This is a genomic window from Spirosoma spitsbergense DSM 19989 (genome assembly GCF_000374085.1).
GTDB classification, from domain to species: Bacteria; Bacteroidota; Bacteroidia; order Cytophagales; family Spirosomataceae; genus Spirosoma; species Spirosoma spitsbergense.
Window position 1 is genome coordinate 1 of sequence record NZ_KB893400.1, and the last position, 57,671, is coordinate 57,671.

43 protein-coding genes, 1 tRNA gene and 2 pseudogenes (1 of these 46 running past the window's edge) are annotated in these 57,671 nt (G+C 45.4%); 34 read left to right on the forward strand and 12 right to left on the reverse strand.

Annotated elements, in window-relative coordinates:
* The 6 genes and pseudogenes from B157_RS39260 to B157_RS0103200 form a co-directional block, all read left to right on the forward strand.
* Positions 1–282: pseudogene (locus B157_RS39260) on the forward strand (hypothetical protein); the annotation flags it as partial.
* Positions 283–1,950: pseudogene (locus B157_RS34290) on the forward strand (TonB-dependent receptor domain-containing protein); the annotation flags it as partial. It abuts the pseudogene before it with no gap.
* Positions 1,950–3,638: a RagB/SusD family nutrient uptake outer membrane protein gene (locus B157_RS0103185; protein ID WP_020601935.1), complete on the forward strand. Its 1,689-nt coding sequence runs from the start codon at positions 1,950–1,952 to the stop codon at positions 3,636–3,638. The pseudogene B157_RS34290 and the gene B157_RS0103185, both read left to right, overlap by 1 nt.
* A gap of 108 nt (positions 3,639–3,746) precedes the next feature.
* Positions 3,747–4,670 carry a sugar phosphate isomerase/epimerase family protein gene (locus B157_RS0103190; RefSeq protein WP_041951877.1) on the forward strand — a complete coding sequence of 308 codons (924 nt, stop codon included), beginning with the start codon at positions 3,747–3,749 and terminating at the stop codon, positions 4,668–4,670.
* A 107-nt stretch (positions 4,671–4,777) separates the two neighbouring features.
* Positions 4,778–5,038 (forward strand): hypothetical protein, encoded by a 261-nt coding sequence (locus B157_RS34295; protein WP_020601937.1) that lies wholly within the window; start codon positions 4,778–4,780, stop codon positions 5,036–5,038.
* Complete coding sequence (locus B157_RS0103200; protein WP_020601938.1) at positions 5,035–5,451, forward strand: putative toxin-antitoxin system toxin component, PIN family; 417 nt, start codon at positions 5,035–5,037, stop codon at positions 5,449–5,451. The genes B157_RS34295 and B157_RS0103200 overlap by 4 nt, the downstream gene beginning before the upstream one ends.
* Positions 5,452–5,574: 123 nt before the next feature.
* On the opposite strand, the gene B157_RS0103210 is transcribed toward B157_RS0103200, so the two are convergent.
* The 3 genes from B157_RS0103210 to B157_RS0103220 form a co-directional block, all read right to left on the reverse strand.
* On the reverse strand, positions 5,575–7,491 hold the full coding sequence (locus B157_RS0103210) for a DNA polymerase III subunit gamma/tau (RefSeq protein WP_020601940.1): 1,917 nt from the start codon (positions 7,489–7,491) through the stop codon (positions 5,575–5,577).
* 91 nt (positions 7,492–7,582) lie between these two features.
* A complete protein-coding gene (locus tag B157_RS0103215; protein WP_020601941.1) occupies positions 7,583–8,380 on the reverse strand; it encodes an ion transporter in 798 nt (265 codons plus the stop codon).
* Between the two features lie 46 nt (positions 8,381–8,426).
* Complete coding sequence (locus B157_RS0103220; protein ID WP_245565013.1) at positions 8,427–8,729, reverse strand: hypothetical protein; 303 nt, start codon at positions 8,727–8,729, stop codon at positions 8,427–8,429.
* 356 nt (positions 8,730–9,085) lie between these two features.
* Here B157_RS0103220 and B157_RS0103225 point away from each other — a divergent pair, with 356 nt between their 5' ends.
* Positions 9,086–9,796: a GNAT family N-acetyltransferase gene (locus B157_RS0103225; protein ID WP_020601943.1), complete on the forward strand. Its 711-nt coding sequence runs from the start codon at positions 9,086–9,088 to the stop codon at positions 9,794–9,796.
* A 106-nt stretch (positions 9,797–9,902) separates the two neighbouring features.
* Here B157_RS0103225 and B157_RS0103230 read toward each other — a convergent pair whose 3' ends face one another.
* Together B157_RS0103230 and B157_RS0103235 are read right to left on the reverse strand one after the other, a co-directional pair.
* On the reverse strand, positions 9,903–11,255 hold the full coding sequence (locus B157_RS0103230) for a DUF4394 domain-containing protein (protein WP_041951878.1): 1,353 nt from the start codon (positions 11,253–11,255) through the stop codon (positions 9,903–9,905).
* A gap of 120 nt (positions 11,256–11,375) precedes the next feature.
* The gene (locus B157_RS0103235; protein ID WP_020601945.1) at positions 11,376–12,878 is read right to left on the reverse strand and encodes a capsule assembly Wzi family protein; all 1,503 of its coding nucleotides are present in this window, start codon (positions 12,876–12,878) and stop codon (positions 11,376–11,378) included.
* 138 nt (positions 12,879–13,016) lie between these two features.
* Between B157_RS0103235 and B157_RS0103240 the strand changes: the two genes are divergently transcribed.
* The gene (locus tag B157_RS0103240) at positions 13,017–13,835 is read left to right on the forward strand and encodes an aldo/keto reductase (protein WP_020601946.1); all 819 of its coding nucleotides are present in this window, start codon (positions 13,017–13,019) and stop codon (positions 13,833–13,835) included.
* A gap of 183 nt (positions 13,836–14,018) precedes the next feature.
* Here the strand turns inward: B157_RS0103240 and B157_RS34300 are convergent, their stop codons facing one another.
* Complete coding sequence (locus tag B157_RS34300) at positions 14,019–14,615, reverse strand: hypothetical protein (RefSeq protein WP_020601947.1); 597 nt, start codon at positions 14,613–14,615, stop codon at positions 14,019–14,021.
* Between the two features lie 340 nt (positions 14,616–14,955).
* Here B157_RS34300 and B157_RS0103250 point away from each other — a divergent pair, with 340 nt between their 5' ends.
* The 13 genes from B157_RS0103250 to B157_RS0103310 all read left to right on the forward strand — a co-directional run bounded on the left by B157_RS0103250 (position 14,956) and on the right by B157_RS0103310 (position 32,621).
* Positions 14,956–16,341 carry an MATE family efflux transporter gene (locus B157_RS0103250; RefSeq protein ID WP_020601948.1) on the forward strand — a complete coding sequence of 462 codons (1,386 nt, stop codon included), beginning with the start codon at positions 14,956–14,958 and terminating at the stop codon, positions 16,339–16,341.
* 132 nt (positions 16,342–16,473) lie between these two features.
* A complete protein-coding gene (hflX, locus tag B157_RS0103255) occupies positions 16,474–17,751 on the forward strand; it encodes a GTPase HflX (protein ID WP_020601949.1) in 1,278 nt (425 codons plus the stop codon).
* A 159-nt stretch (positions 17,752–17,910) separates the two neighbouring features.
* Positions 17,911–17,982 (forward strand) — tRNA-Arg (locus B157_RS0103260).
* Between the two features lie 528 nt (positions 17,983–18,510).
* Positions 18,511–18,840, forward strand: coding sequence for a hypothetical protein (locus tag B157_RS0103265; RefSeq protein WP_020601950.1), 330 nt, complete (start codon positions 18,511–18,513; stop codon positions 18,838–18,840).
* A gap of 582 nt (positions 18,841–19,422) precedes the next feature.
* Positions 19,423–20,055: a gluconate 2-dehydrogenase subunit 3 family protein gene (locus B157_RS0103270; RefSeq protein WP_020601951.1), complete on the forward strand. Its 633-nt coding sequence runs from the start codon at positions 19,423–19,425 to the stop codon at positions 20,053–20,055.
* 103 nt (positions 20,056–20,158) lie between these two features.
* On the forward strand, positions 20,159–21,877 hold the full coding sequence (locus B157_RS0103275) for a GMC oxidoreductase (protein ID WP_026308449.1): 1,719 nt from the start codon (positions 20,159–20,161) through the stop codon (positions 21,875–21,877).
* 128 nt (positions 21,878–22,005) lie between these two features.
* Entirely contained in the window at positions 22,006–22,539 is a 534-nt protein-coding gene (locus B157_RS0103280) for a hypothetical protein (protein WP_020601953.1), read from the forward strand.
* A gap of 87 nt (positions 22,540–22,626) precedes the next feature.
* Positions 22,627–24,033, forward strand: coding sequence for an ATP-binding cassette domain-containing protein (locus B157_RS0103285; RefSeq protein WP_020601954.1), 1,407 nt, complete (start codon positions 22,627–22,629; stop codon positions 24,031–24,033).
* A 249-nt stretch (positions 24,034–24,282) separates the two neighbouring features.
* On the forward strand, positions 24,283–26,430 hold the full coding sequence (locus tag B157_RS0103290) for a T9SS type B sorting domain-containing protein (RefSeq protein WP_026308451.1): 2,148 nt from the start codon (positions 24,283–24,285) through the stop codon (positions 26,428–26,430).
* Between the two features lie 83 nt (positions 26,431–26,513).
* Positions 26,514–28,958: an OmpA family protein gene (locus B157_RS0103295; RefSeq protein WP_020601956.1), complete on the forward strand. Its 2,445-nt coding sequence runs from the start codon at positions 26,514–26,516 to the stop codon at positions 28,956–28,958.
* A 67-nt stretch (positions 28,959–29,025) separates the two neighbouring features.
* Positions 29,026–29,832 carry a 4-(cytidine 5'-diphospho)-2-C-methyl-D-erythritol kinase gene (locus B157_RS0103300; RefSeq protein WP_020601957.1) on the forward strand — a complete coding sequence of 269 codons (807 nt, stop codon included), beginning with the start codon at positions 29,026–29,028 and terminating at the stop codon, positions 29,830–29,832.
* Positions 29,833–29,854: 22 nt separating this feature from the next.
* Complete coding sequence (locus B157_RS0103305) at positions 29,855–30,463, forward strand: cytochrome c oxidase subunit 3 (protein WP_026308452.1); 609 nt, start codon at positions 29,855–29,857, stop codon at positions 30,461–30,463.
* A 313-nt stretch (positions 30,464–30,776) separates the two neighbouring features.
* Complete coding sequence (locus tag B157_RS0103310) at positions 30,777–32,621, forward strand: M1 family aminopeptidase (RefSeq protein WP_084761751.1); 1,845 nt, start codon at positions 30,777–30,779, stop codon at positions 32,619–32,621.
* Positions 32,622–32,691: 70 nt separating this feature from the next.
* Here the strand turns inward: B157_RS0103310 and B157_RS0103315 are convergent, their stop codons facing one another.
* From B157_RS0103315 to secA, 5 genes are all read right to left on the reverse strand, one after another.
* The gene (locus B157_RS0103315) at positions 32,692–33,630 is read right to left on the reverse strand and encodes a 3-oxoacyl-ACP synthase III family protein (RefSeq protein WP_020601960.1); all 939 of its coding nucleotides are present in this window, start codon (positions 33,628–33,630) and stop codon (positions 32,692–32,694) included.
* A gap of 144 nt (positions 33,631–33,774) precedes the next feature.
* Positions 33,775–34,899, reverse strand: a complete 1,125-nt coding sequence (locus B157_RS0103320) for a glycosyltransferase (protein ID WP_020601961.1) — start codon at positions 34,897–34,899, stop codon at positions 33,775–33,777.
* A 50-nt stretch (positions 34,900–34,949) separates the two neighbouring features.
* Positions 34,950–36,041, reverse strand: coding sequence for a hypothetical protein (locus B157_RS0103325; protein WP_020601962.1), 1,092 nt, complete (start codon positions 36,039–36,041; stop codon positions 34,950–34,952).
* Positions 36,041–36,637 (reverse strand): Uma2 family endonuclease, encoded by a 597-nt coding sequence (locus B157_RS0103330; RefSeq protein WP_020601963.1) that lies wholly within the window; start codon positions 36,635–36,637, stop codon positions 36,041–36,043. Before B157_RS0103330 ends, B157_RS0103325 begins: the two co-directional genes overlap by 1 nt.
* 76 nt (positions 36,638–36,713) lie before the next feature.
* Positions 36,714–40,100, reverse strand: a complete 3,387-nt coding sequence (gene secA, locus B157_RS0103335; protein WP_020601964.1) for a preprotein translocase subunit SecA — start codon at positions 40,098–40,100, stop codon at positions 36,714–36,716.
* Positions 40,101–40,287: 187 nt separating this feature from the next.
* On the opposite strand from secA, the gene B157_RS0103340 reads away from it, so the two are divergent.
* The 10 genes from B157_RS0103340 (at position 40,288) to B157_RS0103385 (ending at position 53,130) form a co-directional block, all read left to right on the forward strand.
* Positions 40,288–42,678 (forward strand): SLBB domain-containing protein, encoded by a 2,391-nt coding sequence (locus B157_RS0103340; protein WP_026308454.1) that lies wholly within the window; start codon positions 40,288–40,290, stop codon positions 42,676–42,678.
* A 21-nt stretch (positions 42,679–42,699) separates the two neighbouring features.
* On the forward strand, positions 42,700–43,785 hold the full coding sequence (locus B157_RS0103345; protein ID WP_020601966.1) for a Wzz/FepE/Etk N-terminal domain-containing protein: 1,086 nt from the start codon (positions 42,700–42,702) through the stop codon (positions 43,783–43,785).
* Positions 43,782–44,744: a GDP-mannose 4,6-dehydratase gene (locus B157_RS0103350; RefSeq protein ID WP_020601967.1), complete on the forward strand. Its 963-nt coding sequence runs from the start codon at positions 43,782–43,784 to the stop codon at positions 44,742–44,744. The genes B157_RS0103345 and B157_RS0103350 overlap by 4 nt, the downstream gene beginning before the upstream one ends.
* 5 nt (positions 44,745–44,749) lie before the next feature.
* A complete protein-coding gene (locus tag B157_RS0103355; RefSeq protein WP_020601968.1) occupies positions 44,750–46,063 on the forward strand; it encodes a flippase in 1,314 nt (437 codons plus the stop codon).
* Between the two features lie 26 nt (positions 46,064–46,089).
* Positions 46,090–46,821 carry an FkbM family methyltransferase gene (locus B157_RS0103360; RefSeq protein ID WP_157618289.1) on the forward strand — a complete coding sequence of 244 codons (732 nt, stop codon included), beginning with the start codon at positions 46,090–46,092 and terminating at the stop codon, positions 46,819–46,821.
* Positions 46,814–47,770: a hypothetical protein gene (locus B157_RS34305; protein WP_020601970.1), complete on the forward strand. Its 957-nt coding sequence runs from the start codon at positions 46,814–46,816 to the stop codon at positions 47,768–47,770. Before B157_RS0103360 ends, B157_RS34305 begins: the two co-directional genes overlap by 8 nt.
* A 187-nt stretch (positions 47,771–47,957) precedes the next feature.
* Positions 47,958–48,851: a hypothetical protein gene (locus tag B157_RS0103370; protein WP_020601971.1), complete on the forward strand. Its 894-nt coding sequence runs from the start codon at positions 47,958–47,960 to the stop codon at positions 48,849–48,851.
* A gap of 2 nt (positions 48,852–48,853) precedes the next feature.
* Positions 48,854–49,960, forward strand: a complete 1,107-nt coding sequence (locus tag B157_RS0103375) for a glycosyltransferase family 4 protein (protein WP_020601972.1) — start codon at positions 48,854–48,856, stop codon at positions 49,958–49,960.
* A gap of 781 nt (positions 49,961–50,741) precedes the next feature.
* Positions 50,742–52,196 carry an MBOAT family O-acyltransferase gene (locus tag B157_RS0103380; RefSeq protein ID WP_020601973.1) on the forward strand — a complete coding sequence of 485 codons (1,455 nt, stop codon included), beginning with the start codon at positions 50,742–50,744 and terminating at the stop codon, positions 52,194–52,196.
* A 1-nt stretch (position 52,197) separates the two neighbouring features.
* Entirely contained in the window at positions 52,198–53,130 is a 933-nt protein-coding gene (locus tag B157_RS0103385; RefSeq protein ID WP_020601974.1) for a hypothetical protein, read from the forward strand.
* A 97-nt stretch (positions 53,131–53,227) separates the two neighbouring features.
* Here B157_RS0103385 and B157_RS0103390 read toward each other — a convergent pair whose 3' ends face one another.
* The gene (locus B157_RS0103390; RefSeq protein WP_020601975.1) at positions 53,228–54,037 is read right to left on the reverse strand and encodes a glycosyltransferase family 2 protein; all 810 of its coding nucleotides are present in this window, start codon (positions 54,035–54,037) and stop codon (positions 53,228–53,230) included.
* 640 nt (positions 54,038–54,677) lie between these two features.
* On the opposite strand from B157_RS0103390, the gene B157_RS0103395 reads away from it, so the two are divergent.
* From B157_RS0103395 to B157_RS0103405, 3 genes are all read left to right on the forward strand, one after another.
* Positions 54,678–55,412 (forward strand): glycosyltransferase family 2 protein, encoded by a 735-nt coding sequence (locus B157_RS0103395; RefSeq protein ID WP_041951881.1) that lies wholly within the window; start codon positions 54,678–54,680, stop codon positions 55,410–55,412.
* 164 nt (positions 55,413–55,576) lie between these two features.
* Positions 55,577–56,356 (forward strand): glycosyltransferase, encoded by a 780-nt coding sequence (locus B157_RS36660; protein WP_020601977.1) that lies wholly within the window; start codon positions 55,577–55,579, stop codon positions 56,354–56,356.
* A 47-nt stretch (positions 56,357–56,403) separates the two neighbouring features.
* Positions 56,404–57,671, forward strand: partial view of a hypothetical protein gene (locus tag B157_RS0103405; protein WP_020601978.1) — the 5' portion only. Its footprint extends 40 nt past the window's final position; the window shows 1,268 of its 1,308 coding nt (coding positions 1–1,268); the start codon lies at positions 56,404–56,406; the stop codon falls past the right edge of the window.

Sequence of the window (57,671 nt, forward strand, 5' to 3'; positions counted from 1 at the left end):
TTTGGTGCCTTCAAATCCAGAGGCTTTGATTTAGAAGGGTGTGGCCTAACCAAGCATCATCGCCTTCGTCGGCTGTTGTTTATCTTGTCAATGAGTCTGATTTGGGCCCTTGAAACGGGCGAGTGGCTCATCAAAGCGGGTCATAAAATACCAACCCGCAACTTGACAGGCCGATGCCAAGCGTTGTTTAGTTTATTCCGTCACGGTTTAGATGAACTGCGCGATAGAATCCTTAAAGGCCAACCTGTTGGCCACCTTGTACCACTTTTGTCCTGTACTTAGGTGTACAAGTTTAACCTGGGTGTCGATTACTCCAGTGCCACGCAGGATTTACAGTCGCTGGCGAGTGCGGTGCCACAGCAGGACGGTCGCCTTGAAAGCATTTATTCGACCAATCGGAACACGCTGGTGGAGAACTACCTGACTTACACCTGGAACCGGGCCGACCACGGTTTTACGGCGTTGGTGGGCCATTCGTACCAGAAGTTCTTCATTCAGGGCCGCGACTGGAGCATCAACAAATTCCCGATTTCGCCCATCGAACCGATTTATAATCCCGGTTTGGGTCAGGACCTGACGCTGGCCAATAATAAACCTACTGGCTTTGCGCTAGAAAACGAACTGCAATCATTTTTTGGCCGGGTCAACTACCAATACAAAGACAAGTACTTAGCTACTGCCACTGTCCGGGCCGATGGCTCAAGTAAGTTCGGGGCTAACAACAAATACGGTACTTTCCCGTCATTCTCGCTCGGCTGGCGGTTGTCGGAAGAGGCCTTCCTGAAAAATGGCCCCTTCACCGACCTGAAACTACGGGCAGGTTACGGCCGGACCGGTAATCAGGAAATTCCGTCGAAAATTACGCAGGCCCTATTCACGTCGCAGGTGGGAGCCACCACGAGTTACCCGCTCGATAACACGACGGCTTACCCAGCGGGTACGTCCTACACGCGACTGGCCAATCCTGGTATTCAGTGGGAAGTATCGAATCAGACAAACGTTGGTGTTGATTTCGCGCTGTTCAAAGGGGCACTATCCGGCTCGGTCGATTACTTCAACAAGATATCGAACAATATTTTGCTGGAAGTAATCCCGGCCGACCCCGTTCAGCCTGCCAGCACGTTCTGGACCAACGTGCCGAATATGAGCATTACGAACAAAGGCCTCGAACTGGCCCTGAACTATCGCTACGCCAGTCTGAGCGGTTTCCGGTTCGACATCGGCGGTAATATGACGTTCATCAATAACATCGTCGAAAATTCACCCTACTCGGTTATTCCGTCGGGTTCCGCATCGGGTTCCGGTCTGTCAACGGCTACCATCAATGGGTACATCAACGGGCAACCCATCGGTACGTTCTTCCTGAAAGAATTTACGGGCTTCGATGAGAAAGGCATCAGCACCTTCCGCGATGTAGACGGCGACGGAATTATCACCGACAACGACCGGATTGCGGCCGGCAGTGCTCTGCCTACGAAGCAATTCAACATCAACAGCAATGTATCCTGGAAAGGGTTCGATCTGGCCCTGAACTTCAATGGCGTATCAGGCAACAAGATTTACGACAACACGGCCAATGCTAACTTCTACAAGCTCCGGCTTTCCAAGGGTATCAACACGACTGCCGAAGCCATTCAGTATTCGCAGGAATCCATCAATAACTCGGCTCCCGTATCGACGCGTTATCTGAAAGACGGAGCCTTCTTTCGGCTAAACAACGCGTCGCTGGGCTACAGCCTGAATCCAAAAACGATTGGTATCAAGCGTGGAATTTCGGGCATCCGCCTGTCGGCAACGGGGCAAAACCTGTTCGTGATTACAAAGTACGACGGCTATGACCCCGAAGTAAATATCGACCGCACCGTAAATGGTATCTCGTCGTACGGCATCGATTATCTCAGCTACCCCAAAGCCCGGACGTTTGTGCTGGGACTAAATCTGACATTTTAATGAAAAAGAAAATCCTTTCTATACTGGCTCTGGCTGGCGTTTTATTCCTCGGTAGTTGTACCAATCTAACCGAGAAGGTGTTGGATGAAGCGTCGGTGGCGGGTTTGTCGGACCGGCAGGCGGCCGACGGTATCATGGCCCCCGTGTATGCCCGGCTTCCGGATTTGTATTCGCACACCATCTATTTTGCTCTCCAGGAAATCTCGACGGATGAGGCCATTCTGCCCTACCGGGGTGGCACCGATTGGGGCGACAACGGTATTTACCTTTCATTGCATCAGCACACCACTACCAGCACCGACCCAAACGTGCGGAACGCCTGGTTGCTGGCACTACAGGGCATTTCGAGAAGTATTACGGCCCTGAATACGCTGCCCACGCTCAACGATAGCGTTACCAAAACGTACATTGCCGAAGCGCGGGGAATGCGGGCCTTCTACAATATGCTGTTGCTGGATATGTTCGGGCTGGTATTTGTGAAAGAAGACGTAAACGCTACCTCTACCATTTTGCGGGGGAATGACGCATTGGAGTATGTAAAGACGGAGTTGCTGGCCGTTGAGCCGAACCTTAGCAACACAGTTGGCCCCGGTCGGCTCACGAAAAATGCCGTGTATGGTTTGCTGGCCCGCCTGTATCTAAATGCCGCCGTCTACCGAGACCGCTATGCTACGCAGTTTACGTTTAAGCCGGAAGACATGGATAAGGTGGTTGAGTACACGGAGAAAGTAATAAACTCCGGGCAGTATCAGTTGGCCCCGGAATACTTCTCCCTTTTTAACTCGGATAACCACGATAATAAAGAACTGGTTTTTGCCATCGACCAGCGGGCTGAACTAAACGGCCACAACCGGCTTTCCTATTTCTCGCTCTCCGGCGACCAGTTTCCGCTACCCGCTTACCCGGCGGCCAACGGTACTGACGGCCCAGCCATCACGTCGGATTTTTATCGGTCGTGGGTTGCCGCCTACGGCACCAAAGATCCATCGGTCGACCCTCGTTTTTATAAGCAAAATATATCCATCTATACAAACCCGGCTGATTCATGCGTATCGGCCAATGACTTCAACATTGATCGGGGTATTTTGCGCGGACAGCAATATGGTTTGCTTCGGGTGAATGGTGCGTTTGTGAAATGTGCCAATGGTAACTTTAAGGTCGGTAAACTCTTCAACGTAAACCGCAACAAGCCTACGCTGGCCGTTAATTTCACGGAGCAGGTTGATTTTACGGTGGCGGGTAGCAATTACAGCACCGGCTACCGGGTGGAGAAGTACGAATTCAGCAAGAAATCGACCAGCGGTCGTAACCTGGGCGATGCCGACATTGTCATTCTGCGGCTGGCCGATATGTATCTGATGCGGGCTGAAGCCAAACTTCGGAAAAGTAGCGATGCCGCCAGTGCGCTGGCTGATGTAAATACGGTTCGTGCCGCCCGCACGGCCCGGATGCCTGCCCCGCCCGCCCTGACGACGATGAACCTCGACTTATTGCTTCGTGAGCGTGGGTTCGAGTTTTACTGGGAGTCGCAGCGCCGGACAGATATGATCCGCTACGGCAAATACGAAGGCATCTGGACCGAAAAAACCAACGCTGACGTGAAAAAGCGGCTTTTCCCGATTCCGCAAACGGCCATTGATGGGGCTTCAAACCTGCCGGGCTACTTAAAGCAGAATGATAGTTATTGACGGATAGGCACAGAGTGCCAACTAACGGGTACTCCAGCTAACCATCACCACCTGTTGATGGTTAGCTGGAGTACCCGATTTGCTTTGTCAGCTTAAATGATGGATACCATGCACAAAACACCGTCTGACCGTCGGACTTTTTTTAAAACGGTTGCTGTCAGCCTGCCGCTGGTAGCCGGTATGGGTACAGGGCCGTTTGGGGGCAGGATTGGCACATCAGGAAAGTTGGATCATCTCCGCCTTAGTTGCAACCTTTATTCATTCAATGAGCCCCTGATGAGTGGGCAAATGACACTGGAAGAGGTAATTAAATTTTGCTCCGAAATTGGATTCGATGCCGTTGACCCAACGGGTTACTATTTTCCTAACTACCCGGTTGTGCCGGATGATAGTTACGTGTACCAGATTAAGCGAAAAGCGTTTCGGTTAGGTCTCGACATCAGCGGAACGGGCGTCCGCAATGATTTTACATTGCCCGACCCAGCCCGCCGAAAAGCGGAAGTGGCATTAGTGACGAAGTGGACGGACCTGGCCGCCAAACTGGGGGCACCCGTTATCCGGATTTTTTCGGGTACTGGTAAGGAACTGCCGGTGGGCTACAACCGGCAAGAGGTTACGGGATGGGTAGTCGAAGCTATTCGGGAGTGTACGGACTATGCCGCTAAACAGGGTGTGATGATTGTGCTGCAAAACCACGCTGATTTTATCCAAACAGCCGACCATATCCTGGACATTCTGCAACGGGTCAACTCCGAGTGGCTGGCAGTCAATCTGGATATTGGCAGCTTCCGAATAGGAGACCCCTATGAGCAGATTGCCCGCGTGGCCCCGTATGCGGCCACCTGGCAAATCAAGGAAAATATGTTCGTTGACGGCAGAGAAGTGGAAACCGATTTGGGCAAAATCGTAAAGATTGTACGCGAATCTGGTTACCGGGGCTACCTGCCTATTGAAACACTCGGTAAAGGAAACCCGCGACAGAAAGTACCGGTTTTTTATGAAAAAGTAAAAAAGGCGTTGACGGTCGTTTAATAGTCCACATCCAGGTTCAATGCGAATGATAGAAGGCTTATCAGCCCTTACGGAGAGGAAGGATTTTGCTTATCTTTACGTAAACAGTACGCAAAATTTTATTAGATATGAACTTGTCGCCATCACCCCGTCGGTTGAGTAATGCGCAGTCGTTACTACTTCAGTTATTCGAGCGAGACCTGCCTGAATCCGAACTAATAGATGTGCGTCGTGTACTGACGAAGCACTTTGCTCAAAAAGCAGAGGAGGAAGCCGAGCGTATCTTGAATGATCGGCATGAGTTGGCTCAGGACATTGAGAAGGACAGCGCAGGCATTAATGAGAATAGAACGAACTACGCACAAACACTTCGTTCCAGTCCCAAATGAAGATAGTTGTTGATACGAATGGTCTTCTAAACGCAATACCCAGAAACGGGTCGAAGAAATGGCTTTATAACGCATTCATTGACAATACTTTCACATGGGTTTTTAGCAATGAGATTCTGTCAGAATATGACGAGATAATCTGTCAAAAGTTTAGTCAGGATGTATCTAATTATGTAATAAGTTCACTGCTGGCTTCCCATAATCACGAGCGATTCGAGCCATCTTGTAAATATCAACTGGTGACCCAGGATCCAGATGATAACAAATTTGTCGATTGTGCCATCGGGGCCAATGCCGACTATTTAGTTACGGATGACAAACATATTTTAGGTCTTTTGGAGATTCCCGATCTGTTCCCACCCGTTCCCGTCGTCACGTTTGCCCAGTTTCAGGATATATTGGCGAGTTTGTAAACACTGAGTGACGGAAAAACTGTTCGTTCAATGGTACCTGCTCATTGAAACACTCGGTATGGGAGACCCGCGACAGAAAGTACCGGCCTTTTATGAAAAAGTAAAAAAGGAGTTGACGGTTGCTCAATAGTCCACGTCTAGGTTCAGCACCTTCCTTAGTTCGTGCAGGGCGGGGTTTTTCTCGGCCAGGAAGTTGTACTTGTCCTGCGAACTATAGATCATTTTCTTCACTTCCTGCTGGGTTACGGTGTGCTCTAGTTGAATCTGGCTGTTCTGTAGTTCGTTCCGTAAATAGCCCAGCAATTCGGGCTTTAATTCGGTCAGGTAACCTACCTGTAAGGTATTGTCGAGGTTGATACGGATAATGGCTCCCTCCAGCACCAGCTCCCGGTTCAATACCAGTTGTTCCGTAGCTGAATCATTCTGCCGTTGCCTGATTTTGGCAAACGATACCCATACATCCTGCAATTTCTCTAAATCGAATGGTTTGTCAGGGCGCGCCGGGGTAACAGTCGCCGGGGTATCATCTGCCTGAGCCGTGGGCTTTACCGCCCCCGCCGTCAGCGGCACAGTTGAACGCAGTTTACTGGTTGCAGGGCGTTGCAACGGGGTTATCTTTGGCTTGGTGGCTGGTTCCTGCGTTGTAATGACACCCGACGAAGCCATTATGTCTTTTACACTGGCCGCATCTGAATAGCTATTTTCAGTTACCGGCAACGCTTCTGCGGGGGTTTCTACCGGCACAGGCGTATTGGCTACATATCCATTAACTGGTTCACTGGTGATTGGGTGGTTTTCGGTTAGTTGGGGTCCAGGATTAGACTGGGGAGAGCTGGGGTTCGGACTGGCGTTTTTTTTTTCGGGGCTGACCAATTCGACAGACCCAGGTTCTTTACTGTTAAACCCATTCAGCGGGAGTTCGGGCAGCGTTTCCCAGTTGAGTAGGTTCCGCAGGTTGGCCAGTTTCATCAGCCACAGTTCCGTGTGCAACCGCTGGTCTTTGGCCTGCTTGTAGTTCATATCGCACTGACCACCCAAACTTAGGGCCGACAGCAAAAACGACATCGGTGCCCGCGCCGACTGATCGAGGTATTGCCGACGGACGTTTTCGGTTACCTGAAGCAACTGCACGGTAGCGGCATCCTTGCAGACCAGCAAATCGCGAAAGTGCCGACAAAAGCCAACCACAAACTGATGCCCATCGAAGCCCTTACGCAGAATTTCATCGATCGTTAATAGGCTTTGAGGCAGACTGCCAGCCAGTAGTAAATCGGTCAGCTTGAAGTAATAGTCGTAATCCAGAATATGCAGGTTATCCAGCACTTCTTTGTAGCGAATGATGCGATCGGCAGCAAAGGTCACGTTCAGGTCGAACATGGACAGGGCATCGCGCAGGCCACCGTCGGCTTTCTGAGCAATGAGGTCGAGGGCTTCGGGCTCGGCAGTAATGCCCTCTTTCTCAGAAATCGTTGCCAGGTGACTGGCAATGTGCCCCGGCTGAATCCGGTTAAAATCGAAAATCTGGCACCGCGACAAAATGGTTGGCAGAATCTTGTGCTTCTCCGTCGTTGCCAGAATGAAAATGGCGTAGGAGGGGGGTTCTTCCAGTGTCTTTAGGAATGCATTGAAAGCCGCCGACGAAAGCATGTGTACCTCGTCGATAATATAAATTTTGTACTTACCCGACTGGGGTGGGTAGCGTACCTGATCAATCAGGTTTCGGATGTCCTCGACCGAGTTGTTGGAAGCGGCATCCAGTTCATGAATATTAAAGGAGGCATTCTGATTAAAGCTCACGCACGACTCGCAGGTATCGCAGGCTTCGCCTTCAGCACTGAGATTTTGGCAGTTGATGGTTTTGGCCAGGATACGGGCACAGGTGGTTTTGCCTACCCCGCGTGGCCCGCAGAACAGAAACGCCGACGCTAAATGATTGGTCTTGATTGCGTTTTTCAGCGTCGTTGTAATGTGTTCCTGCCCCACCACCGTATCGAAGGTAGCTGGGCGGTACTTGCGGGCCGAAACCACGAAATTTTCCATACCGCAAGTTAGCACGGAAGGGGCGAATTTCAAACGGATTTGATGGAGTGACCAAGGTGAAGAAAGCCTGTGGGAACGATCATTTGTTTCCCTAAATCTCTTTTCCGCAGTGTGGACACACGCGCCTTATGGGTTCTTTACGACTGCGAACCTGCTCGGTAAAACCAGATACCAGAATACCCGTTGGTAAGGCAAACAGACCGATGCCGACGATGGCCGAAATGCCTCCTAGTAGCTTGCCAAGGGGTGTAATAGGAAGAATGTCGCCGTAGCCAACGGTGGTCATGGCGCTAACCCCCCACCACATGGTGGCCGGAATACTGGTGAATTTATCGGGCTGGGCTGGGTGTTCAACGAAGTACATTACGCTGGAAAGGATAATGAGCATAAATACTACGAAGGAGAGACTCAGCACAAGTTCCTCCTTTTTTTCTTCTACTACACGTTGAATCATTCGAAACGCCTGGGAATAACGGGATATACGGAATAATCGGAAAATACGAAAGAGCCGTAAAATGCGAACCACACCCAGATCGGTAGCGAACAACGAAAAATAAAAGGGGAAAATAGCCAGGAAGTCAATAATGGCCGAGGCCGAAATGATATAACGCAGTCTTCCTAAAATGGGGTGATGGTATTTTTCATTCTCCACACAAACCCATACCCGCAATAGGTATTCGATGGAGAAAAAGAGGACGGAAAAAAGCTCAAAATCGATAAAAAGCTGGGCGTATTGCTTATTGTATTCCGGCACGGTGTGGAGCACAATAGCAATGGCATTCAGGGTAATAATCGTAATGAGTATCAGATTGAAAACCAGACTGATGCCCCGGCGTTTACCGGCAGACATCTCGAGAACGCGGTAAAGGAGCTTGCGTAGCTGTAGCATGGTAGATTAAAGTCAAAGGACGATGATGCAAGCTACTCACCAAAACCTAAAATTGTCCTACCCATACTACCACCCAGGGCTTTCGTCTTCCCATGGGTGAGCCTTGAAAGTGGTTAATTACCGGCCCCCAGATAAATTGAAAAGTCCAGGGTAAACCGAAGAGGGCTATAAATGAACCAACCACATCTGGCCCAACACCGTCGGCTGTAAAATAATTGGCTAACGCTGTCAGATAAAAACCGGATGGAATCCCCTGCATGACGTACAGATAGAAGAACACTCCATACCGCAAAGGGCGGCTTTGGGTTAGCGTGAGTGGATTATAGGAGGAAGAAAAAACCACAGGCACACTTTTTGTCGTTTATAGTCTGTCGCGGAAAAGTATGTAGTACCCGGTAATTAAGAAATATGTTTTGAGCGATTACGAACATATCCCTAAAAAAAACCGTTATTCTATTGCACAAGCCGGATAAACTCTCTAAAATTGTCCGCGTTTAGCGCAAAACCAATGGCAAAGCTCGTTTACTTACCGACTTTCTTCCATACTACGCCATTTCGGTTTAGGTCCGAAAGGACTACATCTCTTTGTTTGCCTATGTGGTAAACTATTTCCGCCTTTTTTCTCGTTTTATCTTCTCACAACAAATCAGCTCGGATTACGCTGTCTCCGTTTTTGCGGCTTCACAACCGCCCGAATAAACGACAATGATCACCCCAGAAATAATTAACGACCAATACATTATTCAGGTCGCCAATGAAAACCACCTTCGGCTGGCCGAAACCATCTGCCATGAAATGGAAGAGAGCGCCAAAGCCAGAGGAACCGGCATTGCCAAACGTTCGCCCATTTATGTAATGGAAAAGATGGTTGAAGGCAAAGCTATTATTGCAACGGCCATTACCGGCGAATGGGTTGGCTTCTGCTACGTTGAAACGTGGGACCACGGTAAATTCGTAGCAAACTCAGGACTAATTGTGCATCCTGATTACCGCAAGAGTGGTATTGCGACGCATATCAAAGCGAAAGCATTCGAGTTGTCCCGGAAGATGTTTCCCACCGCCAGGATTATTGGTATCACCACGAGTCTGGCGGTTATGAAAATCAATTCTGATTTAGGCTACCAGCCGGTTACACTCAGCGAGTTGCCGGGCGATGAGTCCTTCTGGAAAGGTTGCCAGACCTGCGCGAACTTCGATATTCTGACTCGTACAGAGCGTAAGCACTGCCTATGTACCGGTATGCTTTATGATCCCGAAGAACATAAGCAGCAAACGAAAGAGGAGAAGTGGAATTTTCTGAAAGAATCAAAATTATACGAACGCTGGATGCGGATAAAAAAACGAATCCTGCTACGAATAACTCCAGCGGATCGCTCGCGTTCACGACGGATGGATCAGGAACTTGAAACCGTATAAGTGTCTGCCCAGGCCGACAGTCTTCTGTATTTTAGCCAAAAAGCCTGCTTCGTTGCGCAACGAAGCAGGCTTTTTCAATAGCGAAAAACGTAACTGCGCCTTTAACTCACAAACCCAAACCAGTAGTAAAACCACGAATAGTAGGATTACCCGGCAATAGAATTTCCGAAGATGCCGATCTGTTTACTGGGTTGATTGCACGAATCCGGGTCGAGTCATTGGTTCGGAGTAGGGTATAAGCGGGTCGCGTTAGGTTTGGCAGGTATTGATTCGGCGCTTGTTCCACCTTGTCAACCATACCGTCAACAGGATTTAACAGGAATGTTTGCCCGGTAGCCATTTTAAGCCAGATACGGTCTGATATAGGCGTGAACCGGAAATCAGCAATAGGCTCTGACAGTTGATTGCCAAATGGGGCTTTGCTAACTGCAGAAGCTATACCACTGGCAGTATTCAGCATATATAACCTGTTTGAACTTCCCAGGGCATATAACTGCCCCGTTGAGGGACGGAAATCGAGACCATTGATCTCTTCGCCTTCCTGTAAGCCCGTAACCGTCTTCGCCACGGGCAGTGGGTTCAATGGGTTGAAAACAAGCAGACTATTATTACTGTCAATGGCGTAGGCAACTGGCTCTGTAGGAACCGCCAGCCCAATGATGGTGCCCGGCAGGTTACCTAACTTATGTAATCGGCCTGTTGCGAGGTTAACTTGCTGAAGCTCAGAAGCACCGTTAAATGTTACGGCTACCAGGCCATGGCCATCGGGTGTAATATCAAACCCAGCCGCGCCGGCAATATCCAGTCCCAGAGCACCAACGTCGGTAAGTTTGCTTTTACCTGATTGCGTTTGTATATAGAGCCGGTCCGTAGCTGGGTCGATATTATACAGTACTGTTGTCAGTGCGCCCGCCCGGTTGTTAGTATAAGCCAGTTCGGAAACCATAATGCCCATCAAGTTACTACTGATGCTGTTCTTAGCCGCGACTAAACCCGTCTCCGGGTTTAGCCAGAAATCCTGTCCATCGGTGCTAATCAGCCGAATGCGGTCGAAGGCTGGGTTGAAATCAATGCCCACAATACTACCAGTAAGGCTGGGTGTGAAAGGGTTGGTCGTTAACGGACGCGCTTCGGCCGTATTGGGGTTGATTATAAACAGGCGACTTTTGTTACTCACTCCGTAAAGCTGTCCCGTAGCAGGCCGGAAATCAATAGACATGATCCGCTCTCCGACCTCTACGTTTGTGCCGACTATGCGTATCGGTGTTATCGGCTCATGCAGCGTGCCTGAGGTTACACGCATCAACTGATTGGCATCGTTCAGCGCATAAACCGGGGCTTCGAGTAATAAATCAGGGTTTGGGGCCAGCCGGTCGTCGCAGGCATTCATTATCAATAGTAGGCTGATCACCAGCACGCTGATAATGGCACGAAGACTTTTTCTGTAAAAAACGACCATAGTAAACGTTTCCGGATAGATCAAAACATAGTTACGTTCTTTATACGTTTAGCTATGTTCACTGGATTTAATACATTAAAAATAACAATTTACGGTGAATCGTGGCGCAAGACTAACAATTTACCATTTTTTCTTTACGCTGATATAGCCACCAACGTTGTCAGGCATCAGTTCGCCCCGGTCAAGGGCTACCGTAGTTGTTAACCAGGTTCCCGCCCATTTGTTAAGCGGCCACTGAGCGGTTAAAAGGGTGGATAACTGATGGATTACCTCCGGGTAAGGTTGTTTATACGAACCAAAATTGCGGCTATACGACAAACGGGTAGTCAACGTAGGGCCGCGTCGAAAGGCGCTGAGGGTACCCAAGTACCAGGCCACTACCCGATTATTGGGAAAGAAACCATTCGCACCAAAATCATTCCCTACAGCCGGAGCCAGATCAGAACGTGGCATGATGAACGGCGTACCAATCGTTCGCCCCCGGTATGACCACCCCTGTGTATACTGGCTGTTATTGAAATAATTGTCATTTCCCTGATACCGGGCTGTTTGGTCAAAGGTTGGGCCACTTTGATTGGTGGTGCTTAGCCATTCGAGTACAACCCGGTCAAACCGGAAGCGGGATTTAATGGGGGAGTGGTTCTGAAAACGTAGACCTGTCAATCCATCCGGTATGTTTTTCAAAGCCAGCCCCGAAGCATCCTCATATATATGCTGGTGGTAGAGTAGCCAGTTATGCCGCTTTCCTAACCACTCCATCGCGATGTCATAGTTGCCTACGTGATTTCCAACGCGATTAGTACCGTCAAAAGTTGTAAACCGGTCGTTTTCCAAAGCATCCGGATAGCGACCGGTTAGCAGGGATAAATAGTCCTGAAAAGAGGTAGGTAAACTGCCGTCTACCGCCAAATCTGTTCGGCCAATCAGATAATCGGCTCGTCCACCCCATTGTACCTGATGGTTTAGGCCAGCGTAAAAACGAAAGCGCCAGTTGGGCTTTCCAACCCGGCCATACAGGTACTTCTGGTGAAGATAGCTCCCCTGTATATAAGAGTTGGCAAACCAACCATGCGCGTACCCTACCCGAAAAGACAGCAACTTTTTGGTAAAGCCAATTGGTACATAATTGGGTGTTTGTAACGCTATTTTTGGGAATGGCATGGCATTACCCGACCAGGCAACAAAACCAGACGTCAGCAGGGTGTCGCCCAGCCCAGCTACCTCACGCCGGTTACCGCCGTATAGTTCCAGGATACCAAAACGAATTTTTACGTAGGCATCGGGTACCAACACGGCCGGATTGTTGGGAGTAGACGTTGGGCCAACGTTGGCAACAGTATATAACCCAAAGCCCCAGTCGAAACGCGATTTTCGTTTTGGCGTCGAATCGGACCGAGTCTGATAATCGCGCTGTATTCCCGCCCGTATTGTTCCGAAAGAACCCTGCAACGGAATGGTATTATACTGATTGACCCGTAGCCAAAAAGGGTTTTGCGGGGATGAAGTAGCTAACCCACCGATTTCGAGGGAGTAATGAATCGGTTTAGTTGAGGGAGTTGATTGGGTCCAGCCGGCAGCTATGGGTAAAATAACGAGACTTAGGATTGGGAAACGTTTCCACATAAGCCGGGGCGGGTATAGTAAGGATAATTATCCGTAAACATACAACGCGATGATTAATTAAGGACACTAACTAAAATGTAAGCATTTGAAAACATCCTGCCTCGTTTCTGGATTAACAACTATAAATATGTTTGGCGAATGGAATTACCCTTTACTACGCTTAATAACGGTGTCCAAATGCCCCTGCTTGGTATTGGTGTTTATGCCCCAAAACAGACCAACGAGGTACAGCAGGCCGTAGAATGGGCACTTGAATCAGGTTGTCGATTGATAGATACTGCTTCTGCTTATGGCAACGAGCGCGAAGTGGGCGATGCTATTCGGGAAAGCGGCCTCTCCCGAAGTGACGTTTTTATTACAACTAAAGTCTGGAACGATGATCAGGGCTACACCCGAACCCTGCGGGCGTTTAACCGAAGTCTGGAACGCCTGCGCCTGGATGTGGTGGATTTGTACTTAATTCACTGGCCCATTAAAGAACATCGGCACGAAACCTGGCGAGCACTTGAAAAGATCTATATGGATGGCCGCGCCCGCGCCATTGGTGTATCAAACCACTACCTGGACCAGCTGGATGAGTTATTGACCGAAGCAATTATTAAACCCGCTGTTAATCAGATCGAATTTAGTCCTTACTGCTATCTTCCTGAGGTGTTGGATTATTGTCGTCAGAAAAACATTCAGCCAGAGGGGTATGCTCCTGTAGTACGGGGGCAAAAAGCCGAAGATCCGAAGTTGGTCGCTTTAGCCCGTAAATACGGTAAATCGACGTATCAGCTTCTGATCCGATGGTCGTTGCAACATGGAGTAGTCACTATTCCAAAATCAGTAAAGCGTGAACGGATACAGGAAAATTTTGATGTATTGAACTTCACGATTACCGATGAGGATATGGCTCTAATGGATACCTTCTATGACAATACCCGTATTGCTGATGATCCCCGGACTAGGGAGTAAACCGATTTTATCACCTAACCGCTACTACTGACTCATGTACAACACACTCAACCGGTAAGTGTTCCCCGATTATATCAGCCAGCATACGCATGCCCCATTCTTCACTTCGGCGATGCCCGGCAGCAATAACAGCCATACCCGTGTCGTCAACCGCCTGCTGACCCGCCTTACGATAGGCCCCTGTTAAATAAAGATGTGACCTTTCTCATCGGCCTCCCGAACAAGCGCATCAGTCATGGCCCCTACCACTGCCACGCGGTAACTATCCGGCTGCCATCCGCCAGAGCCATACCCCGCTTCGGCGCGGTCGTACCCACCAAAAATTGTTTTAATCCTGTCAAGTAAAAGATCAAATTCCTGGGGATTGATGTCGATGAGCATGCCAATAGGTCGTGGAGGCAGGGTTTTGCCAGAATCATCGGCCGACTTCTTATAACCAATGGGCTGTAGATTGCCCATAGCCCCTAACTGACTGGCCAAACGGCTATTATAGCCCATTGTTAGTGTTTCGTCGAAGGGTAGATGATGGGACAGAATACCTAAATCGGGGGGTAAACGGGACAAGTCAATTTTCCAGGGACGATGTAACCAGAGGGCGTCAATCTGCGTTTCATCTACCCAGTCATACAACCGGAAAAACGGCTCCAGGGCTAACCCAACCCGTTTTATTGGTCGTTTTGATGGATAGTAAATACCGCCTTGCTCCGTTTCGGGAAATTTTCCAACTGACAGTTCCTTTTGCAGAAAATCCGCCAGGTCGCTTATGAAGAAAGTGGACATATGCATGTTTTCTAAACTGCCTACCTAATGGATAGTTTACCACAAAAAACACTGTTTTTGGGCCAACAGCACTGATTACAGGACCAATGTACCGTTTTTTATGAACCGGTTGCTCAAAAAAAAGTGGATTTGTACGAAGTTAACCAGTAAATTTGTGCGCTAAACGAATGCGCGCTGGCGGTTCCAAAATGCCCATGAAGTTCTTCGCTTAAAAACCCTCCCAGGGTTTTACGTTTTCTCTCAAGTGTCAACAAACCTCTAGTTTGTCTGGCACAATACTTTTTCTCCTTTCATACACACGAGCCAGTAACCATCGGTTGCGGCACATCTATATGGCTAAATGACCAGATTTATTCGGTTGTTCCTGGCCGCTTTGCGCGGTTCAGAATCTAATTTCACTTCAGGCAGTATTAACAGGGCAATTTTTCTATTATCCGTTCCAATGATTCTGGAAATGGTCATGGAGTCATTGTTCGCCGTTGTCGACGTCTTTTTTGTAGCAAAAATCAATACCGAAGCCATCGCTACGGTTGGACTTACGGAGTCTGTATTAACCCTGGTCTATTCCATTGCCATCGGGTTAAGTACGGCGGCTACTGCGCTCGTAGCCCGGCGCATAGGCGAGCAGAATAGTAGGGGGGCTGGCCGGGCAGTAGGGCAGGTAATTCTTGTTTCGGTTATTCTGGCCGTTGTAATGGGCGTACCAGGATTTTTATTTGCCGGTACTATTCTACGGCTCATGGGAGGCAATGAGCAGCTGATTGCCAACGGGACAGGGTTTACCCGAATGATTTTCATTAGTTCACCTGCCATCATACTACTGTATACGCTTAGCGGCTGTCTGCGTGGTGCAGGAGATGCCTCTATGGCTATGCGCTCGTTGTGGCTGGCCAACGGGGTTAATATCCTGCTTTGCCCGGTGTTCATTTTTGGCTTAGGACCATTCCCCGAAATGGGCGTGCTGGGATCGGCGGTAGCCACAACAACGGGTCGGACGATTGGTGTTATCTACCAACTGATTGCCCTGTCTCGCCGAAAAGGAGCGATTCAGTTGTTACAGACAGATATGGCACCCGATGCCAGTATTATCCGGAATCTGCTTGGTTTGGCCGTTGGGGGTGCCAGTCAGTTTTTGGTTGGTTCTGCCAGTTGGATTTTTCTAACCCGACTGCTGGCTACGTTTGGTAGTGATGTGGTAGCTGGATACACGATTGCTATCCGGATTATCGTGTTTACCATTTTACCGTCCTGGGGAATGGCCAACGCTGCCGCAACGCTGGTGGGTCAGAATTTGGGAGCTGGTTTTCCCGACCGGGCCGAAACATCGGCATGGCGGGCAGCTTTCTGCAACATGATTTTTCTGGCGGCCGTTGGCATTGGTTTTTTTCTGGGAGCTACGCAGATTGTTGGTTTATTCGATAGCAATCCTCGGGTGGTCGACGTGGCAGTGCAGGGCTTACGAATATTTTGTCTGGGCTATCTGTTCATGGCCTACGGCATGGTACTTAGTCAATCGCTCAACGGAGCGGGCGACACCCGAACACCAACGCTCATTAATATTGTATGCTTCTGGCTGGTAGAAATACCTCTTGCCTACACCCTGGCGCACGTTCTCCACTGGGGACCATCCGGCGTATTCTGGTCGGTAGCAACGAGTGAAATTCTGATGGCCGTCCTGTCTATTTTTGTATTTCGGCGGGGGCGCTGGAAAACCGTTCAGGTGTGAGCGAAGCAGACTGAAGCCACGCTTCTTATACCGAAACTTTTACCCACAGCCCCCCGTTATTTATCTCATGGGGTGTTGGTTAGTATTTTCGACAAATACACACCCAACACCCACTTATCCCTGAATCTATTTATGATCGATACCACTAAACCACCCGAAACCGCCGTACTCGTTGCCTTGATTACGCAGAAACAAACCGCCGACCAGACGAAGGAATATCTGGCCGAACTGGCATTTCTGGCCGAGACATCGGGTGTGAAGACTATTCAAGCGTTTACACAGAAAATGGACCGGCCTGATACCCGTACGTTTGTGGGCAAAGGCAAACTGGAGGAAATCCAGACGTTCATTCTTGATAACCCCGTTGATTCTGTCATTTTCGATGATGATCTGACGCCTGCGCAGGTGCGGAACCTGGAAGACAGCTTTAAGGATGTAAAAGTGCTGGACCGAAGCCTGCTCATCCTGAATATATTTTCGATGCGGGCGCAAACGGCTCAATCGCGGGTACAGGTCGAGTTAGCGCAATACCAGTATATGTACCCCCGGCTGACCCGGATGTGGAGTCACTTGACCAGCCAGAAAGGGGGGGTAGGTATGCGCGGACCGGGTGAGAAAGAACTCGAAACCGACCGGCGGATTGTAAAAGACCGAATCTCGTTTCTGAAGGAAAAACTCGCCAAAATCGATAAACAAAGCCAGACGCGCCGGAAAGAGCGGGATCGGCTGGTACGCGTTGCCCTTGTGGGATATACCAACGTGGGTAAATCGACACTGATGCGCACCATGGCCAAAACCGACGTTTTTGCCGAGAACAAACTTTTCGCGACGGTCGATTCAACGGTGCGAAAAGTAACGTTGGGTAATATTCCCTTCCTTCTGACAGATACCGTTGGGTTCATTCGCAAGTTGCCGACGATGTTGATCGAATCATTTAAATCAACCCTCGACGAAGTGCGGGAAGCTGATATTCTGGTTCACGTGGTGGATGTATCGCACCCTAATTTTGAGGAGCAGATTGAAGTTGTCAACTCGACACTAGCCGACATTAAGGCCGCCGATAAACCGATGGTGCTGGTATTCAATAAGATGGATCGATTTGTTCCAAAAGATGAGTGGGCCGATCAGCTTCAGTTGGGTGAAGATGATGAATTTATTGATACGCAGGAAGATATCATTATTCCGGTAGCTGTTCGAAAACAGACGGCACTGGCCTACCTGAAGAAGACGTATCTTGCCCAAAAAGCCGACTACGTGGCCTTCATCTCTGCCGAAACGGGTGAGAATGTCGGTGAACTTCGGGAGTTGCTCTATGACCTGGTGAAAGAGAGGCATTACCAGATTTATCCAAACTGGAGTCATGTTCCCCTCTCCGAGTCGGCGGAGTACGGCGATGGTTTGGCGAGTTAGCGGATTTTTGGCAATTTTGTGACGTTGTTGTCCCTTCTCTCTCAATGTAGTGAGAAGGGACAACTTTTGGTCCCACAGTCCGACTGGCAAAATCGGAACGCTGGACCAAAATAGTACCTAAACACGTATTATCGGTTTGGGTTAAGTATACCAATTTCTGGTCCCGTAGTTCAACGGATAGAATAAGCGTTTCCTAAACGCTTGATATGGGTTCGATTCCCGTCGGGACTACTAAAACCCCGTTTACAGGCCGTAAGCGGGGTTTTTTGTGAACTAATGGCAAATCTGGTGGCAGGTTGTTTCAATCCGTAACCACTATTTGGTTAAGTTAACGTATTGAGGAAATTAGATACTTTTTAGAAAGCGAAAAAATAAATTTCAGTAAAATAGTGACCTTTTGGTAATGATCTCGTATTCTCGTATTGCGTAGTGAAATCAACCAGTGTGCTTACTTGATCTCCAGTTAGACGAGCAGGCGGTTATATTTTATTTTATCCACATATTTTATTACAAATACAGTACAATCTTTACCAAAACTGGCTTTTATCCTAGATTTAATTCCAGACAGTTTACTGCCCGCTTAGGCGACAGCTCCGTTGGGCTACTATTTCAAGACCGGGTTGATTAGATGGTTAAAGGACAACAGAAGCCTTACATTCTTGACACTTAAATTTTTTTTCAAATGCATTGGAAATTTTTACAGGTTGGCAAGATTTTAGCAATTCTTGATTTACAATAATTACAACAACTATAAACACAATGATTAATCCTGTCTTCCGCCAAACGGAGCTGTTAAAAGAGTATGTAAAGACGCTTGCCGCATCTGAGTGTGTTTTGCCCGGAGTTAGTTCCCGGCAATGGGGAAAAGAATTCAACAGGTCTGAACTGGATTCTATTTATTCATGCCTGAAATTTTTACTCAAGACGGCCAATCCCGCAGTGGAGAAGGGCTTGATTGACGACTTCCGTGAAATAGGCAAACCCGGTATGTACCTGCATTGGTTTGTATTCCGCCACTGGCAGGAGATTATTCAGTTGCTGGTGACACATCCAACCTTGTCCAGTCGGCATCAATTGTCAGTGCATTGAGTCATGGTTAATCACTGTGTTATATTAAAAAAAGATTATAATTTGATTATTTCTACTGTTTGGCACAAGGAATAGAGTACAGGAAGCTGCGCCACCCTTAGATGGTGTCTGGCATCGTTTGTAACCTGCAACGGAGATCCGTTGCAGGTTGCCTATTTGTTAAGGTAGCCTGGGCGGACCTGTCATTTTCCTGATACTACCGGGATGAGTTATCTATATGGTTATCTTCCTGTTTCACTACGGCTTATACTGTTACGATTGAATATTCATACAATAGGATAGGATCATAATACAACATGCCTTTCTATGGTCCAAATAGTGGGATGGCAGATTGACCACTGCTAATGGCATTTATAGTGTCGACAGCATAAGCTCAAAAACCAGCAACGTACGCTGCTATATCTGCACGCATCCTATTTTTTCGGCTTCTTGTGCCTTTATTCTACTGATGTACAGTCAGTGTTAAAACTGTATCCTTTAATTACACAATCCATTCATTGATTTTATACATTTGTAATTCTTTATATCGTTTTACATAAAAGCATAATCCGCTCTACGCATATGAATAGAAGAGATGCCCTAATGCGGGTGGCCACAATAGCCGGAGCAGGCATGACATTGCCAGGTGTGATGTCGGCCGCGCTAGCCGACAGACTCGAAAACTCCGCTGCCCAGCGAGCCTTAACAGGCAAACCACTTTTCTTTACGGCCGATCAGGATGTTACGGTTGCCGAACTAGCCGATACGATCATTCCCACAACGAATACGCCTGGTGCTAAAGCTGCCAAGGTGAACGAAGTGATTGATATTATCCTGAAAGATTGCTACAAAGAAGATGATCAGCAACGTTTCCTGAATGGACTCATTCAGACGAATAAGCTTAGTCAGGATACATACGGGAAGGCATTTGTGGAGCTTGATCCGGCACAGCGCATTGAAATTATGAAGAAGCTCGAAGCCGACGATAAGCAGTTGCGATCACAGATGACAACGGCTAAAGCGGTGGCTAAAGTAGAAAACGCCCAGGCTGATCTACAGATGCCCGATGCCAAAAAGCGGTATACGCCTTTCTTCTCTATGCTGAAAGACTTGACGCTGACAGGCTATTTTACGTCCGAAATCGGAGCCACGCAGGCACTCGAATATGTTGCTGTTCCGGGGCGTTATGATGGATGTGTTCCGCTGAAACCCGGCCAAAAAGCGTGGGCCATTTAAATTTAGTATCAGGAGTGAGAAGTGAGGAGTTAGAATGCTCCGCCGATAAGAAATCTTCTGCATTCTAACTCCTCACTTCTCATTCCGCACTCCTTAAAGAAATATGAATCTTACTATAGACGCAAAAAAAGATATGACCTACGATGCCATCGTCGTTGGGTCGGGTATTTCGGGTGGCTGGGCCGCAAAGGAACTTACCCAAAAAGGCTTGAAAGTGCTAATGTTGGAGCGGGGACGCGATGTGAAACACATTGAAGGATACCCGACAGCTACCAATAATCCCTGGGAGTTTCCTCACCGGGGCCGAGTTACCACGATGGCGGCCGAAGAATATTGGGCCAATATGCGCACTGGATATACTGCCAACGAAGAGTGGCGACACTTCTTCGAGAACGATAAAGAAAACCCGTATCTGGAAAAACGAAAAGTTGACTGGATTCGCGGATACCACGTAGGTGGACGCTCATTGATGTGGGGGCGCCAAAGCTATCGCTGGAACAAGGAAGATTTTATGGCGAATGCCAAAGAAGGCATTGGTGTCGACTGGCCCATTCGCTATGAAGACCTTGCTCCCTGGTATACGTACGTTGAAACCTTTGCCGGTATTTCGGGCAGTAAAGATGGGCTGGATGTGTTGCCCGATGGCAATTACCAGCCCGCCATGCAGATGAACTGTTTGGAGAAGGAAGCAAAAAAACGGATCGAAAAAGCATTCCCCGCCCGTACTGTCACGATGGGTCGTACGGCTCACCTGACTCAACCCAAACAACTGCATTACGATCTGGGTAGGGCCGCTTGCCAGTTCAGGAATCAGTGTATGCGAGGCTGTCCCTACGGTGGTTATTTCAGCACCCAGGCAGCCACGCTGCCAGCGGCTGTCAAAACGGGGCGTTTAACACTGCGCCCGGACTCTATCGTGTCGGAAGTACTGTTCGATGAGAAGAAAGGTAAGGCTACCGGTGTTCGGGTCATTGACCAGAATACCAAAGAAGTTCGGGAATACTACGCGCGTATTATCTTCCTGAATGCCTCTTCTTTCGCCAGCACGTCTATTTTAATGAACTCCAAATCGCACCGGTTCCCGAATGGAATGGGTAATGAATCGGATCAACTGGGTCGTAATATTATGGATCACCACCTGGCCGTTGGTGCTGCTGGTACCTTTGATGGTATGGAAGATCAGTACTATTATGGTCGTCGGGCTAATGGTGTGTACGTACCTCGCTACCGTAACTGGGCGGGTGACAAGCGCGATTACGTGCGTGGCTTTGGCTATCAGGGCGGTGCCGCTCGCGGAGGCTGGAACCGGGGTAACGGGCAGGAAGGTTTCGGAGCCGATTTCAAAGAAAGCCTGACTACTCCTGGGCCCTGGACGATGAGTTTGGGTGGATTTGGCGAAATGCTTGCCAACCCGGACAACCGGATGACGCTCTCGCCCGACCAAAAAGATAAGTGGGGCTTGCCATTAATCGTGTTCGATGCTGCCTACGGTGAAAACGAGCGCAAAATGCGTGTCGACATGATGAATGATGCTGCTGAGATGCTCGAAGCCGCCGGGTTAAAGAACGTGACAGCTTATAATGATGAGTCGAAACATCCGGGTATAGGTATCCATGAAATGGGCACCGCCCGCATGGGAAAAGATCCCAAAACATCGGTATTGAATGCGCATAATCAGCTTCATAGTGTTAAGAACGTTTTCAACACAGATGGAGCCTGTATGACTTCGGCCTCCTGTGTGAATCCGTCGCTTACGTATATGGCCTTAACAGCCAGAGCCGCTGATTTTGCAGTCAAAGAGATGAAGAAAGGTAATCTGTAGTTAATAATAATCAACATAGAGCGGATTGGTAGCCTGGCGTTACCAGTCCGTTTTTTTATGAAAAAATAAACATTCTTTACTTAGTTGAGTTATTAGGTAGATTAAACAATCAAAACAAAAACTCAACGATGAAAAAAGTAATGATTATGGGCTGTATGCTGGTAGCTGGCATAGCCCTGAGTGCAAATGCACAAACGACGAATACGACTACGAATACAGGCTCAACGGGAACAACAGGAACATACTCAAACGGACAGACGGGAGCGGGTACGGGTATGAATACGGGGGTTACTCAACCGACAACAGGTGTTAATAAAGCAACCGTACCAACAAATACGAACACATATCAGAACCAGCCACCAGTGGTTAATGGCACTGGAAACACCCCTACTGGTACCGGAGCCGGTACAATGAACAATACCGGCGTTAATGATCCGATGAGAAACACGGGTACTACAGGTACAACAACCAACTCAACGTATGGCACAGGAACGGGGTCAATGACCAATGGGTCTACTACCCCTTCTGAAACGGTGAATCCTATGAATACCACAGATCGGGTAAACAACGGTACAACCGGAAATGGAAGCCGTAAGGTGAAGAGTAGAAAATCGAACTCGGGGACAATGAAAAACGACACAACAAATCCCCCTAAAAATTAAACGAATCGTATAAGGTTAGTAAAACGGGGCGATAACTTTGTGGGTTATCGCCCCGTTTTTATGGTAGAACAGACACCACTTATAGCAATGAATACGCTGACCGTCCGTAGAAGCGGTCATATAATACTGGAGGATATCACATTTCAATTGAATAAGGGCGAATGCTGGATGGTAGTGGGGGCTACAGGGAGTGGAAAGACTACATTCCTGAAGGCCCTGGCTGGTCATTTTCCAACCGGCCCTGATACCCTATATCGACGGGCGGCTACCGAATTTGTTTCTTTTAAAGAAGAATCGAGTCAGTTTTCCTATAGTGGGTATTTCTACCAGCAACGGTATCAGGCTACTATGGCCGATAACCCCGAGGGTAGCGATGCCGGGTATAAATCGATTCCGACCCTGCGCGATTTTCTACAATTGACGGACAGCCCCGAAACAGAGTCTCTGATTGAGCGATTGGGACTAACGCCATTGCTGAATCGTTCATTCCTTAAATTATCGAATGGTCAGACCCGCAAAGCTCGTATTGGAAAAGCACTTTTACGCCATCCTTCCGTTCTGTTACTGGACAATCCCTTCGTTGGTCTGGATGCTACTTTCAGGGCTGAGCTAACGGCCTGGCTTGGCGAATTGACCAATCAGGGACTTACACTTATACTGGTCAGAGAACCTGATGATGTTCCATCTTTTATAACCCATGTTGCGGTACTGGAAAAAGGCCGTATCAAGTGGGCTGGAGCTAAGGAACAGTATCAGGCAGAGGCTGTCGTTGAGGCCCGAACAGTGTTGCCCCTGTTGCAAACACCCCCGCAACCAGTCGACTTTCTGGAAGCATTTCACCTTCGAAATGTAACCGTACAGTACGGGGAAACGGTTATTATCAAGGCGCTGAACTGGGTCGTTCAGGCAGGCGAGCAATGGGCGTTAATAGGACCTAACGGGGCAGGGAAATCGGTATTGCTGAGTTTGCTTTATGGTGACCATCCTCAGGCTTACGCCAATGATGTCAGCGTATTTGATCATCGGCGTGGTAAATCGGGTGAAAGTATTTGGGATGTTAAACGCAGAATAGGCTTTATTTCGCCCGAATTGCACCTTTATTTTCCCCAGTCCTTGTCGGTTCGGCAGGTAGCACTTACTGGCCTGACGGATACGCTCACCCCCCCGAACCGCATAACGGCAGAAACGGAAAGCGACTTACTGAACTTGCTGAATTACTTTGGGTTGGCTCAATTTGCAGAACGATCTTTTGGTACGTTATCGGCCGGTGAGCAGCGATTGATTCTGTTTATCCGGGCCATCCTCAAAAATCCCCCTGTCTTACTATTGGATGAACCCTTTCAGGCAATCGACGCTGCCCATGTTCAGTTAGCCCGTAATTTACTGGACAGTTTTACGCATAAAACCATCCTCTTCGTTACACATGACCCGTTAGAGTTACCCGATTCAATAGGGCAACTATTTGCTATTCAGGCAGATAGCTTTGGGAAATAGCGCATTCACCTGGGTGCTGAAGTTGGGTGCAGAAAAGACAGGACCAACGGTCGCCTGTTGATGGTCACATACTATTGTTGGCATGGTTTGTGATGAACAGCGATGCTTTCAAGGGAAAAGTCCAAATTCGTTGATTATCTTCTAAACGCGAGAAATAAGCTAATAAATGAGCCAATAAGTAAATGTTATTTCCTGTATAGGCTCCTTGGCATGGAATTCGACCTATTGCGCCATAAGCAACCTGTATTGATGAGGAAACAACTACAAGGCAAATTTATTGGTCTGTTTGGATGGGTGATGGCGGTGTGGTTCATGACGTTCACAAACGTCGTTGCCGGTTTTTACCCCGTTTCCGATACGTGCCAACATCCCGAACCGCCCATAATTACGGGGTCGGCCGGGTCTATTTGCCGCAATGAACGGGTAACGTTAACTGCATCGGGTTGTACTGGTACGGTGGTGTGGTCTAATGGAGATACCGGAAATGTAATAACGGTAAGCCCGCAGCAGACAACAAAATATACGGCTATTTGCCGTGCCCAGCAGGGATGCATCAGTTGCTTTGCCGAAGTCTGGAAAGTGACTGTCAATACACCAGCCGCCCCCCTGGTAACACCTTCTTCGAGACTTGTTTGCCCGGATGAAAACGTTACGCTAACCGCGTCGAACTGTGCCGGGACTCTTCACTGGCTAAATCCTACTGGAAACGATAAGATCAATGGCCCCATCTGGCAGGGCAAACTCCGGCAAACCACTACGTTTCAGGCTACTTGTGAACAGAACAGTTGTATTAGCAATCCATCAGTAGCCGCATCGATACAGGTCGCTGTCCCGGCAACGCCTGATATTGCGGCTGATAAAGGCGAAATATGTGCAGGGCATACGGTGCAACTTACCGCTTCGGGTTGCGTTGGCAGCGTTTTGTGGACGGACGGCGGTAAAGGAGCCATACGTACCGTAAGGCCCGACCAAACAACAACTTATCGGGCTGTCTGCCAGATAGGTTCCTGCCAGAGTGACCAGTCCGAACAGATAACCGTTTCGGTTCGGAAAGCAGAATCTCAGCCCGACTTATTAACAACAATAACCAACGGTTGCCCCTTTCAAACAGCTGATCTATCCAAAGCGATTCCTGAAAGCAGTGGTCCCCGTTATTACGCATTCCGGACAGAGCCTTCGTTAAACAGTACTGTTGTTGAGTCGCCAGGGGCTGTTCTGGCTGGCACGTATTATGTATTCGGTCGGAATCGGGACGGGTGTTATACCCAACCCGCTCCCATAAACGTAACCATCACGCCTTGTCCGAACGCCATTCCTCCCTGCCTGAGTAACCCGGCTACAATTGCCATACGGCTCGATTCCTTCGACTGGTCAAAAGGCGACGTTGAGTTGACAGCACAACTAAATGGGTTCGGTGGCCAACCTGCCTGGCAAAGTGATGGGGGAGGAGTATTCACGAATAGTGGGCTACAGGCTCATTACCAGCTATCGGAAGCAGACCGACAGCGGAGGACAATTACTTTTACGCTATCCGTTCCTGACCCCGATGGAAGCGGCCCCTGTACCGCTGCTTCGGCACAACAGATTATTATGGCACCATCTCCGGAAATTGTTGGGTTGAGCATGAATATTGCAGAGCCTACATGGGTAGTTGAGGGTACTAATCATTTTGTTGACCTTACCTACCAGCTAACTGCGGTCAATATGGGTACGCATCAACTAACCAACATAAAAATAGGTGATGATTTGACTGCAGTCTTTTTGGGGGTAGGAGCATTAATCAAAACAGTAACTATTCGGTCAGATAACAGTCTAAAGATTAACGGAACTTATACCGGACGCGGAACCGATACAACCCTGATTGACGGAGGTAATCTGCCAGTTGGAGGTCAGGCTCAGGCCTGGATTACGGTTCGGCTGGATGTGAGTCAGGCCAGTACGCTGACATTCAGTAATAAAGCTATTGTTCGGGCGATGGATATAACCGGAAGAATATGCCAGGATCATTCGACCAGTGGAACAAATGCCGATCCTGACCAGAATGGTAATCCTGCTGATAATGATGAACCCACCAGTATAACCCTACAGTCTTTACGAACGGAAGAAAAAGAGACTGTTTTTATTCCGGAAGGATTTTCGCCGAATGGCGATGGGATAAATGACCTTTTTGTTATTCAGTATGTACCGGGTGGTATACGAGTACAGATAGGCATTTATAATCGCTGGGGTACGCTGGTTTATCAGAACGAGGACTATAAGAATGAGTGGGACGGGACCGCAAATCAGGGCATCAGAACGTCTGGTACTGGTCAAAACCTGCCCGATGGAACATACTATTATCAGGTAAGGCTGAGCGACGGGCGGGAATTTGTTCGGTTCCTGACGCTGGCGCGATGAAAATTTAGCAATGATTACAGGTCAAATTCGTTTGCCGAATAAGGGGGAAACAGTTGGCCGTGTCGGGCAAGAAAGACACACTAATGGGGAAAAATTGTATAACGTCAATTTTGTGGGTGCTGCTCTGGTTGAGCGGATTTACTGGCTGGGCGCAAACGGACTCTCTGTTGCGACAGGCCGACCGTTTACTAAATTATAAAGCCTATGGCCGGGCAATAGAAGCGTATTCTCAAATCCTCAGTGAAGAAGGAACTTCATTGACGCCTGCTCAAAAAGCAACGGCTCAAAGCCGGATTGCCTACGCTTATCAGCAGGTTGGCGATGGGGTGAAAGCCGAGCGATACTACCGGGAAGTTATTGCTAACAGCCCCGACAAAAATCCGCAACAGGCGTTACAATTTGCGAAAACTCTGGCGGGTAATGGCAAATTCGAGGAAGCGGAAAAACAGTATGAACAGTATCTACAACTGAAAGCCAAACAGCCTGCTCGTGAGCCATTGACACCTCCCGTTAGCACTGCCAAACCGGGTGGCCAAAAAGAATCCACCAGATATCGACTGGAATACCTGGCCTTAAATACGTCGGCTGAGGAGTTTAGTCCGGCATATTATCAGGATGGACTGGTGTACGTAGCCGGAAAAAAGGGCGGCTCATCCATTGAAACATCGGGTGGTGGTGGTGGCTCAGGTTACCTGGACCTTTTTTACATACCAAACCGGAATAACCTGAAAGTCGCCAGTATTATCAATGCCGATGGCAGTACCAGCAAACCATCAAACGAAAAAAGCAAAACGGATGCCCTTCCCCTCGGGAAGGATAGTTATAGCCGACCAACGGCTAATGACTCACCAACGGCACCAAATTTTACGGAAGGTGTCAATATTTCTCAGGGACTGGGTTACAGTGCCACCCCCATTAATGTATCACAGCGATTCAACAAAACGCTTAATACAAAATACCACGAAGGCCCGGCTACGTTTTCGCACGATGGTTCGCAGGTCATTTTTACCCGTAATAACTATAACAACGGGAAGGCCAGTCAGAGTACAGAAGGGGTAAACAAACTCAAACTCTACACGGCTGTTCAGGAAAACGGAGAGTGGTCGAATATTGTCGAATTACCCTTCAACAGTGATGAGTACTCAGTTGGGCATCCTACCTTAAACCATACAGACAATCTGTTGTACTTTGCGTCGGATATGCCCGGTGGGTTTGGCGGTACGGATCTATACGTCAGCCGTTTTCAGGATGGGCAGTGGAGTCGCCCGGTTAATTTGGGCAGTACGATCAATACGAAGGGAAATGAACTGTTCCCCTTCGTGGATGATGCCGGTAATCTGTACTTTTCGGGAGATGGTCATAAAGGACTGGGGGGGCTGGATATATTTTTTGCCCGGATGACGGATGGAGTAACGGTGCAATCAGTTGAACACCTCGATGCTCCCATCAACTCGCCACAGGATGATTTTGGTCTTATTACCGATGCCAGTCAGCGGAGGGGGTACTTTAGCAGCAACCGGCGCGATGGCAGTGATGATATATACCGGTTTGTGCGGGAGAGTTCACTCTACGAATGCCGAAACCTGGCTATTCGTATCTATGATACAAATACCGAACAACCTTTAGATAGTGTTAGTGTGCTGATCAAAGCGCGGGGTGATGGTAGCCCGGACCAAACGCTGACTAGTGATCAGAACGGATTTGTAAACATTTGTCTTGAAGGAGATAATGCCTTTACCTTTCAGGCTAGCAGAGACGGGTACATCAATAGTACTGTTGGTTTTACCACGCGTTCCGTTACAGACAATCAGCCTAGTCGGCTTGAAATAGGGCTCATAAAGCCTACCGTCGTTGTTGATACGATTGCCGAAACGAGCGTGCCGACGGCGCTGGTTCATTCCCGTGTGGGGGGCGTAGTGGTGGGTGGTCTCGATCAGCATCCTATTGCAGGCGTAATTGTCCGACTCCGGAATGAATGCAATAAAACGCACCAGGAATATGTCACAAAAGCAGATGGTCGGTATGCATTCGATATAATAGAAGGCTGCGATTACACGCTGATAGCGTCCAAAGACGCGTTTGGTACGAATACCAATAAAATTAAGCGGATTGCTAAAAAAACGTCCCCAAAAGAACTGTCGGCAGACTTGCGGATGCTTAGCGTGGGGGATGTGGTGACCATTGACAATATCTATTATGACCTTGACCAGTCCAGTCTGCGGTCTGATGCTTCCCGCGAACTGGACAAAGTAGTAGCAACCATGCGTAAATACCCATCGCTGGTGATTGAAATACGGTCTCATACCGATAGCCGGGGTGATGCAGAACACAACAGAGTCTTATCCTCGCAAAGAGCCAAATCGGTTGCCGATTATCTGGTGTCGAAAGGAATCAGCCGTCGGCGCATGGCGACTCTTGGCATGGGTGAGTCACAACTGGTCAATAACTGCACCGATGGCGTTATCTGCACGGAAGCCGAACACCAGCGTAACCGTCGGACGGAATTCAAAGTGGTGTCGATAAAGTAAGCATGATGAATGATTTGTACCCATTTTTTTCTACTTTCAATCATTCTTACTTTTTCATTTATCCGTTGTGCTCGCTTTCCCTTCCTGCAAAATAAACATTGGTCTGCGCATCATTGAAAAGCGGGCTGATGGCTTTCATAATCTACAATCCTGCTTTTACCCGGTTGCCTGGGGCGACATACTGGAAGTCATTCCATCTCATGAGTTCCGCTTTAGCAGCAGTGGTTTATCCATTCCTGGAAGCAGCCAGCGTAACCTGTGCGTACGGGCCTATGAACTTTTAAAAGCTGATTTTGAGCTGCCGCCTGTACAGCTTCATTTGCATAAAGTTGTACCTATTGGGGCTGGGTTGGGCGGAGGGTCGGCCGATGCCGCATTCATGTTGAAACTGGTAAACGAACAATTCGGATTAGCCCTGGATAACAAATCACTGGAAGACTACGCCCGACAACTGGGTAGCGACTGCGCTTTTTTTATTCAGAACCGTCCCCTATACTGTCTGGAGAAAGGCGATGTGTTTTCACCCATTCAGGTCGATCTAACGGGTTATTACATACTCCTAGTTTATCCAAATCTGGCCATCTCCACTGCCGAAGCCTATGCCGGCGTTCACCCTCGCGTGCCCGATGTATCGTTGTTCGAACAATTACAAATGCCCATGGATGCGTGGCGGGGAAACATACAGAATGATTTTGAAGACAGCCTTTTCCCCAAATACCCGATTCTTCTACAAATTAAGCAGCAACTCTACGATGCGGGAGCTATTTATGCCAGCATGAGTGGTTCTGGCTCAACGGTATACGGAATTTTCAACGCCCCTGTCATTGTCCCAAACCAATTTGTCGACTACCGCGTTTGGAAAGGTATACTATAAAACCTGGATCGAAAGCGTATTTATGAGCAACTTCATGACCAAACGGCGGGAGCCGTTCCACTTCATGGTGTGGCTGGGCATTGCCAGCAGTCTGATGCTCTTTACCATGTTGCTGGTCACGTATGTTGTTCGGCGCACCGGATCGGGCTGGATAGACGCAGAACTGCCTTTTGTGTTCTTAATCAGCACGGTTGTTATTATGCTGAGCAGTTTGACACTCAGAAATGCAACGCTCGCATTCCGGCACGAACGCTTTGAAAATTATCGGACTAATTTAGCGACTACGCTTGGCCTGGGTATTCTTTTCATGATATTACAAAGCTGGGGGTGGCGCCAGATGATTCTGGCCGGTGTAAAACTGGAAGATAACCCGTCGGGCGCATTTGTTTATATCATATCGGGTATTCACCTGCTTCATATACTGATTGGTGTTATTTTTCTGGGCATTGTGCTCGCCGAAGCCCTGCGTCGCCGACCTTATGTCGACTCCTTTGTGTACAGTGTGAACCCCCCGAATCGCTTAAAACTTAAGCTGATCAGCTTGTATTGGCACTTTGTTGATATTCTCTGGATTGGGTTGTTTCTGTTTCTTCTGGCACATCACGGTATTAATTTATCTATGTCAGTGTGAACCAGGAACCTACCCCGTTTGTGGAAACAACAGATTGATTACGGAGTGGGAAGTCGGCTGGAGAAAATCGCAGGCCAACTAGTTTCTGAATGAACTGCGTTCAGAAACATTGCCCCCTTTAAACGCACTCACCGCTTTATCGCGTTATTTGTACAAAAACCAAAAAGTTACGGATCTGAATTTCATGAAAAGAAACATTTTCTGGGTCGGCTTATGGATAGCAAGCCTACCCTTATTTGCTCAAAATTTACCAGTACCACCATCGCCCGGATCGAAGTATGACCCTCTTGCCTTATTTCATCCCTTGTTTAACATGCAGCCCGGCAACGATTATCGAACGGGTAGTGGCGCACCTGGTCCCCGGTACTGGCAAAATCGCTCTGATTACCAGATTAGCGTGACCCTCGACGATCAGCAGAATACGATTACGGGCGAAGTGACTATTACTTACAAAAACAATTCGCCGGAAGTATTGCCTTATCTGTGGCTTCAACTGGACCAGAATGCTTTCAGCGATACATCGAGAGCGGCAAAAACAACGCCCGTTGCGGGTGGCCGGTTTGGCAATCTGGGCTTTGCAGGCGGGTTGACCATTACCAGTGTACAGGTTGAACAGGACAAAGGCAAGTTTAACCCAATTCCCTACGAAGTTACGGATACCCGGATGCAGGTGCGCCTGACCGAACCCGTAAAGCCCAATGGCGACGTAGTAAAGATTAAAGTAGCCTACTCATTTAAGATTCCGGAATATGGCTCCGACCGGATGGGGCAACTCCAGCGTAGAGATGGTATCATCTACGAAATTGCCCAGTGGTACCCACGTATGTGTGTTTACGACGACATTGAAGGCTGGAATGTGTTGCCTTACCTGGGGGCAGGTGAGTTTTACCTGGATTATGGAGATTACGAATACAGTGTTACGGTTCCCTGGAATCATATTGTCGTGGGATCGGGTGAGTTGCTGAATCCCGCAGATGTGTTAACCGCTGACCAGATAAAACGCCTGGAGCAGGCTAAAAACAGCGATAAGACTATTATTATACGGGGTAAAGATGAAGTGACCAATGCCGGAACACGTCCGAAAAAATCGGGTACCCTAACCTGGAAATTCCGTTGCCAGAATACGCGCGATGTAGCCTGGGCTTCATCCAGAGGCTTTGTGTGGGATGCCGCCAGAATGAACTTACCCAGTGGTAAACATGCGCTTGCCCAATCGGTGTATCCGGCCGAAAGTGCTACAAACGATTCCTGGAATCGCTCGACGGAATACGTGAAAGGAGCTATTGAGTTCTATTCAAAATACCTGTATGAATACAGTTATCCGGTGGCAACCAATGTGGCTGGTATTGTGGGGGGCATGGAGTACCCCGGTATTATCTTCTGCGACCATAAAGACAAGAAAGATGCACTTTGGGGCGTAACTGACCATGAATTTGGCCACAACTGGTTCCCCATGATTGTGGGGAACAACGAGCGGAAATTCCCCTGGATGGATGAGGGCTTCAATACATTTATAAACACCTTGTCGACGGCTAACTTCAACAACGGTGAGTACGAACGGAATAGGGGAACGATGCAGGAAATTGCCCCGGCTCTGTTCTCGCCGGAAGAACCAATTATGACCATTCCGGATGTGCAGCCACCCCGGGCTTTAGGAATTCTGGCTTACTACAAACCCGGTATGGGCCTTAAGCTCCTGCGGGAAGTAATTCTTGGTCCTGAGCGCTTCGACTTTGCCTTCAAAAGCTATGTAGATCGCTGGGCTTTCAAACACCCAACTCCCTATGATTTTTTCCGAAGCATTGAAGATGGAGCAGGGGAGGATTTGGGCTGGTTCTGGCGGGGTTATTTCTACGAAACCTGGAAACTGGATCAGGGTATCGGAGGAGTAAAATACGTAGATGGAGCAGCGGACAAAGGTTCGCTTATTTCCATCGAAAACCTCGATAAAATGGCCATGCCCGTTACGGTTGAAGTAACGGAAACCAATGGTAGAAAAGGGCGTGTAAACCTGCCGGTTGAAATTTGGCAACGAGGTGGCTCCTGGACATTCCGGTACAACTCCACTTCGCCCCTGAAAACGGTGGTTATTGATCCCGACCAGAAGCTGCCGGACGTAAACAGTAAGAATAACGTTTGGCGGGGTGATGCCCAATAAAAATGGGTACGTTGTAAATGAGTCCGTCATAAGTGGCTGGTGCCAGCCCTTATGACGGACTCATTTTTTTTTACACTTCTACCAGCATGGCGCCAAAGGAATATCCGCCCCCAAACACGGTGATAACGATGCGCTCACCTTTCTTAAACGTATCCCACTGTTCTGACAGAGCGATGCCACAACCGGCACAGCCCGTGTTTCCGTATCGCTGAATATTGGAAATGAGTTTTTCTTCCGGTAGCCCAAGCGTATTCATCACATTGCGTGAAATCCTCAGATTGGCCTGGTGAGGCAAAATGTAATCTACATCCGCAAGCGTTAGATTGCATTTTTCGAGCACCTGCAGGCTTGCTTTGGGCATATACTGACAGGCGTTGATAAACACATCGCGGCCGTGCGGCATCGTAACACCCCCATCGGCCGGTTTCATCATCACCGCCGTTGTTGCTTTGGCGGTGTGAGCGGCTCCACCCGTAAGCAGCGCTTTTATCGTAAAATCGCCTTCACTTTGCCGCTCCTTTGTAATGAGCATTGCAGCTGCGCCGTCTCCCCACAAATGTCCTGAGATCGTGTCCTGTTCATTGTAATAAAGCGTGTTGTGCTCCGATACAATAACTAATGCCCGAGTGGCTTTATTGAGCGCAAAATAGCCTTCTACCACCTCAATCGCATTCAGTAACGACGAACAGGCAGTTGATATGGAAACAACCGGAATATCGGCAATACCTAAGAAATGCTGCGCTTCGTGCGCCAGGGAAACAATTGTATCGTAAGGCGTATAGGTGGCCCCAACAATCAAATCAACCGACGAGAGGTCTGTTTTTTCTATGAGCCGTTTCGTCACCTCAACGGTCATCGTATTTGTGTTCTCACCAGGAGCGGCTTTACGGCGCTCCACAATTCCGGTACGTTCAACAATCCAGTCACTGGACAGGCCATTAAGCTGGGTAAAATGTTCATTGCCAACTACCTCCGTTGGTAGGTAATGGCTTACTGCATGTATGTACATCAGTCGCTGATAGTAGAGCTAACACATAAATAGCTCGATTAAAGGGTTAAAGTTAAATCCTTCCGGGAAAACGTGGTATTCCACATTAGAACAATACTATAAACAAGTAGATGTTTCTTGTTTTAGTACTAATATGACTTCTCATTAGGCTCCACTAAGGATCTGTTCGTAGAAATTAATCAACTTGTCGGCCTCGCTGGTCCAGTTATAAAATTGCTCGACTGCCTGTCGGCCCCGTTGTCCCATAGAGCGTGCTTCATCAACATGCTCTATTAAATAAATAAGTTTTTCCAGCACCTGAGCCGGTTCATCGGGCGACACGCAGAACCCGCAATTATGTTGTTCGACAACTGCCTGATAAAGTGGAAAGTTCGATGTAATAACAGGCAAACCGAGTGCCATGTATTCAAATAACTTAGTCGGGTATGAATCTGCATAATCACCAACGGGTTTGAGCAGGGCTAACCCGGCTGTTGCGCCGTTTGCGTGAGTGAAAGCGATTCGCTGGTCTGTGTAGTCATAAAAATAGAGATTTTCCCGGATGGCTTTAAAACCGGGAAGTTGCGTTAAATCAGCCTCTGTAAACAGCCGCCGACCAAACAAGTGCATCGTGAACACCGGATAAAAAGCGTTGAGTTGTGCCAGTGCGCCAACAAGGGTATCGAAGGCCCGCTCGAAACTCAGCCAGCCTATGTAGAAAAATGAGGGTTGATCCGCATTGGGCCGGTAAGGCTTCCGAAATGCTTCTATAAAGTCCAGTAATGGATAATTATAAATTACGGCAAAGGGCTTGACCAGCCGAGGATAAGCGGTTAGGTAGCTGTGTTCGGTGAAGATAAGATAGAAATGCCGTCGGGCAAGCTGATCAAACAGGCGAAAGGCTTTGGTCAGTAAAAATCCATTATTGAGCGTTTTGAGGTGCATTTTTTTGTGTAGATTTTCCTGCACCTCGTAAATGATCTGTGCGCCGAAAAGGCGGAATACATAAGCGAAAGGCAAAAATTCGGGTACATATACATGCACCACGTTCGGGCGCAACCACAGGCACCGGAGTAAAATGAACGGGCAGGTGAGCAAGGTTCGCCAGATTACCCGCCGGAAGTAGGGCAAGCTAATAAAGTGAATGGCTGGCGTAATGGCCGGATTGCCGTGGGGAATGGCACAAAAAACGTCGTAATGCTCGGTCAGCGTCTGGCATTGCTTGAATACCACTCGGGGGTCCTGAGGCTGGTGTGCGGTACTAATATGCAATACGCGAACTTTTTTCATAGAGATACAGCCGCCAGTGCTGCAACGGTGAGCCCAAAATGACTCATGCGTCATTTGATAACCCCAAAGCTACGCAGTTCTTCATCAATCTTTTGATTCCATCGTTCCTGAGCGGCCTGATTGATGCTATGGGTTGTCTCATCATCGTACTGTCTTTGCATCCGGTTCATTTCCCGGAACGACTCGATGAACTGGTACTGAGTGATACTATTATAATCGTCCAGCGTAAGGCTATCGGGGTGAATCTTTCGCTTAAATCGCTCAACAATAATTTTGACGATGTCGAAATGGCGTTGTTCGTGATTCAGGGCGTAGGCATTACGGGCATCGGGCCTTCCCCAGGAGGAGGTCTTGAGCATATAAGCTTTTGCCGTCAGGTTCAACTGAATAACGCCATTTTGTACGCTGCTTTTTCCTTCGTAGGCAAAGCTGGTAAATACTTCAGCCGCGTAGTGGCTGCCCCGGCGCGGTTCGGCCTTAAAATCGGTCCAGGTAAGTTTACGAGCCGGGTTATAATGAACGGTATCGTCGTTCGTGATTCGGTTGTCATCCGTAAATGTAACCGTCAGGCTCTTCGCTAATTTCTCGTTCTTCCCGCTTTCCCGGTTCATGTACTCGTTTAAATTGCGCAGTGAAGCCACTAAGGACTGACGAATGACTTGCTCAACCACGGCCGTTTGCCCCAGCGGACGGGTGTAACTAGCACTACCCTGATATTCGGTCAATGGACTGCTGATTTCATCGCCGACATGATTTTTGCCGAGCAGCACAAATGATACGACCAGTGTAAATTGACCAGTTATACGGTTTCCACTGGCCGTTTCCCGAACCTGGCATTTGTTAATGCGCATAGCAACCGGCCGCAACTGCCGGTTTTGTTTCAGGCCCTGATTGATAAAGTAGCGAAAGCTATTGGCCACTCCTCCTTCCAGGTCAACGGGTTGAGGGGATTGATTGAGCACCAGTGCTAACCGGGCTATTGGCCCCGGGTCTTGCCGCTGATCCGACACCGCAGCCATGTAAAACTCTTTGGGTGTGAAGGGCAGGGACTCAGACCGGAGTCGAATGGAGGTGCCTGGTTGCTGAAAAGAGAGAAATAGCAGGCCCGCAAAAAGTGAAAAGAAGAAAATAAAAAAACGCATTAAGCCAACAACCCTATGGTTCGATCATACACGCTTAGTAACGAAATGGCCAGATTAATCGTACTAATCGTCAGCGTTTCTGTCGGGCTGGCAAGCTGTTCTGCCAGCATCCATAAGCCTTGTTCACTTTTGCGCCAAACCTCAATGTCGATTGCCTGGGAGTTAATCAATACATACTCCTCAAACGTCGGGATTCTGCGGTAACGCTGGAATTTTCGGCCCCGGTCATAATCTTCCGTTCCATCCGATAACACTTCAATCAGGGTGACTGGATTAAGCAGGTTATCAAATTCATCGGCCATAAAAGTGGGTTCCCCGCATACAATAACAATATCGGGATAGGCATACATAGTGGTTTCGGGCAGATGAACGCGCATATCCGACGAAAACGACTGGCAGTTGCTTCCACGAAGGGCTATATAAATCTCACCCGCTACGTTCTCTTTAATTCGGTTATGCTCTTTTGATGCGCCTGCCATAGGTATGATTTCTCCCTGATAATATTCACTTTTCTCAAACGCAACCCGTTCATTCGCCAGATACTCTTCCGGCGTGAGAAATGTTTTTTTGATGGTTTCCGGTTTTTCCGCTATCATACATCTAAAAAATTAGCCCCCCGTTTCTATCGCTAAGATACGAAACGGAGGGCTGGAAATCAATATGGTTAATAGGCTATTCAATTAGCATAGCCTTGCCGCTAACTATGTCATTTTCAACGGTTTTATACTTTACATCCCGTTTTACCGAGCCATCGGGGTACTGAACAGTGACACGGGCATTCCGGTCTAGTTTAGCTACGCGGACCGGAGCCTGTCGCTGAACGGGCATGGGCGGTGATCCGGCTCCCATAGCATCGTTTTCAGCCATACGACGGGCGTACTCTTCAGGACCGGTAGCCAGGTGGTCATCATCAAAGTCTTCTACGTTCGTATGCAACTTCGGTTGAGGCTGTGGCCGTCGCTGTACCGGAGCCTGCCGAATTTCGGGCGCAGACTCCTGAGCGGGAATGTCGGCTTTGGTCAGGAAGCTGATGGTATCGAAGTTAACTTTAATCAGGAAGCGTTTGAACAGTTCCACCGATTCAAACTTATACACCAGCAAGGGGTCTTTCTGTTCAAAAACGGCGTTCTGTACCGACTGCTTCAGATCGTCCATTTCGCGGAGGTGTTCTTTCCACTCCTGATCGATTACCGATAGTGTGACTGCCTTCTCCATCTCTGTAACGATGTCCCGCGCTCCTGAATTGACCGCTTTCTGTAGATCCGTTACAACGGTTAACTCGTGGAGACCATCGGAGAAGGGTACCACGATATTTTTAATCTGGTGCCCCTGCTCATTCAGTACCTGCGTTAAAATGGGCAGGGCTTTATCGGCAATGGCGTGGTTTTTCGCCTGGTAATTGACTTCTGCTTCTTCATATAACCGCTGCGTCTGCTCGGGTCGCTTCAGTCGATTGAACTCCTCTGTCGGCAATGATGCCGACAGGCCGAGCGTTGTTAGAAGCTGAAGTTTTACTTCCTCATAGTTCCCCTCGGCGTTATTTACGGCTTCCTCCACTACATCATACATGGTGTTGGCAATGTCAAGCGGCAGACGGTCACCAAACAGGGCGTTTCGACGGCGCTTGTAAATTGCCTCACGCTGGTAGTTCATCACATCATCGTACTCGAGCAGCCGTTTCCGAATGCCAAAGTTATTTTCTTCCACTTTTTTCTGCGCCCGCTCAATCGACTTGGTAATCATGGAGTGCTGAATGACCTCGCCTTCTTCAAGCCCCATGCGGTCCATTACTTTGGCAATCCGCTCCGAGCCAAACAAACGCATCAGACTGTCTTCGAGCGATACAAAGAACTGCGTAGTACCCGGATCGCCCTGACGACCCGAACGGCCCCGCAACTGCCGGTCGACCCGGCGGGATTCGTGCCGCTCGGTGCCGATAATGGCCAGACCACCGGCTCCTTTCGATTCGGGGGTTAACTTAATGTCAGTACCCCGTCCGGCCATGTTCGTGGCAATGGTAACCGTGCCCGGAAAACCGGCTGAGGCCACAATCTCGGCTTCCCGCTGATGGTACTTGGCGTTCAGAACCTGGTGCTGGATTTTACGCATCGTCAGCATACGGCTCAACAACTCGGAGTTTTCTACCGACGTTGTGCCCACCAGTACGGGACGGCCTTTTTCGACCAGGCTGGTAATCTCATCCGCTACGGCGTTGTATTTTTCGCGAACCGAACGATATACTTTATCTTCTTCATCCGCGCGGCTGATGGGTCGGTTGGTTGGAATAACGACCACATCCATCTTATAAATCTGCCAGAACTCGGAGGCTTCCGTTTCGGCCGTACCGGTCATACCCGCCCGCTTGTGGTACATCCGGAAATAATTCTGGAGGGTAACCGTAGCGTATGTCTGGGTGGCATCTTCAACTTTTACATTTTCTTTTGCCTCAACGGCCTGGTGCAACCCATCCGACCACCGACGGCCTTCCATGATCCGGCCCGTCTGCTCATCGACGATCTTTACCTTGCCGTCCATAATGACGTATTCGGTATCCTTCTCGAACAGGCAGTACGCTTTCAATAACTGGTTGACTGTATTGATCCGCTGGGTTTTGACCGCATAGTCCCGAATAACCCCTTCTTTATTAATTATTTTATCCTGTTCAGAAATCTCCGGGTCTTTATCGATTGCGTTGAGGTCAATGGACAGGTCAGGCAGAATGAAGAAGTTAGGATCTTCGCCGGAACCCGTTATGTAATCGATTCCCTTCTCTGTCAGGTCAATACTGTTGTGTCGCTCGTCAATCGTGAAATACAGGGGTGCATCGGCTTCCGGCATCAACTTCTGGTTTTCGGCCAGATAAATCGACTCTGTCCGCTGGAGCAGGGCTTTATTTCCGGTTTCACTCAGGTATTTAATCAGCGGTTTGTGCTTGGGTAAACCCCGATGAGCCCGAAAAAGCGATAATCCTCCTTCTTTTTCATCGCCAGCGGCCACCTTTCGTTTGGCATCGTTCAGGAAATCATATACTAGTTTGCGCTGGACTTCCACCAAACGCGATACCCGGGGCTTCAGCTCAATATACTCCTGTTCATCGCCACGGGGCACCGGACCACTGATAATTAACGGAGTCCGGGCATCATCGATCAGAACGGAGTCGACTTCATCCACCATGGCGTAGTGGTGTTTACGCTGCACCAGTTCGGCCGGTTCGCGGGCCATGTTATCACGCAGGTAGTCGAAACCAAATTCATTATTGGTGCCGTACGTAATGTCGGCTAGGTACGCCAGTTTACGCTGCTCTGAATTGGGCTGGTGCTTGTCAATGCAGTCAACCCGCATCCCATGAAATTCAAACAGCGGGGCCATCCATTCGGAGTCGCGCTTGGCCAGGTAATCATTGACCGTTACAATATGCACACCCCGGCCAGCCAGGCCATTCAGAAAAGCCGGGAAGGTGGCTACGAGGGTTTTTCCTTCGCCAGTAGCCATCTCGGCAATCTTTCCTTCGTGGAGCACAACACCGCCAATAATCTGCACATCATAATGCACCATATCCCATTTTATGGGTGATCCGGCTGCATCCCATTGATTAGCCCAATGGGCTTGTTCGCCATCAATGACCACATTTTTCTTGCGGCTGGCAATCTCCCGGTCAAAATCCGTAGCGGTTACGGTTAGCTGCTGATTTTCAGTAAAGCGTCGGGCCGTTTCCTTCACGACGGCAAAGGCACGTGGCAGAATATCAAGCAGAACGCGTTCCAGTTCAATATTTCGGTCCGCTTCGAGCTTATCAATTTTATTGAAAAGTCGCTCTTTTTCATTAACGTCTCCATCGGGATCACTGGCCTGTTCGCTCAGTTCGCTCAGCTGATTATCGATATCAGCTAATTCAGTAGCAATGTGGGCTTTCAGGTCGGCTGAGATTTGACGCAATGCATCGTTCGAGAGGTCTTTTAACTGGGCAAATTCGGTGTTTACTTTTTCAACATAGGGAAGCAGGTCCTTCAGATCCCTCTGTGATTTAGTGCCGAAAAGTTTAGCTATTAGATTAATCATATTTCTAAAGTCATTAGCCGTTTAACACCGGCTATCTACCTGTTTTTTGCTTACAAATTTAGTGCATTACCCCGGTACTACAACGCAGGTCCTGAGCGGATGGGTACTCGCTTACTAAACGGGAACGAAGTTTTAAAAAGAATCTATTACTTTTGCAGTTCAATTTTTGGCCCAATTGCCAGTGTTCATGTGTATTAAGGACAAATTGTCACGTTTTATCCGCTCTTTTCGATCCTATCCCGTTGTTCTCCTGCTATTGATACTGACAGGGTCGTATCAGGCATCTGCTCAGGCACCCCGGTCACGGGTCGATCAGCTGAGCGATGAAGATGTCCAGAATTTTTACCGCCGGGCCGAAGCAAGTGGCTTGAATGAAATGCAGATTGAGCAGGCAGCCATGTCGCAGGGATACACACTCGACGACATTGCCAAGATGCGAAAACGAATAGCCACCATTCGTACAAAAACTACCCGCCCTTCCGGCCAGACAGCAACAGACAATACAACCGGAAGAACATTGCCTTCCGATCTCTCCCGCCGGGTTGACTCACTACCCAATATCGCAGCGAAAGATACAAGTCGCAGATTACGCGTGTTTGGGGCCTCGTTGTTTGAAAACGCAAACCTTTCGTTTGAACCTAATCTTCGTATTGCCACTCCCCGCAACTATATAGTAGGACCCGATGATGAAATCAGGATCGAAATTTCCGGTGCCTCAACGGGTGAATTCCAACTGAAGGTAAGCCCCGACGGTACGGTGAAACTCCCTGACTTAGCCCCTGTTTTTGTGAGTGGCCTGACATTCGATCAGGCCGAACAACGGATCATTTCCCGGTTGCGACAGGGGGGATATCAGGGATTGAGTACAAGTGGGGGTAATACTACCGCCAGTGCCAGTCTGACAAATATTCGCAGTATTCGGATTACGCTGGTCGGAGAAGTTGTCCGTCCGGGTACGTATACTATTTCCTCTCTGGGATCGGCTTTCAATGCCCTCTATCTGGCCGGTGGGCCCAACCCGGAAACGGGTTCGTTCCGAAAAATCAATGTAATACGGGGTAACCGGGTTGTTCGTACCATTGACCTGTACGATTTCATTCTCCGTGCCGATCAGCGCGACAACATTCGGTTGCAGGATCAGGATGTTATCCAGGTAGCCGATTACGTAACGCACGTTGAGATGACCGGACAGGTACGTCGCCCGGCCATATTTGAGGTACTACCGGGAGAAACGCTGAAAACAGTATTAGGTTTTGCGGGTGGCTTTGCCGACGATGCCTATCGGGCCAGTATCACCCTTCGGCGCAACACCAGCCGGGAAAGGCAAATCGTTACCATAACCGAGGAGCAGATCGCGAATTTTGTGCCACAGCGGGGCGACAGGTATGAAGTAGGGAAGATTCTGGAACGGTATGAAAACCGGATTCAGATAGCCGGTGCCGTTATGCGCCCTGGCGATTACTCGCTCGAGCCTGGTTTGGAAACCGTAAAGCAACTGGTTACGCGGGCGGAGGGACTGCGCAAAGATGCCTTCACAAACCGGGCATCCATCACGCGTGAACGCCCGGACATGGATCGGGAAAACCTGTCATTCGACCTGGGCAAACTAATGCGGGGAGAGATCGCTGATATTCCGCTGATGCGGCAGGACAGCCTGACTGTTTTATCCATCCGGGACCTTCGGGAGAAGTACTATGTAACGATTGAAGGAGCAGTCAACCAGCCTGATACCATTCCGTTTATTACGAATATGAGTGTAGCGGATCTGGTAGCTCAGGCGGGTGGTTTTCGGGAAGGAGCCAAACCAAACCTGATTGAAGTAGCCCGGCGTATTCGGCAGGACTCTGGCGGCATCAATACGACGCGGGTAGAAATATATCGCTTTGCCATTGACCGGGATCTGCAAATTTCCTCACTGGATGCCAGCTCAGCCAAAGGGTTTTCACTACAGCCATTTGATATTGTATACGTCCGGACTTCCGTCAATTACGAGTCGCAACAGCAGGTATACGTGTATGGCGAAGTTGTGCAGCCAGGGAATTACGCTATATTCAGCCGGGAGGAACGGATAAGCGATCTGATCAAACGGGCGGGTGGGATAAAGCCGCAGGCCTATATGCTGGGCGCTCAATTCAGGCGGAACGGTATATTGATTGGTAACGATCTGAGTGAAATTCTTACGAATGCAGGCATTGAAGAAAACCTGTTGCTACATGACAAAGATACCCTGTACATTCCTCAACGCCCGGATATTATTGCCATAGAGGGAGGGGTCTTAAACCCATCAAATGTTAGTTACAAAGCGGATTATACCTTTGATGATTACATCAGCGAAGCGGGTGGATTTACAGATAATGCCCGAAAGAATAAGGCCTACATAGTATATCCAAATGGGCGCAAAGATCGGACACATAAGTTTCTGTTTTTAACATCTCGTCCTCGCGTCGAACCGGGTTCAACGCTGATAGTTCCATTTAAGCCATTGGATAACAACCGAATAAGTGCTGCGGAACGTATTGGAATTTTATCGTTACTGACAACGGTATCTATTGCTCTCGTTAATATTCTACTTCGTTAAAGGCTACCCTGCTCGTTTATTATGTCAGTTACGGAAACGATAAAGAGTGACATTGACCCCGACGAAATCGAAATTCGGCTGAGTGACATCGTGCAGTTTCTGAAAGATAGCCGTTGGACAGTACTGGTTTGGGGAACTGTTTTTCTGGTAATCGGGGCTATATACGCGTTTTCAAAGCCTAATCAATATACGGTAGAAATTACCGTCATGCCCGAAATTCAATCCAAAGGAGCAGGTCTGGGTGGGTTGAGTTCATTAGCGGGTTTAGCAGGAATTGATATTGGAAGTATGACCAGTACAGATGCTATCCGGCCCGATATTTATCCCGATGTTTTGCAAAGTGTTCCGTTCGCCCTCCAGTTACTCAGGCAACCTGTTTATTCTCAGCTGCTGGAAAAAGAAACAACTTTACAAACCTTTCTGGAAGAGCAGGGTAGGCAATCCTGGCCGGGAAGTCTGCTGAGTGGTTCAGCCAATGAAGAAAAGAAAGCGTCTCTCCCTGACCCCAAAAACCGCAGCAAAGCATTACAAATCACCAAAAAGCAGGAAGATTTGGTAAAAACGGTTCATGGTGCTGTCGCTGTGGCTTACGACAAAAAAACGGGCGTTATTACTGTAACCACCACGCTACCTGATCCGGTAGTTGCTGCTACAGTCGCCCGCCTGTCATTGGATTACCTAACCAATTATATCAGCGGTTATCGGACTGAAAAATCAAGGAACCAGGTTGACTTTCTGACTAAACAGACCGAAGAGGCCAAAGAACGGTATCAAAAGGCCGAATACGCTCTATCTGTGTACCGGGATAAGAACCGGTACCTGAATCTTAGCACTGCCAAGATTGAAGAACAACGGTTGCAGGCTGATTTTATCCTGACTCAGACTCTATTCAATGAACTGAGCAAGCAACTTGAATTGGCAAAGGTCAAGGTCGCTGAAGATTCTCCCATTTTCAAAACGCTGGAGCCTGCCCGAATTCCTCTGAAGAAAAGTGGTCCCAAACGAATGATTACTATAGCGGGTTTTATATTGGTAGGAGCCATCATTGGAATAATAATTTTCTTTATCAGAAAATTTGTTTTCGCAAAACCGGGACATACAGCATGAAAAAGGCTCTTATCTGTGGTGTCTCCGGTCAGGACGGAGCCTATTTAGCTCAACTTCTCCTCAGTAAGGGATATGAGGTGTATGGTGGCTCGAGGGATGCGCAAATGGCCAATTTTCGTAACCTGACTCGCTTAGGTATCCAGCAGGATGTAAAGGTAGTATCGGTTAGTATCAATGATTTCAGGAGTGTGCTGCAAACCCTGCTGAAAGTAAAACCGGACGAACTCTATAATCTGGCCGGGCAAAGTTCTGTTGGGTTGTCGTTTGAACAACCCGTCGAAACGCTGGAGAGTATCAGCATGGGTACACTAAATTTGCTGGAAGCGATTCGATTCAGTAACCTGCCTATAAAGTTTTACAATGCTGGTTCAAGTGAATGCTTTGGTGACACAGGAAGGCTGGCTGCTGACGAAATGACGCCTTTCAGACCACGCAGTCCATATGGTGTCGCCAAAGCTGCGGCTTTCTGGCAGGTAGCTAATTACCGCGAAGCCTATCAGTTACATGCTAGTACGGGTATCCTGTTTAATCATGAATCACCCCTGCGGCCAGAGCGGTTTGTTACACAGAAGATTGTATCTGCCGCTTGCCGTATTGCCGAAGGAAGTAAAGAAACGCTGACATTGGGTAATATCGACATTGCCCGCGACTGGGGTTGGGCACCTGATTATGTAGTAGCTATGTGGAGAATACTACAACAGGAGAAGCCTGACGATTACGTTATTGCCACGGGACAGACACACAAGCTCCGTGAATTCATTGATATGGTTTTCAAAACCGTCGGGCTTGATTGGGAAAAGTTCGTTCGCATAGATTCTTCTTTCTTCCGGCCAACCGACATAGCCGAGGGATATGCCAATCCAGCCAAAGCACAACTTCAATTAGGATGGCAGGCAAATCGAAAAATGCATGATGTGGCCAAATTAATGGTAGAAAATCGGCTTACTCAACAGATTTAATTCAAATGCGGAAGATAATTGCAAATATTGGCTGGATATTTTTTGATAAAATCTTTCGTATGGCTATTGGTATCATTGTCAGCCTATGGATTGCCCGTTACTTGGGACCATCAGAATTTGGTATTCTCAATTATGCAATACTTTTCCCAACTATTTTTGTCTCTGTAGCTGGTTTCGGTTTGACTAATACGCTAATGGTCGAATTCGTAGCAACAGTTGATAATCCATTGCAGCAGCAAAAATTGGTACAATTAGGATTATTCATAAAATTAATAGCTGGCTCGTTGATGTATGGTGTAAGCTGCTGCCTTAATTATGCCTTAAATCGCGATAATCCAGAATTGTTTTACTTGATAAATGTGACTGGATTCGCACTTGTATTGCAAAGTTCAGATATTATAGATACTTACTTTCAATCACAGACAAAAGCTAAATTATCTGTTGTTGTAAAGTTGATTGCATTTGTTGTAGCTTCTCTTTTTCGCATTTATGCTTTACTCAACCATAAAGGGATTTTATCTCTGGCATTAATAAATTTAGTAGAACTGACCATTATATATGGATTGATGGTTATTGTTTATCAAAGATATTCGTCGAAAATAATAGAGAATCTTCGTCAGGCAATTAATTGGCAATCGATAGTTCAATTAGTGAAAATTTCCTGGCCCATAATGATTACTGAGTTTTTTGTATTTGTTTATATGAAAGTGGATCAATTCATGATCGAATCGCTGTCAACAAATCACGAATTGGGTCTTTATGGGGCTGCCTTGAGGTTGTCAGAAGCTTGGTACTTTATAGCTATTGCTATAAATACATCATTTTATCCTAAAATTGCTGAATCTTGGATAATAAACAGGGAAAAATTTTACATCCAATACCAAGAATTATTAAACGTATTAACATACGTAAGCGTAGGATTGGCTATTTTCGTTAGCTGTTTTTCAAGTCAGCTTATTAAATTACTCTTCGGTAAAGAATTCATTGATGCAGGCCCGATCTTAAGTGTACACATATGGGCAGGTGTATTCGTGTTCACAGGGGTTGGAACTAACAATTTAATGATAATTAAAAATCTACAGCGATTTGTTCTGATCAAGACAATAATTGGTGCGTTTATAAATGTCGCACTCAATTTTTGGTTGATACCCAAAATTGGTGCATTGGGAGCTTCTATTGCAACGCTAGTATCTTACGGAATCCAAGCTTATGCTATGAATATATTCTTTGAACCAGCTCGATCTATATTTAACTTACAATCGAGGTCGTTTTTAAATTTCATTACATTTCAACGCCCTATGACTGTCAAAATAAGTTGACTGGTCAAAATGACTACTTTATCATAATGAAAACGATAAAATGTTTGTTCAAACAATTTAATTTTAGTTATGCCATACAATTTGGCTTGTTAGAATTTGTTCGTAGAATAGTTAGTAAAGACTCATATCTAGCATATTCACAAACGGGCGAGGATATTATTATAAAGAATATACTTCAAACTATTGAAAATGGATTCTATGTAGAAGTCGGCAGTAATGAACCTATTCAGCATTCTAATACATTTAAACTATACCAACAAGGTTGGCACGGAATAACGATTGATGCCAATTCAAAAATGGTAAGTATGCATAAGAAAATAAGACCTAATGATATTGCCGTTTGTGCTGCGGTGTCTGATGAAGCGAAAAACGTAACTTTTTATGAATTTGATATGGATGAAATCAGTACGATAGATGCTGATTTTTATAACAAACATAAAGATACACAACGGGTCAAAATTAAAACTACGCTAAAAACAAAAACATTGAATTCTATACTTCAAGAACTACTACCTGCTCAAACGTCAATTGACTTACTGTCAATTGATGTGGAAGGTCATGATTATAATGTGTTGAATTCTATAGATCTAAGAAAGTACAGGCCAAAGTTGATAGTAATAGAGATGCACAGCTTTAATATAAGTAACCCTATGGAGAATCCTGTGTACAAAAAAATGCTGGATAATGACTATCTTTTTACAAGTTATGCTACTTGGAATGGATATTTCATTGCTAAGGAATTTCTATCTAATGAATGAGATAGCTAATTTAGAAAATGGTCAGGCATTTGACGTGCCTGTCTTATTTATATTATTTAATAGGCCACAACATGCCCGACATGTGTTAGAGCGCTTACGACAGATTAAGCCCGCTCAATTGTTTGTTGCTATTGATGGACCACGTGATGGGGTGGCTGATGACATTAAGAATGTTGAACTATGTCTAGCTCTACTGGATGAGATTGACTGGCCATGTAACGTAGCTAAATTAATTAGGGACAGAAATTTAGGTTGTAAACTAGCTGTCAGTCAGGCAATTGACTGGTTTTTTTTACAAGTTGAAGAAGGGATCATTTTGGAAGATGACTGTCTGCCTGATATTACATTCTTTGATTTTTGTCGTGTGCTCTTAGATAAGTATACTCATGATGACAGAGTAATGCATATCGGTGGTTGCAATTTATACAAGCAGAATAAGTGGGGAACAAGTTCTTATTTCTTCACTAGTATTCCACATATTTGGGGGTGGGCAACATGGCGCCGGGCTTGGTCTAAGTATGATGTGAATATAGCTGAATATCCCAATTACATTAAATCAAATGAATTCAAAAAAAGAGTTTTAACTGCTGGTTCTAGGAGATTCTGGGAAAGAACTTTCGAGGATGTTTTTGTGGGCCGTCTGAATACATGGGACTTTCAATGGGTATTTGCAGTATGGGTGAATGGAGGATTATGTATCACACCAAATCAAAACTTGATTTCTAATATCGGTTTTGATAACACGGCTACTCATACGGTGATAGCAACTGATATGGCTAACTTAAAAACTTTTCCAATCTTAGTTGAAAAAATAATATTTCCAACTAAGATTGAATTGAATGAGGAAGCTACAAAATATGCGTTCTCTGAATTTTATCAGATGCCATCATGGTTTTCTAACAAATTTATGAGATTATTGGGAATTATTAAAAGTTATATTTTTGAATAAAAATAAATGTATAAACAAACATTACTTATTTCTTAGAGAAGTTCAAGTATTGATTTTTTTAAAATGCTTACATTAACAAAGAAATAGAAAAATACATCAAACTTCTTTATTCTTTATTAATTTGTTAATGAAATTGATAAAGAATAAAGAAGTTACAAATAACTTAAAAAAACCTAAAAGATAATGTATGTCAATTGTGAAAAAAATAAAAAACTTAGTTCAGGAAATAAAGAGATCAAAACAGGATAATTTAGAAATCCGTTTTTTGATAGGCACACTACTTGCTAAGACTAGTAGACAAGCCTTATCCATCGAAGATGCAGAATTTAAAGTCTTTTCACAATTTGGAGATGACGGTATTATTCAATTTTTGGTGAGTAAATTATCAATCAATGTAGATAAATTTGTTGAGTTTGGTGTTGAAACTTATGAAGAATCTAATACTCGATTTCTATTAATGAATAATAACTGGCATGGATTAGTTATTGATGGTTCAAAGTTTAATATTGATTATATTAAAAATGATGCTATTTATTGGCGCTACAATTTAACCGCGGTAAAGTCTTTCATTACAGCAGAAAATATTAATGAAATACTAGAAGAAAATGGGTTTAGTGGTAAAATAGGAATTCTTAGTATAGATATTGATGGTAATGACTACTGGGTATGGAAGGCAATGACAGTGTCTAATCCAGCCATAGTAATTGTTGAGTACAACAGTCTTTTTGGTCCAGAACGTCCAATCACTATTCCATATAAGCAGGACTTTGAAAGAATAAGCTCTCACTATTCAGGACTTTATTTCGGCGCTTCTCTTGGAGCTCTTTGTGATTTGGGAAAAGAAAAGGGATATAAATTTATTGGTTGTAACAAAGCTGGTAATAATGCCTACTTTATACAGAATGATTTGTGTGATGATTTGATAGCTATTTCTCCAGAAGAAGGATTCATAGATGCAAATTTCAGGGAAGCTAGAAATAACCAGGGACTACTTACATTTGCTAAAAGAAGCGAAGCAAGAAAGGAAATCGCTGGTATGCCTGTTATTAATATTAGAAATGGTTTAACAGAAACTTTATAATTGTGAAAGTCTTTTATGATCACCAAGCATTTACTCTTCAAAAGTATGGAGGAATATCAAGATACTATTGTGAGCTGATAAAAGGTATAAACAAGACAGAAATTGATACCGCACACCTCTCTCTGTTGTGGTCTAACAACGTTCACTTGAAAGAATATGATATTTCTTCTTTTATTTATCCATTCACTAAAAGACATCGACTATTGACAGAGACGAACAAGATATATAATTTATTAGACGCTAAACTCAATAATTATGATATATTCCATGCTACTTACTTTGATGAATTTTTAGAATCTTCAATTAGCTTAAAACCTTTTATTACTACGTTTTATGATATGACTTATGAGCGCTTGTCACACAAGTTTGCTGAATTATCTGGTGATAAATCAATCATTGGTCAAAAAAAGAAAATTGCAAAATGTGCAACTCATTTAATTGCCATTTCGGAAAGTACCAAAAATGATATGATCGAGTATCTAGATGTAACTCCGGAAAAAGTTACGGTGATACATTTAGCAAGCTCATTTAGTAATAATACTGATATTTGTCCGTATGTAAGCGATGGGAATAATGAAAATATAAGACCTTATTTGTTATACGTTGGGAATCGATCTGGTTATAAAAACTTTAAGTTCTTTCTCTGCGCCGTCGCGCAAACTCTTATTCGTAATGGCATAAGGCTAGTTTGTGCAGGAGGAGAAAGTTTCACAAAGGATGAAAAACAGTTGATAGCCTCTTTGTTATTAAATAACTTAGTGTCTCATGCAATGATTAACGATTCAATTTTGCATGAATTATATAAAAAAGCACTTGCGTTCGTTTTTCCTTCATTATATGAAGGCTTTGGTATTCCAATTTTGGAAGCTTTCGCTTGTGAATGTCCCTGTGTATTAAGTAACACGAGTTCTCTACCCGAGGTGGCTGGCGAAGCTGCCTTGTATATAAATCCACTGGATAGAGATTCAATATCAGTTGCTATAGAACGTATCGTAATGGACACTGAATTGCGGCAAGTCTTAATAAAACGGGGGAAAATACGACTGGAAAATTTTTCTTGGCATCGTACAGTTGCAGAAACGCTGAATGTTTATAACTGGCTCATTTAGACAGCTAACTGACCTCATAAAAAGATGGTTTTCACCAAATTCTGCCTATTTAAATGAATACTTAGTTTCGGGATAGCGACTATGATTCAGCCAGCTCAACAAGTGATTTGGAATAAAATAAAAATCATCGTCAATGTACTTCTATTGTCCGGAATTTCTGAACTTTTTTATAAAAAGTAGGAGAGCCAAATCAATTTCAATGCTTTTCAAATTGCCTTCAAAGGAAAAACTCATTCATGCATAGGTGGTCGGCGGTTGCCGGACTTCAAGCCGCCGACACGAGAATGGTCGATGTTGCGATCTGCCGTAACCGATTTGGCGAATTGGGTGGGTGGTAGTGAAGCAACCTCCTACGACTGGAAAAAAAATATAGTGAAATAAGCGTTCACAACTTTAGAACTTTCGCCAGTTAAGACCAGGTTGTCAGTGGAAGAGAACGAGCAATAGATGACCGATTAGAGTTCATAAAAACAGGTGCTTTGCAGATAATCAAAATAACTCTAATGAGTTCGTCAACTCATCGTAAAAGTTTGATTTGTACGACATTTTCTAAGCAGCTTCGCAATAATGATGTGACATCAAATTTTTCTTTGCCAAATACCCAACTAAAAACGCCTTTGTTAAACTATTTCACAGAAGTTTTTGGAACGAGTCTTCATAGTTCACTTATTGAACCCAACAGTTGATAAGGATGGTTTGATTAAAATTCTGCCAAAAACGGTTCGAAAAAGAAGTAGGAGTAACAAAAGGTATGGTACATACTATAATACATTGCTGAATTATGCTTTTCAACTCTCTACACTTTGTCTTTTTTTTTATTGTTATCACAACAACTTATTACTTAATTCCTTACCGTTATCGCTGGCTACTGTTGTTAATTGGCAGTTGTTATTTTTACATGGCCTTTGTGCCAGTTTATATTATAATTCTTGGCTTTACAATTATAGTAGATTATTTCTCAGGTCTTTACATCGAAAAATCATCCGGTAAAACTCGTAAGTTATACTTGGTTACCAGTATAGTAGCCAACTTAAGTGTTTTATTTATATTTAAATATTATAATTTTTTGAATATTTCTTTTGATACCTTGCTTGGCAACATTGGTCTGACTAGTAATTTACCTTTCTTAACAATCCTCCTACCCATAGGATTGTCATTTCACACATTTCAAGCAATGAGTTACACTATAGAAGTGTACCGAAACAAACAAAAAGCAGAACGTCATTTCGGTATATATGCACTATATGTTATGTTCTACCCCCAACTCGTAGCTGGTCCTATAGAACGCCCGCAGAATGTACTACATCAATTCTATGAAAAGCACTCATACAAAGCTGATAATGTTGCCAAAGGTTTAAAGTTGATGGCTTGGGGAATGTTCAAAAAAGTAGTCATTGCAGATCGTTTGGCTGTTATAGTTAACAATGTGTATGATACTCCTACTAATTTTAAGGGTATGCCGCTTATTGTAGCTACTATATTATTCGCATTTCAAATTTATTGTGACTTTTCAGGCTATTCAGACATTGCTATTGGGAGTGCGCATACTCTCGGATTTCGCCTAATGAAAAATTTTGAAAGCCCTTATTTTTCTACCTCTCCAAGCGAATTCTGGAAGCGGTGGCATATATCTCTTTCTACTTGGTTTCGTGATTACTTATATATCCCGCTAGGCGGTAATAGGGTTGGTACCTCTCGCTTGTACTTTAACTTGCTGGTTACTTTTTTTATTAGTGGTTTGTGGCATGGAGCTAACTGGACGTACATTATTTGGGGTACTTTGAATGGATTATATATCATTCTGGAAATAATGAGTAAAACACTGAGGAATTCAATCAAGTACAAACTTGGTTTGAATGAATTTTCTGGTATAAACAGAATGATGAGTATTACAATTACATTCTCTTTAATATGTGTCGCCTGGATTTTTTTTAGGGCTAAAAATTTGAGTGATGGGTATTACATATTGACTCATTTGTTTACAAATTTTGCGGGCAGTTTTCAGTATTTAAAACCGTCCTATTTAGGGTCAACATTATATGATTACACTGTCAGTTTATTTGCTTTGATAGTCTTATTTTTTGTAGAGACTGTACAAAGGTCTACTTCAATTAATGGCGTAGTCAAAAGTTGGCCTTTGTTGTATCGCGTCAGTTTGTACTATATTCTGGTTATGATAATTCTTTTATTCGGTGTATTTAACGTACAAGAGCAATTTATTTATTTTCAGTTTTGATATGAAAGGCTTTAAAATAATGAAGGTTGGAATCACAGTGGTAGGATTATGTTTTTTGTCTACCTACCTAATGATACTGTTTGTCGCCCCCACAGTACGCGATAACCAAGTATACGTAGCTGCTTCAATTGACAAAGAAAGTCGGTTAGAGGAAATTCATAATAATCGACTGGTTTTTGTTGGAGGGTCTAACCTTGCTCTTGGAATCAACAGTGAAAAAATGGCAAGTTCAACGGGAAGAGCAGTGATAAATATGGGGTTGCATGCTGGGTTAGGTTTGTCTTTCCCTTTGAATGAAGCGTTATTTGGTTTGAAAAAAGGTGATGTAGTAGTACTGTCAATTGAATATTTTCTTTCAGAAACAAACTTTAAACTGGCAGCTCAATTGATAGATGTAAATCCTGAAGCTCTTGATTTCTTCTCGTTAAGTCCATCAAACGGTGATCTGATACGTTTGTATATCCAATCTGTTCAGCGATGCATCAGTGCGTTGTTTTATCGTTTAATAAGTGGTGAAAAGTCTGATCCTATTTATAATAGGTATGGTTTCAGCAAGGAAGGAGATTTGACATCTCATTTCGGCAAACCTGGTTCAGAAAAAATAGGTGATAATACGGTATTTACAAATAAAGATTATTCTTCAGAGATTTCGAAAATCAATGATTTTATAGTTAGTGCTAATAAGAAAGGTGCTATCGTGTTTTTTACTTATCCTAGTTTTTCAAAATCAGCTTATATGAAAAACATCGAAGTTATATCTAAATTGTCTTCTCAATACAATGCACAACTAAAATGTCCAATTTTGGGGAATGCTCAAACTTTTGTACTGAGTGATAGGTATTTTTTTGATACTACTTATCACTTAGATAGTTTAGGAATTCAAAAACGCACCGGTGTTATGATCAGTATTTTGCCATCACATTTAAGAAGATAGACATTGAATTTTTCTTTTGAGTCTAATAGTGATTTACGGAAAATCTATAATCTGGCTATTTTCAATGTAACAGTATCAAAAACAAAGTGGTTTAGTTCTAGAATTTCTTCCATCCTGTGACATTCCTGACAAGCAGACGAAATTTGTCGATAAACTTTAATATTTTACCTCTGTTTTTTGATAGTATCCCGTTTTTTACTTTAGCGTCATAAGTTTCAGCACTAGCTTCTATAAGGTTGACACTACTAATACCGCCTGAACGCATTTTTGCCGTTATCTGATCGACGAAGGAAGTTATTAGTTTGTCTTTTGGCCGAAGAAGTAATTCGTAATCTCCAGATACTTTGTAATTCTTGTCAAACATCCCGTATTTGTCGAACAATCGTTTCGAATGAAAAGTACCAACATGCCAAGTTATCATTTCACGCTGAAAACCTTCCCATGTCCAAGGTTCTCCAACTGTACATATTGGCGATAAGTCTTCATTGACTATATTTATACGGGAAGATACAAATTCTAACTCCTCCTTTCTGAGGTGTTGATTTATATGCTCTGTATACATTAAAAAAGCATCAGGATGAAGTTGATCATCTGCTCCAACAAAGGAAATCCAATTTCCTTTGGCCTTATTTAATCCTTTATTCCAGGCATCATATATTCCTTGATCTGGCTCACTTATCCAATAAGAAATTTTCTCTTTGTATTGCTTAATAATATTTACCGTATCATCGGTTGAACCACCATCAATGATTATAACTTCAAAGTCTTTATAACTTTGATTTAACACACTTAATAGGCATTCGTCCAAATATTTTTCAACATTATATGTTGCTATGATTACTGTTATTTGAGGCACGGATTGTTTGAATGGAACTGTATACCAAGTTTCCGAACGATCTTTACTCATAGTTTTGATGATACCTTAAATTGTAAAAGGTTTTTTACTTGTTTATATTTTTCAAGTATTTATCGAAAACTCTACGATCCTAATATTCTTAGTGTTTAGGTTAAGTTTAGGGATCATTTTACTATCAAAATTGCTCCAGCCGAAACATTGAGACACATGAAGGATGCCGACTTGCACATGAAATGCCTTCAATAACACCGAACTTGCTGAGACATTCTGTAGAAGGTCTGACGTTTGGGTGGGGATACTTCATCCAACTTGGATTTTGCCAAAATTACCATACATCCCATTCTTGTATGTAAAAGTCACAGATAGATATCAGGAAATTCTTTGTAGTATTTATTTATTAAATTATCTCTTTCAAAGAACTTGTGAGAGGAGACAACCGTTCTAAATGAATTGAATATTTAAATTGCCTTACTAATGAAAAAGCAACTAACTTTTAGTGAGTCAACTCTTCTACTCAAATGCTCAATTTGGCGTTCTTTCATTACAAAAGTATTACATAAGTATGTAAGTGCGTAAATTTGGGTAATCTGTCTGAAGGAAAATCTGGAAGATTATTAACTTAATGATAAAGTTACATTGGTTACTTGTTATAAATACCAATGGTACACTGCCAGCATTATTCGCTATAATTATGAATCGGCCACTTGTATCTATAATCACAGTAGTTTTTAACGCTGCAACAACACTAGAAAGAACTATTCAAAGCGTTTTGAACCAAGACAGAGAACTAACAGAATACTGGATTATAGATGGTGGTAGTACGGATGGCTCAATTGAACTTATAAAGAAGTATGAAAATCAACTAGCCGGTTGGTGTAGTGAGCCAGATAAAGGTATATACGACGCAATGAACAAAGGCATAGATCGAGCCAACGGCAAATGGATCTACTTTTTGGGAGGTGATGATACACTGAAACCAGACATTGTAAAAAAAATTCAAAAAAATTTGAATAACAAGTTTGATATAGTATTTGGCAAAGTAATGTTTGACAATGGGCATGAAATGCGGTCATTTCTAGGACCAAGAACCATACTGCAAAACACGATTCATCACCAAAGTGCATTTTATAACACTTCCTTGTTCATTAATTTTCGTTACAACACTACGTTGAAAATCGTGTCTGAGTACGACCTTCATTTGCGACTTTATATGCAAAAGGCCGCAACTTTATACGTTCCGATAACAATAGCCTATTGCGCTACCGGCGGTGCTAGTAGCAACCTTTCACGTTCTTTAGAAGAAACAAATCGAGTAAGGACATACCACGTTAAGGGCAAATGGAAGAATATGTTTCTGTCCGCATTTTTAAGTGTTTACTATATGCAAAAGAAAATTAGATATCTGGCCTATGGACATCGTGTTTAGTTTGCTGTTTTTTTCTATTATCTCTGAAATAACGAATATATAAATAGAAAGTCGCATAGTGCTATTTTTTGAGATTGGACGCATTCAAAATTTATGATTGCACTACCAACACTTGCCCAATCTTTATGAAAACGAATCATTAATCTCTGCTTCTGTTATCTACAATGCATCAACCACAAATATCAATTATAATTACGGTACTCAATGGTGGAAAAACCTTGAACAATTGTTTGCAAAGCATTGCTGAACAAACTTTTTTAGATTATGAATTAATTATAGTAGACGGAGGTAGTAATGATAATACTCTGGAAATTATAAATAAGAGCAATGGCATAGTTAAAAAAGTAGTCAGCGTAAGGCCTGATATTGGTCTTTATGCGGGTTTGAACGTAGGTGTTGAGTTGTCTATCGGGAAATGGCTTTATTTTATTGGTGCTGATGATAAGTTGTATAACTCTGACACATTACTGAAAGTTTCAGAAATAATAAACGTACAAAACAGCAATACTAAAGTTATCGTAGGTAGTGTTGACTGCGTAAAACAAAAAAAAGTTCTTGTTCCTCTGTTAGGATCACCTTACCTGATGCGCCATCAGGTACATCACCAAGGTATGTTTTACGAAAAAAACATTTTTACCAATTTTTCGTATACAGAAACTATGAGGATAGCATCAGATTATGAATTTAATCTAAGGTTAGCATTAAATAACGTTCCGCACAAAGTTATGGATGTAACTGTTTGTAGCTTTGGAGGGGATGGGATAAGTGAAAACCAGTTTCGCCAGGGATACGCAGAAATGCAGCAAGTCCATAGTAACCTTTTCAGAGGGGCAGAGCGTAAGTGGGTAATGAGCTACTTTTGGCTTCGGCGTATGATTGGTTTTAAGCTCCGTCAGTATAATCTTTCAAAAGTAAGTACTATTTTGAAAAGATTATTTGGTTAATGACGTTTTGCAGTAAAATGAAATTTGGGCTGTAAAAGAAGAGAGGCATGACAATAGATTTTGATGTATTGCCCGTTATTTTGGGCTGGATAGCTGTACTATTCGCTCTGTATTTTTTACTTTACTATAAATTTTTATATTCTATTATTGACCCGCTTTTTAGCTGGGTCTTTGCTACTTCATTTGCCAGCTTTCTGGCTATAGAAGTGATTCCAAATACGGAAGATATCGTCCATTTTTTTGGGTGTCAACTTTTTCTTTGGTTCGGTTTTGTAGTAGCCTATCGTAACTTTAGTTTCCGTGATAGCGTACCGGTACCCTCCGAGCAGAAATTTGATTTCTACGATGTATCATTGTTACGTTGGACCACTTATACGCTTTTAGTCCTGTACATATTTTCAAATATTATTATTGGCTATAGTAAAGGGTTTGCCCTATTGTCTGACACGCCTACTGAATCTAAAATTGCTAACTTCCAGCAAGGATTTGGAATATTTAGAAAGATAAACTGGAGTGCCGGGACATTTGTCGGTGTTAGTCTTGTATATCTTTACCTTACAAAGAAAAACAAATCGTACCTATTTTTATTAATGGTTGTTGCGTTTTTTTCATCTCTGGATGGCTCAAAATCAGCATTGATCAAAATTGCTATTTCTTCGGGATTGGTTTTATATCACCCCGCTTTTGCAAGTGAAAAACTAGTATTGAAAAAGTTTCAGCGTTACTTGCCCGTAGCCATCTTTGCCTCCTTGGGTATCGCTTTCACTGTACTCACCAAAGAAAACGGTGATTTAGGCGGGGCGTTTTTAGGCTTCATAAAACGTTTTCTTTATAGTGCAGATTCTCTTCTGTACTATTATCAACCTGTTAATATTGCGTATTTTGAAAAGTATTCGTCTTTGGATTACATTTCTGTTGTAACAAATCCTATTCTTGGCTTTCTCCGCCTACAGCCGTACAAAGAGGCTATCGGCAATATTATGGTTGATAATTTACGTATGCCCGGTAATAACTCTTCAATAACAGTAGGCCCTAACGCTCCTTTCTATATTGAAGGCCGTATTTACTTCTACTATTGGGCCTCTTTTCCCTTCAGTATGCTAGTAGGTTATATATATGCGTCTATGAGGACCTATTTCTTTTCACTGAATCGATCCAGTGCTTTCTACTTTGTTTACATGGCTAGCTTTTTACACCTCGCCGGAGCGATACTTGGTGACGTAAACCTTGCAGTTACGCAATCCTTTGATTTGTTTTTCTTCGTTGTACCTACATACATCGGAATCAGTTTTTTCCTAACCCGTAAGATTAAAAT

Excerpts from the sequence above, each read along its gene's own strand:
- B157_RS0103185 (WP_020601935.1), top strand. The coding sequence starts at position 1,950 with ATGAAAAAGAAAATCCTTTCTATACTGGCTCTGGCTGGCGTTTTATTC.
- B157_RS0103190 (WP_041951877.1), top strand. The coding sequence starts at position 3,747 with ATGCACAAAACACCGTCTGACCGTCGGACTTTTTTTAAAACGGTTGCT.
- B157_RS34295 (WP_020601937.1), top strand. The coding sequence starts at position 4,778 with ATGAACTTGTCGCCATCACCCCGTCGGTTGAGTAATGCGCAGTCGTTA.
- B157_RS0103200 (WP_020601938.1), top strand. The coding sequence starts at position 5,035 with ATGAAGATAGTTGTTGATACGAATGGTCTTCTAAACGCAATACCCAGA.
- B157_RS0103210 (WP_020601940.1), bottom strand. The coding sequence starts at position 7,491 with ATGGAAAATTTCGTGGTTTCGGCCCGCAAGTACCGCCCAGCTACCTTC.
- B157_RS0103215 (WP_020601941.1), bottom strand. The coding sequence starts at position 8,380 with ATGCTACAGCTACGCAAGCTCCTTTACCGCGTTCTCGAGATGTCTGCC.
- B157_RS0103225 (WP_020601943.1), top strand. The coding sequence starts at position 9,086 with ATGATCACCCCAGAAATAATTAACGACCAATACATTATTCAGGTCGCC.
- B157_RS0103230 (WP_041951878.1), bottom strand. The coding sequence starts at position 11,255 with ATGGTCGTTTTTTACAGAAAAAGTCTTCGTGCCATTATCAGCGTGCTG.
- B157_RS0103235 (WP_020601945.1), bottom strand. The coding sequence starts at position 12,878 with ATGTGGAAACGTTTCCCAATCCTAAGTCTCGTTATTTTACCCATAGCT.
- B157_RS0103240 (WP_020601946.1), top strand. The coding sequence starts at position 13,017 with ATGGAATTACCCTTTACTACGCTTAATAACGGTGTCCAAATGCCCCTG.
- B157_RS34300 (WP_020601947.1), bottom strand. The coding sequence starts at position 14,615 with ATGTCCACTTTCTTCATAAGCGACCTGGCGGATTTTCTGCAAAAGGAA.
- B157_RS0103250 (WP_020601948.1), top strand. The coding sequence starts at position 14,956 with ATGACCAGATTTATTCGGTTGTTCCTGGCCGCTTTGCGCGGTTCAGAA.
- hflX (WP_020601949.1), top strand. The coding sequence starts at position 16,474 with ATGATCGATACCACTAAACCACCCGAAACCGCCGTACTCGTTGCCTTG.
- B157_RS0103265 (WP_020601950.1), top strand. The coding sequence starts at position 18,511 with ATGATTAATCCTGTCTTCCGCCAAACGGAGCTGTTAAAAGAGTATGTA.
- B157_RS0103270 (WP_020601951.1), top strand. The coding sequence starts at position 19,423 with ATGCGGGTGGCCACAATAGCCGGAGCAGGCATGACATTGCCAGGTGTG.
- B157_RS0103275 (WP_026308449.1), top strand. The coding sequence starts at position 20,159 with ATGAATCTTACTATAGACGCAAAAAAAGATATGACCTACGATGCCATC.
- B157_RS0103280 (WP_020601953.1), top strand. The coding sequence starts at position 22,006 with ATGAAAAAAGTAATGATTATGGGCTGTATGCTGGTAGCTGGCATAGCC.
- B157_RS0103285 (WP_020601954.1), top strand. The coding sequence starts at position 22,627 with ATGAATACGCTGACCGTCCGTAGAAGCGGTCATATAATACTGGAGGAT.
- B157_RS0103290 (WP_026308451.1), top strand. The coding sequence starts at position 24,283 with ATGAGGAAACAACTACAAGGCAAATTTATTGGTCTGTTTGGATGGGTG.
- B157_RS0103295 (WP_020601956.1), top strand. The coding sequence starts at position 26,514 with ATGGGGAAAAATTGTATAACGTCAATTTTGTGGGTGCTGCTCTGGTTG.
- B157_RS0103305 (WP_026308452.1), top strand. The coding sequence starts at position 29,855 with ATGAGCAACTTCATGACCAAACGGCGGGAGCCGTTCCACTTCATGGTG.
- B157_RS0103310 (WP_084761751.1), top strand. The coding sequence starts at position 30,777 with ATGCAGCCCGGCAACGATTATCGAACGGGTAGTGGCGCACCTGGTCCC.
- B157_RS0103315 (WP_020601960.1), bottom strand. The coding sequence starts at position 33,630 with ATGTACATACATGCAGTAAGCCATTACCTACCAACGGAGGTAGTTGGC.
- B157_RS0103320 (WP_020601961.1), bottom strand. The coding sequence starts at position 34,899 with ATGAAAAAAGTTCGCGTATTGCATATTAGTACCGCACACCAGCCTCAG.
- B157_RS0103325 (WP_020601962.1), bottom strand. The coding sequence starts at position 36,041 with ATGCGTTTTTTTATTTTCTTCTTTTCACTTTTTGCGGGCCTGCTATTT.
- B157_RS0103330 (WP_020601963.1), bottom strand. The coding sequence starts at position 36,637 with ATGATAGCGGAAAAACCGGAAACCATCAAAAAAACATTTCTCACGCCG.
- secA (WP_020601964.1), bottom strand. The coding sequence starts at position 40,100 with ATGATTAATCTAATAGCTAAACTTTTCGGCACTAAATCACAGAGGGAT.
- B157_RS0103340 (WP_026308454.1), top strand. The coding sequence starts at position 40,288 with ATGTGTATTAAGGACAAATTGTCACGTTTTATCCGCTCTTTTCGATCC.
- B157_RS0103345 (WP_020601966.1), top strand. The coding sequence starts at position 42,700 with ATGTCAGTTACGGAAACGATAAAGAGTGACATTGACCCCGACGAAATC.
- B157_RS0103350 (WP_020601967.1), top strand. The coding sequence starts at position 43,782 with ATGAAAAAGGCTCTTATCTGTGGTGTCTCCGGTCAGGACGGAGCCTAT.
- B157_RS0103355 (WP_020601968.1), top strand. The coding sequence starts at position 44,750 with ATGCGGAAGATAATTGCAAATATTGGCTGGATATTTTTTGATAAAATC.
- B157_RS0103360 (WP_157618289.1), top strand. The coding sequence starts at position 46,090 with ATGAAAACGATAAAATGTTTGTTCAAACAATTTAATTTTAGTTATGCC.
- B157_RS34305 (WP_020601970.1), top strand. The coding sequence starts at position 46,814 with ATGAATGAGATAGCTAATTTAGAAAATGGTCAGGCATTTGACGTGCCT.
- B157_RS0103370 (WP_020601971.1), top strand. The coding sequence starts at position 47,958 with ATGTCAATTGTGAAAAAAATAAAAAACTTAGTTCAGGAAATAAAGAGA.
- B157_RS0103380 (WP_020601973.1), top strand. The coding sequence starts at position 50,742 with ATGCTTTTCAACTCTCTACACTTTGTCTTTTTTTTTATTGTTATCACA.
- B157_RS0103385 (WP_020601974.1), top strand. The coding sequence starts at position 52,198 with ATGAAAGGCTTTAAAATAATGAAGGTTGGAATCACAGTGGTAGGATTA.
- B157_RS0103390 (WP_020601975.1), bottom strand. The coding sequence starts at position 54,037 with ATGAGTAAAGATCGTTCGGAAACTTGGTATACAGTTCCATTCAAACAA.
- B157_RS0103395 (WP_041951881.1), top strand. The coding sequence starts at position 54,678 with ATGAATCGGCCACTTGTATCTATAATCACAGTAGTTTTTAACGCTGCA.
- B157_RS36660 (WP_020601977.1), top strand. The coding sequence starts at position 55,577 with ATGCATCAACCACAAATATCAATTATAATTACGGTACTCAATGGTGGA.